This window comes from Corynebacterium sp. HMSC06D04, assembly GCF_001807315.1.
Classification (GTDB): Bacteria; Actinomycetota; Actinomycetes; order Mycobacteriales; family Mycobacteriaceae; genus Corynebacterium; species Corynebacterium simulans.
The window spans coordinates 1-40,854 of the sequence record NZ_KV788529.1 but is presented as its reverse complement, the minus strand read 5'-3'; the positions used below and the strand labels follow the sequence as shown (position 1 = coordinate 40,854).

The window sequence follows — 40,854 nt, the reverse complement described above, 5'->3', positions numbered from 1 at the left end:
AGGCGAAGAACCTGGTGTGGCTGCGTTCGCCGCTCGACCTGGGGGCCGCTGGCCGTCCGGTCAAGGCCGCCGCCTGCCGCACGCCGACACCAAAGTGATGATTGACGGCTACGTTTCAGCTAACGCTCGACCAACTTTTGCTTCTCAGGGTCATAAACGACGGAAACGATATCGCCAGTCTGAATCATCTGAATCGCTTGATTGATCACCGGAAGCAGCGCGACGAACCACTCATGTGGATTGTAGGTGCGCCCATCGATCCCAACCTGAGACACCTTCAACCGCACGACCACAAATACCTTGTGCAAGAGGTTTTCCAATGCCGAAGAGCGCAAGTTGTAAACACGATAATCAGCCCCAATCTCTACTGGGGCCATAAGCTAGGTCGGTTCTCTCAATGCAATCGCAACCCGCTGTTTCACCGGATCGCTGATCAATAAGGCCTTCGATGACACGAATGTTCCGTACCAACCCCTCGTAGAGGATTCATGGCGACTAAACAGTCAGGATTCACAAAGTCGCATGGATACAGCGCTACGCCTCTATCGCAAGCGAGACGCTACGACCGCTGACAAACGAGCGGCCTGCACAAACCTGGCGTACATTCTTGGGGATAAGAGACAATTGTTGAAGACCCATCTGCTCACTAACGGCGAAGCCGCCCCCTTCCAACGTGCAAGGTCCCATATAAGTTTGATATTCGACACAGCAATGACCCAAACAAGGTGATCATGATGGAGCATTTCGCGATTGGGTTTTGGTGGTATCGCGCCACGGTACAGCTCATCGAACGGCTGCTGGAACGATAAAGCAACACACTACAAGACAAAAGTTCATGAAAATTTGGGTAAAAGTATTGCCATCTCTTGAATTCTTCAGTAATTTCCTCAACAAAACCAGATTGACAAGAGAATTAAGGAAATGAAGTTGAAGAATACATTCCAAAAAGTCTTTCCCGTTCTTGTTGTAGCCGCAACAATATTCGCTACCCCCACCGGAAGTTTTGCTCTGGAGACCACCCCAACAGTATCCGCCGCATCCCCAGCTGATAGCACGCAAGACAAAAACTTAGTTGGCAATCAAGCTTTAGCAATCCCTGCAAGCGAGGTATCAGAGTCAACAGATTTTGATACTGCGATGGCCACACTGTCTCACTACCTCGTATATCGGGCGGACGGACAACGCCATTTCGACACCGAAAAAGCCAAAGAAGAAAATGCGTCGCATTATTTACTCGTCGCAGGAGAAAACCTCAACCGCGTAGCCGACAATAACGAGGTCATGATATACAGCCTTGAAACGCGCGACATGCCTGGGTATGGAAACTGGTGCGGCCCAGGGCACAGTGGTCCGGGTGCCCCAATCAATACTCTCGACTCTCTCTGCCAAAAGCATGATAAATGCTATGGCTCGCGAGGATACTTCGCTTGCTCATGCGACAGGGAGCTGGTTCAAGGAATTCGTAAAAACCGGGGCAAATTCAATGGAGTCGGAGAAAACGCGATGGCCCTTGCTATTGCTACATATTTCAATTCCGCCCTGTGCAATCCATTAGCATAGTGGATCCCCAACGGTCCGGGAAGGAGAAAGAAATGAACAGGCACAAAAGCAACAAGAGCCTAAAGTTAAGTAAACTTCTCTCAGCTTTACTCTCAACAACTGCGATTGCGTTCCCGTATCTTTTTCCTTCCATTTTTCCGGAAGGGACCATGCCGTATTTCATCATTACCGTACCCATAGGTGTAGCAGCTGGAGTCCTTGCATACAAAAGCCAATCGTGGTTGCTGGTTGCATTCTCTATTCTTTCCGGATTATCCCCTCTACTGTTCGCTTGGATAATTTGGGGTGTTATCAAGATCATATATTTCGTCACGGGCGGTCGCTTACCCGGCGCTGAATGGCTCTAAAGAATTCAGAGCCGCAGCACACCCTCGGCAAACAAAATATGCATGAAATTTCCAGATCCCGCGCCCCCTACTGCGGTGCGGGCTTTCCGCAGCTTTAACCGTAAAGGTGTCAAAGTGAACTACTCCCCATAATCCGGACTGAAAATCAGAAACCAGATTGTGGGGAGTTTTTCTATGCATCCAGCAGCAAGTTAAGCCAGGCTCAGCGTGAACAAGCAGTGGAACTATTTGAGCAGGGGGCTATGGCGCTAGAGCGGTCTCTAATCCTCTCGTCTCATACGCTTCGCTAGGTCTATCCTCCCCGGACGCGGCTGCCCTACTTTCGCCCTCATCACCAAGCTCTGGCGAACAGCACATGTCATGTCAGCGCACCTAAGTTTTCCAACGATCATTTCACTGATAGTCGACCTGCGTTTTAGTGGAAGACCATGCCGCCGTCGACGATGATGGTCTGGCCGGTGATGTAGTCAGAGTCGGAACCAGCGAGGAAGCCGATGATCTTGGCAACATCCTCAGACTCGGAAAGGCGTCCCAAGGAAGTGTCCTTGGTGAACTGCTCCCAGCCCCACCTCGGCGGGCTTGCCAGCGTTTTCTGCGAGTTCCTCAGCAAGACCCTTCATGAGCGGAGTCTTTACGATACCCGGCGCGTAGGCGTTGACGGTGATGCCGTCGTCCGCAAGGTCACGGGCGGTGACCTGGGTCAGGCCGCGCACGGCGAACTTGGGGGAGCTGTAGAGTGGAATGCCCTTGTTGCCCTTGATGCCGGCCTGGGAGGTGGCGTTGATGATCTTGCCGCCGTGACCGAGCTCCTTGAACTTCTTGGCCGCAGCCTGCGTGCCCCACAGGACACCCTTGTAGTTGACGTTGAAGATCTTGTCGACTTCTTCTTCGGTGATGTCCTCGAGCGGGATCTGCGGAGCGATGCCGGCGTTGTTGACGATGACGTCGAAGCCGCCCGCCTCGGCCAGGACGGCATCTACCCCGCGGTTTAGTCCTCGGCGTCGCCGCCGTCCTCAGCACCGTGTCTGAGGATGGCGTCGCCTCGCGCCTCAAGGTTTTTCTGGGTCTTGGCCTGGGCGCGCGCGGCGACGTCAGAACGCGGCGCTGCCTGGATGTAGTGCTGCGACTCGAGGCCTATCTGCAGCTCCTTCGCCCGCAGAACCTCGGCGTCGAGCTTGAGCCCCAAGATCAGCACGGTATTCATAATCCAGAGTGCAACGAACAAAGCCAGCACGGTGCTCAGCGCGCCATAGGCGCTCACGCCTGCAAAATGCCTCAGGTAGAGGCCGAAGAGCCACCACACCACGACGTTGACAAGCAGCGTCACCACAGAGCCCAAGGTGATCCAACGGAACCGCGGTGAACGCACGTTCGGGGCATAGTGATAGAGAACCGCAATCAGCACCATGACCATCACGACCGTCACCGGAAAGCGCAGCCAGTTCCACACCGGAAGGAAAATGCGCAGCAAGAAGTCCACGGCGGATTCTAGATGCAGCGGACGCGAGACGGGTTCAATAAGCCCAGTGATGACGGTATCGCGCAGCAGGTTAGCAAAGACCAAAATCACCGCGCCGACCACCAAGAAGATGGTGAGAACCCACATCATCGCCCAGGTACGCAACAGCCCGCGGCCCTCCACGCGGCCATAGACCATGTTGGCGGTGCGCGAAAAAGCGCGGACGTAACCAGAGGCCGAGAACAAGGAAACCAGCACGGATAAAACCAGCGCTATGGTGCCCTTTGCACTCGAGCCAACGATGGTATTCACGATGTCCGTAGCCTGCGCCGAAACGTCCTGCGGCAGATAATCTTGAATGAGCTGCTCAGTCAGCTGCTCCACCTCTTGCTTCCGATTGGCAAAAAGCAAAGTGGCAATCGAATAAACGGCCAGGACGGTCGGGGCAAAAGCCATAAGCGTGAAATAGGTCATCGCCGCGCCGCGGTCGCCCAGCCCCTCAAGGAAATAGTCCGACCATGTCCGACGCAGCACAAGACCCCAGCTCTCCTTGCGCAGGCGGTTTTTACGCGAGAGCGGGTTTCTCTCCGTTTGGTCGATGTCCAGCACCTCAGTGCTGTGCGGGGGAAGAATCTTGGAAGGCTCCTGCTGGCTCATTTCGCCAGACTAAGCACATTCAGCTAGCTGCCAGAGAAGTGACACCCGTGGCACGCCAAGTAGATACTAGGCTGTTATATATGACTGAACGCAGCAATGTTGAATCCTTCGAGCTGGACCACCGCAACGTCAAGGCCCCTTATGTCCGCGTGGCCGGCCGTACCCCGCTGGGAGGCGGCGCAGAGATTATCAAGTACGACCTGCGCTTCTGCCAGCCCAATGAGGCTCACCTCGAAATGCCCACTGTGCACTCCATCGAGCACATGATGGCCAACTTTATGCGCGATTACACCGATAAACTCATCGGTTTTGCGCCGATGGGCTGCCAGACCGGCTTTTATGCCATCACCAACGGCATGGAGCAAGAGGAGCTGCTCAACGCACTCGAGCACGGCCTCGAGGATATCCTCAACGCCACCGAGGTTCCCGCCGCCAACGAGCGCCAATGCGGCTGGGGCGCCAGCCACTCCCTCGAAGGCGCACAGGCAGCCGCCCGCGAGTTCTTGTCCAAGAAGGACGAGTGGCTCGAGGTTATGGCCTAACCTTTATCCGCGGGCCTTATCTACGGCCCTTATCCACGAAGCCTTCATGCTGTTGCGTCAACCGCGCGCCCTGCACGGGCTTTCGGCTTAGTACCTCGTCAACGGCCTCGCACTCCTGCGCGCTCAGCGCAGTGACTGCGAGGTTTTCTTTGATCCGTGCGAGGTTCGTCGAACCGGCAATCGGCACCACGTCCTTGGCCAGCAACCAGCCCAGCGCTATCTCGGAGACGTTGCGGTCAGACACTGCTGCCGCCACTTCCTGCGCCAGCTGCTTGTTGGCCGCGAAGTTCGCAGAGTGCAAACGCGGCGAGGAAGAATCATCATCTGGCTCGCTGCGGCCTGCCAAAAGCCCCTTCGCCAGCGGTGAGTAGGCCATAAACTCCGCGCCCAATTCGCGGGCTAGCGGGATGATTTCTTCTTCTACGTCGCGGCTGAAGATGGAGTATTCATACTCCAGATACGTCACCGGGCAGACCTTGTTCGCGCGGCGAATGGTCTCCGGGCTTGCCTCACACAGTCCGAATGCGGCCACGTCACCTGCATCGATAAGTTCTTTTACTGTGCCCGCTACTTCCTCAATGGGCACGTCTTGGTCCACGCGATGCTGCATATACACGTCCAAGCGCTCCCGTTTTAGCCGGCGTAACGAGCCATGGGCGCTCGCGCGAATAACCTCCGGGCGCGAGTTCAAAGCGCCGGTGGGCTTTCCTTCCTTAATCTCCCATCCGAACTTGGTGAGGACGCGGGCGCGGTTGCCCAGGGCGTCGCCAAGCATTTCTTCGCCCGTGAAGGGCCCCTGGATTTCAGAGGTGTCGAAGAGCTCTACGCCTGCCTCCACCGCGCCACGCAGGACATCGACCATCTCGGCGCGACGCGGGGAATCGGGATAGGAGTGCGGAGTCATTGAAGTACAGCCAAGCGCGATCATGGACACCACCGTAGCTGCTTCCCTCATGTGCGTGTACCTCCCTGTGTAAATAACCTCCTCAAACCGGCCCGATTTCCTGCGCTAAATACACACAGAAGTACGGTGCCGAGAGCACAGCGCTCACCACCGCGCGTTCTCGTAGCGGAAATAGTGATGCCACTTCCACGCTGGCGGCAGCAACTGCCCTCCCCCGCGGGCCACGGCGATGACCTGGTCGACTGCAACCTGCAGATGATGCTCAATCATCCCCGCCGTGAAATGCAGCGGCCTCCACCCGCGCTGCACTGCGTCGTTGAGCTTCTGGCGGTCCAGCTCGAAACGCTGGATGCGCTCACCTTTGTGGTACTCGTAGCCATCTATCTCGATTGCGACCTTCTCCTTGGCCAGCACGATATCCCAGTAATACGGCCCGATGCGTTGGTTGTTGTCCACTGTGAGGCAGGCATCGGCAAGGGCTTGGGTGAGAAGACGCTCGTATTTGCTATCACTGCCGATGACGCTACGCTGCATAATCCGCCGCGTGCGCGCGGGAAAGCGCTGGAAATCCTCCTTATAAAAGGCCAGCCGTTGGTGGCCATCCTTGCCGTTGCAGAAACGCTCCAAGAACTCGATGGCTTTGTCTTCTTCCACCATCTCCAGCGCTTGCAGCGGATTGCACGCGTTTAGGCCGTTGACCATATATGGGCCCTTGGGCATGGCGCGCCGCGTGGAGAAATACGCGCAGGTGCGAGCGTGACGTGCCGCCATGAGCTGCAGCGGAAACTCCAGCTTGCGCTCTGTATAGACCGCAACGGCCGAGCCTCCATCCAGCACGGTGCCAGGATAACGCTCGTTCAAAATCCCCGCGAGTTCGCGCGGGGTGGGTTGGCGCGGCAACGCCAGGCCCGGCGTGATGCGCACGGCTTTGCCCTTCGCCACGAGACGGTCAATGGTGCGCGAGTGTTTCCCCCGAATTGGTTGCAGCATCCTCTACTTCCCCCAAGTGTGCGTGCTCCCCCAAGCACACGGATACCTCTCAATGTAAATAGGCCCTCCAATTCGCGCAATTGGAAGGCCGTATTTTCACACAGCGGTACGTCCTGGGGCAGGACGCCCTAAATGGACACCCCAATCCAGACCGGCTCCGGCACGAGCTCTACGCCGAAGCGCTTGGCGACGCCCGCGCGAATCTCGCGCGCCAACGCCACGATGTCGGAGGCCGTCGCGGCCCCACGGTTCGTCAGCGCGAGAGTGTGCTTCGTGGACAAGGTAGCCGGACCAGCACCCGGATAGCCCTTGGCGAACCCGGCGCGCTCGATGAGCCAGGCGGCCGAGAGCTTTATTTCCTCGCCGTCCGAGCCTGCGAGGACGGCGTGGCGCGGCATGCGGTCTGCGTCCTCGGCGCCGCGTTCGGTGCGCACGATTTCCTGGATGTTATCGGCAACCGCAGAGTCCACGATGGGATTGGTAAAGAAGGAGCCGGCGGACCAAGTGTCGTTGTCGGTTGGGTCCAAGACCATGCCCTTGCCGCGGCGCAGCTGCAGCACCTGCGAGCGCACCTCCGCGACGGGACGGCGCTCGCCCGGGGTCTGTGTGAGCTGGCCAAAGCGCAGCGGCTTGGAAAGCCCATCCGTAGAAAGCTGCAGTTCCACCTCGAGCACGACTGCACGGTGGGTGAACTTCAGGTTGGAGTAGCGATAAGCCAGGTCCAGGTCGGAGGCGGGAACCCACTCATCGGCACCGGTCTCGCGGGTATACAGGCGCACGCGGTTAAGCACGTCCGAGATTTCTGCGCCATACGCACCCACGTTTTGTACCGGCACAGCGCCCGCGGTTCCCGGGATTCCGGACAGGCACTCGATGCCGCCGAGGCCCGCCTCCACGGAAGCGGCAACCACTTCGTCCCAGTTCGCGCCGGCTTCCGCGCGGACCACGCCAGTCTCCGCGTCCACGCTCACCTCAGCGAAGTCGAGGACGAGTGCTACGACATCGATGCCCTCATCGGCGACCAAGAGATTAGAACCGCCGCCCACCACGACGAAAGGAATAGAAGCTTGATCCAGTGCCTTGACAGCGGAAATGGCGGCGTCGGCAAGCGTGGCCCGCAAACACAGCTCAGGTTTGCCGCCTACGCGCAGGGTGGTCAGGTCTGCGAAGGTGGTCTCCGTGTCGAGGACGAGGCCGTCGATCGCGGAGAGCTTCTGGGTCATAAATTCATCAAGCACGTCTACCAAGGTAGTCTGTAAAGCATGTCAACCCGTAGCGAAAACACCGTAACGATCAATCAGCCCATCGAAAAGGTTCACCAGGCGCTGCTCACGCAGGGTTACTGGGAGCACATTGTTGCTAACCTTTCTCCGGATCCGGGCCAGGTTCATGATTTCACCAACAACGTAGCCATCCTCTTCGAGGTGCTGCCAACCACCCTGCTGCCTGAAGCTGTCCGCGCCATGGTTTCTCAGGACCTGAAGGTCAAGCGTGTCGTCACCATTGGTGAGCTCAACGGCAATGCTGCCGATGTTAAATACACCGCAGACGTCAAGGGAACCCCTGTTGACTTCGGCGGCGACATCGCCCTGACCGGCGAGGGTGATACCACCACCCTGTCCTACGTCAACGAGATCTCCGTGAAGATCCCGATGATGGGCGCTGCCATCGAGCCGAAAGTTGCCGATGCCCTAGGTGAGCTCTTCAATAACGAGGGCAAGCTGACCGAGCAGTGGATCGCTGACAACCTCTAAACGCTACTTTTAACAGAAATGGCCGATCACGCACATAACCTGCGCGCAAGCGCGAGTGCGGGTCGGCCTTTCGGCGTTATTACCCGCGGTACCACCAATCAAAACAGGCTTCGTCGCTGCGATAGGTGGGTCGCCGCACACCCCTCCATCACGGCTTTGCTGCGGTCCGTGGAGGAGCCGCTGGCTCTCGACGTCGGCTATGGCGCGTCCCATTTCACCACCGTGGAATGGGCGGGCTGGCTGCGGCGGGTCAATCCCCGTGTGCGGGTGACCGGCCTGGAGATTGCGCCGGAGCGCGTGCTGCCGCCTCGCGACGGCGTGACCTTCGAGCTGGGAGGCTTCGAGCTGGCGGGGTATCGCCCGCAGCTGGTGCGTGCTTTCAATGTGCTGCGCCAATACGATGTCTCCCAGGTTCCCGAGGCATGGGAAGAGGTTACCTCGCGCTTGGCCCCTGGTGGTTTCTTCGTGGAAGGCACCTGCGATGAGCTGGGCAGGCTATCCACCTGGATCCTGCTCAACCGCGAAGGCCCGCAGAGCCTGCATTTGGCATGGGATCCCTTCAACGTGGAGCGTCCCTCTGACTTAGCGGAACGCCTGCCCAAGATACTTATCCACCGCAACATTCCGGGCGAGCCGATTCATGAGCTTTTGCAGGCCGCCGACCGCGCATGGGATCACGCCGCGGGGTGGGCTCCCCACGGGCCTCGTGTGCGCTGGCGAATGGCGCAACAGGCGATGATTGATGCGGGGCTGCCCGTGCATCCGGTGCGCAGGAGAATGCGCGATAGCGTCTTGAGCGTTAACTGGGAAGTCGTTGCGCCAAAGCTGTGAAGCAGGTTGCCCTCATTGGCGCTGTGAGTTCACATAAGTAACACTGGTAGGTATGGCTCAAAAGAAGACGTCTCTGGCTTGGAAAATACTCATCGGAGTGCTCGTGGCATTCCTCGTTCTCATTTTGCTGGCGGAGTTCGGCCTGCGCTGGTTCATGGGCAACCAAATGAAAGACCAGTTCGCCCAGGCCGCCAAGGACCAAGGAATTGAGTCCCAGGAGGATCCGAACATTAGCTTCGGCACCACTCCTATCCTGCTTGGACTATTCGGTGGCAAGCTCAGCGAAATGAACATGGAAACGCCGTCCACGCTGCAGATCGACGGCACCGAGATCAAGGGCCAGCCGGCTACCAACGTCCACATCGAAGACATGACGCTGTCCGATGACCCGGTGGCAGGCTCCCTCCGAGCTTCCACCAAGGTTCCAGATGATTACCTGTTGGCCACCTTCCAGAAGGGCATCGCAGACGAGTCCGGTAGCGAACAGGTCGGCAACTTGGTGGTCACCAACATCACGGCTAACGACGCCGAGAATCTTCTCGACGTCGAGTTCGCCGGCGGCCTCGCCAATCTCGCGTTGGAGCCGAAGGCGCAGGACGGCAACCTGTCGATCACGGCAAAGAACGCCTCCCTGCTGGGCTTCGACTTGCCGAAGGAAGCAACCGACGCCATCTCTACTGCGCTGCAGAAGGGCATGAAGGATCAGTTCATCGGCGAGGGCTTGAGCGTCGACGAAGTGGATGTGGCTGACGGCGAGCTCAACCTCACCATCACTGGCCAGGACGTGCCGATGAGCGAGCTGGGCAGCGCCGCCAATGCGGCGGGCAAAGGCGCGAAGGAAGGCGCCCCAGCACCCGCGCAACAAGGCCGCTAAAAGGCGTTTTCACTTAGGCTAGCTCGCGGGCCAGACCTCGGCAGGCAACAAACCTGCCGGCTGGCCCGCGAGCTTTTCTTGTAATTGCTCGGCTTGGGCAGGCGAGGAATAGATGAGTTTATCGAAGCCCGCCTGCGTCGCAGCTTGCGCCGCGGTGAGAGCATTCTCGCTCGCGGGAAGGATAAGCCCAAGCTGGGCCGGCTGCGGGCAGGCCTCGCGGACGGTGATGAGATCGGTGAGCAGGCTGGTGGCGTCGCCAAGCAGGGCGTCTACCGCGACCCATACCTCCGCGGCGCCAGACTGCACCGCCAGGCGCGCCTCGGAGGCCTTGATGAGGCTATGGTGGCGGCCGGTGGGATAGCCGGCGACGGTGACCACGTGGGCGGCGCCCTGTGCGGCAAGCACGTGCGTGGGCGCGACGAGCACGGCCTCATCCGGCTGCGCGGCGGCGCGGACGTCGTCGAGAGCGGCGTTTAAGAGATTGCGCATCTTAGTAGCTGTAGTCGCCGTTGACGATGGCCTTGAGCTGCGGGCGGACGTCGAACCAATAGACGCCGGTCACGACTGCGCCAATCCACGGCAGGAAAGAAAACGGCAAGTTCAGCGCCAGCGCGGAAGCTGCCAGCATGCCCACCCAGGTCCACTTGCTCTTGCGGTCACCGGCGCGGTAGGCATCCTCGCGAGTGGTGGCGGCGAGGATGGCGCCAACAATGGCGAAGATGCTCAAGAAGGTAAAGAACCACCCAGCTGCGTGGTTGAGAAGGTAAATGATGATGTCCATAGGTATCCCAGCCTAGCGGGCCGGGCCAAACGGATTCTCTTCGCCTTCTGCAATGACCTCGCCGTCGATGATGTTGCCGTTTGCCGAGGTAGAGCCGGAGCGCTTTTCCTTCACGCTGGCAATCGCATTCTCGACGCCCTCGCGGCCTTCCTCGTAGGCCGCATTAAAGTCCTTGCAGGCGCGGGCAAAAGCCTCGGAGTCACGCACCTCGCCGGCGGCGTTGCTGACGCTTTTTCCAAGGCCGCGGGCGGTGCCGGTGACCTTGTCGAGGAAAGAGCCTTCCGGTTTCGGCTGCTGCGCGTGCTCCGCCTTCACGCGGCCAGAAAAATCCTTGGCGGCCTCAAAGCCGGAGGCGCCTGCGGTCTTCAAAGAATTAACGAAGGAATTAGCCATTATTTTTCTCCTTTAAGCACCAAAGACGAGGTGATTTACGGTGTAGATAACCAATCCTGCCAGCGTTCCCACAACCGTGCCATTCAGGCGGATAAATTGCAGATCCTTGCCCACCAAAAGCTCGATATTTTCGGCGGCTTCGGTGGCGTCCCAGCGCTTGATGGTCTCAGGGATGATGCTGATGATGTCGCCGGCGAAATTCTCCGCCGCCCAACGCGCGGCCTTATCCACGATTTCATTCGCCTTGTCACGAAAACGCGGCTCCTGCTGAATGCGCACGCCGAAATTCTGAGCTTCGGCCGCAATCTTGGTGCGCAGGAAGGATTGCGGTTCGCTCGCCTGCTTGGCGACGCCCGCCCTAAAGGCCTCCCACGCCGCCTCCGGCATAGCTTGTACCTGCTCGGAGTTCATCATCTCCTGCTTGATGCCCTCAACGCGGGCGACCATCTCGGGGTCATCCTGCAGGCGCCGTGCAAACAACTCCAGGTTGCGACGGATAGACTGCCGCACGGCATGGTTCTTGTCATACTTGACCTCGGAGGCGCACTCCACGATGGCGACGTAAACCTTGTCACCGGCCATGCCGCGGGCGAAGCGGGGAAGCCAAGCCGGCATCTTTTCGTCGACAAGCTCGATGACTTCGTTTTCAAGGGTGAGGACTTTGGCATGCGCCCAGTCAATGAGGTCGTCAACAAGCGGCTCTGCTTTGCCGTCGGCGATGTAGCCTTCCAGCAAGCGTCCCACCGGAGGGCCCCACTCGGGCTCCAGCATGCGGTCGAGGATTTGGGTGCGGATGAGGTCCTCGGCCTCGGCGGAATCGAAACTATTGACAGCGCGTGCCAGAATATCGGCTGCCTTGTGCGCGGCTAGCTGCGAGTTAGGCTCCTGGGCCAACCAGGCGCCGGCCTTTTCGGGAATGTTGTTTTCCGAAATCTTCGCCGAGAGGGCATCCGGGGTGAGGAACTGCTCCTCCACGAAGGTGCTCAAGGCCTCGCCGACCTGATCCTTCTTCTTTGGGATGAGCGCCGTGTGCGGAATCGGAATACCCATGGGATGGCGGAAAATAGCGGTAACGGCGAACCAGTCAGCCAAGCCGCCGACCATGCCGGCCTCCGCGCCCGCGCGCACAAACCCCACCCAAGCCGGAGCATTCGCGTCCTGATGCTGCCACCAGGAACATGCGAAGAAGATGACGGCAGCCAAGATCAAAAGGCCGGTGACACCCCACTGGTACTTGCGTAGCGTGCGGCGACGCTCGGCGACGTCGGCGGGATTGGGGCCTGGTACGGCAATGCTCATGTTGGCTGTGACTCCTTTTGTTGCTCCGTATAACTGTACTAACGGATTCAGCGCGCGGCCTCTTCCCTGGTGCAGATAGGCAAATGAAAAGCGCCCCTAGCCTCCATCGAGGATGGCTAGGGGCGCTTGTGGCAGGAATGCTAAGTTCGCACCAGCTTAGTTGATACGACCGGTCTCAGAACGGTACTGACGATAGTAACGACGACCGTAGTGGATGAGACCAACGCAAGCGACAGCAATGACGACGAGCAGGGCAGCACCGACGATGATGGAAATCTTGGAGCTTTCCTGGCCCACGCCGTACTGGAAGGCACCAGCGCCGAGGCCCCAAATCAGGGTGCCGGCTGCCGGCAGCAGAGAAAGGATCAGGCCCATGCCGACCCAGGTGGAGGTGCGCAGCAAAGAAGAGTGCGGTGCGCCGAAGGATACTGGGTCGTATCCCTCAATGTAAGAGTCCTGGATCTTGCCGGTAAACTCCGGGTAGGTCTCACTTGCGTGATCAGCAACTGCGTGGGTGTTGTCGCTCATGGCTGAAACTTTCTCTCGTTCCTGTTATTCCTGTGAATGACTATATCTTAGTCGTCCTTGCCGCGGAAAGCAGCACGTGCACGTTCGCGGGTAACTGCGGACACAGCGGTCAGCGGAACGCCTGCTGGGCAGACGTCAGCGCATTCGCCGTAAAGGGAGCAGTGACCGAAGTTCTGCTCGAGGTCATCGACCATGTTGCGTGCACGACGGCCACGCTCTTCCTTGCCCAGCGGCATGAGGGAAAGGTGAACCAGCTTCGCGCCGGTGAACAGGTGAGCTGCACCGTTCGGGCAGGATGCCACGCAGGCACCGCAGCCGATGCAGGCAGCGTGGTCGAGGGAGTACTCGGCGGTCTCGTGGTTGAGGTGCAGGGTATCGGCATCCGGAGCGGTGCCGGCGTCCATGGAGACGTAGCCACCCTGCTCCATGACGTGGTCCAGCTTGGAGCGGTCCACGATCATGTCCTTGATAATCGGGTATGCGGCAGAGCGGAATGGCTCCAGCTTGATCTTGTCGCCGTCCTTGAACTGGAACAGGCGCTGCTGGCAAGCCGGGGTGTTCTGGCCTGGGCCGTGTGGGCGGCCGTTGACCAGCAGACCACAGGTGCCGCAGATGCCCTCACGGCAGTCGGATGCGAATGCGAAAGGCTCGTTGCCAGCCTCGACCATGCCCTCGTTGACGTGGTCGAGCAGCTCCAGGATGGACATCTGCTCGGCGGCGTCGTCAACCTGCACGGTCTCGAACTTGCCTTCTTGCGTCGGTCCGGCTTGACGCCAGATCTCAAGTGTCAGTTTCATTACTTGTAGTTCCTTGTCATCAGCGGGATCGAATCAAAGTACAGCGGCTCTGCGTGGCGGATGAACTCGCCAGCGTTTGCGCCTGGCTCCCAGGCAGAAACGAAGCACCAGTTCTCATCGTCACGCTCAGCCTCGCCATCCTCGGAGAGGTGGTCGTCACGGAAGTGCGCACCACAGGACTCGTCACGGTCCAGGGCGTCAACACACATGAGCTCGCCCAGGTCGATGTAGTCAGCAACGCGCAGACCGTACTCGAGAACCTGGTTCATGTCGTTAGCGTTGCCGGTGATGCGGACGTTAGCCCAGAATTCCTCGCGTAGATCGCGAATCTTCTGGATAGCGACCTTGAGGTCCTCGACGTTACGGGAAACGCCGCAGCCCCAGTAGAGAATCTCACCGAGCAGGCGGTGGTAGTGAGCCGGGCCGTGCGGGTCATTGCCACGCACTCCCATCAGACGGTCGATGCGATCTTGTGCGCGCGAAACAGCCTTCTGTGCCTCGGCCGAATCCTCAGCCAGCTTGTCCTCACCGAGGTGCTTAGCCAGGTAGTTAGGAACCGTAAATGGCAAGGTGAACCAGCCGTCGACGGATGCGGACAGCAGGGAGTTAGCGCCCAGGCGGTTCGCACCGTGGTAGGTCCAAGAGCACTCACCGGCGGCGAACAGGCCGTCGATAGCGGTCATCTCGTTGAAGTCGGTCCACAGGCCACCCATGGTGAAGTGGCAGGTCGGTGCGATACGCATCGGGGTCTCGTATGCGGACTCGCCGATTGCCTCTTCGTACATCTCGATGAGGTTGGAGTAACGCTCACGGATCTTGTCCTTACCCAGACGCTGGATTGCATCGCGGAAGTCCAGGTAAACGGAGTTGTGCAGCGGTCCGACGCCCAGGCCCTTGTTGATCTGCTGGGAGATCGCACGGGATGCAACGTCACGCGGAACGAGGTTGCCGAAGGCCGGGTAACGGCGCTCTAGGAAGTAGTCGCGCTCTTCTTCCGGAATCTCGTTGGCGGGGCGGTCGTCACCTTCCTTGATCGGGGACCAAATGCGGCCGTCGTTACGCAGCGACTCGGACATGAGGATGGTCTTAGACTGCCACTCGGAGTTGACCGGAAGACCCGTCGGGTGGAACTGGATGAATGCCGGGGAAGCCAGGTATGCGCCGTGCTCGTAAGCACGCATCATGGCGCCAGCATTGGAGTTCTTAGCCAGGGTGGACATGTGGTAGACGTTGCCGTAGCCGCCGGTACCGAGGATTACTGCGTGGCCGGTGAAGGCCTTCAGCTCGCCGGTAATCAGGTTACGGGTAACGATGCCGCCCGCGCGCTTCACACCATTGTCGTTGTAGGTGATGATGTCCTGCATGTCGTGGTGAGCGAACAGCTCCACGTTGCCCAGGCCAATCTGGCGGTACAGCGCCGAGGTGGTGGACAGCTGCAGCTGCTGACCTGTTTGACCACGGGTGTAGTAGGTACGGGAAACCTGAACACCACCGAAGGAGCGGGTTGCCAGGGTGCCGCCGTACTCGCGGGCGAAAGGTGCGCCGATGGCGTTCATGTGATCGATAACGCGCACGGACTCATAAGCCAAGCGCCAGCAATCGGACTCGCGGCAGCGGTAGTCGCCGCCCTTCACGGTGTCCTTGGTGTGGCGGTATGCAGAGTCGTTGTCCACCTTCTTGTGGCGGGAGGAGTTGACGCCGCCCTGCGCAGCGATGGAGTGCGCACGACGTGGGGAATCGTGGTAGGTAAAGACCTTCACGTTGTAGCCCAGCTCGCCGAGGGCTGCGGCAGCAGCGCCAGCGGCCAGGCCGGTACCGACCACGACAACCTCAAACTTGCGGCGGTTGAGCGGGGAGACCAGATCCATATGATCCTTCTGGTAGCTCCACATTTCCTTCATCGGAACGCCGTGCGGCTCGTGGGACTCCAGGATGCGACCTGCGGTGACGCCCGGGACAATCGACGTCGGGTGCGAGAACTTCGGATGCTCGCGCTTGAGTTCAGTGTTAGTCATTTTTTAAAAAGCTCCTTTAGCTGACCCAACCCAGGGCGACGGACAGCGGCATAACGATGTTTGCGATGCAAACTACAGCCGGGATGATGTAGGCCAGAATCACGAAGACCTGACGCCACTTCGCACCGGTGATACCCAGGTCAGAAGCAGCCAGACGGATGCCGTGGGTCAGGTGCAGGAACAGGCAGCACATCGCCAGAACGTAGAAGATGGTGACTGGCCAGCGGCTGAAGGTGGCAATCATGTTTGCCTTGACCTCGCCGTGCACGAATGCCTCAGGCGCAACCGGCTGCACACCCATGGTGAGGTCCAGCAGGTGGAAGACGATGAACAGCAGCAGGACTGCACCGGTGACCAGCATGGTCTTGGTTGCAAAGGAGTCGAGGCCACCCATCAGATTGGTGCGCTTGAATTTGCCGCGGGACTGCTTGGAGCGAGCGGTAAGTGCGAATGCACCGTAAATATGTGCAATAACGCAAGCCAGCAAAACAATGCGGATCATCCACAGCAGGTGGCCGTGCGGGATGAGCGGTGCGCCCAGATCACGCAGGAACTCGCCGTAGATATCGAGTGCTTCGTCGCCGTCGTGCGCCGGCAAGTAAAGCTTCAGGTTGCCGGCCATGTGGCCGACTACGAAAAGCGCAAAGAACAGGCCGGTGATGGCCATCGTAATCTTCAGTGCCCAGGTGGGTACGGAAGGCTTAGTACGAATCGTTTCGTTAGTGATGCGGCCGTGAGCGATTGCCTCACGGTCAGGATTTTTTACAGACATGACACCTCCATAGTCGCTATTACCTTACGCAGCCTTATCCGCTGGCAACTAGTCAAATTCGGGCCAAAGCAGTCTCTTCTTAAGGGCCTAAGCAGTCCGTAGAAATTTCATTAGGTAAGGATCGCCTAAAACGGAGTATTCGAAAAGCCGTTTACCTTGCACGCTGCTTTTTACGCAATACTCACGTTGCGAAATTCCCAGGCGTCTATGAGGTTCGTCACAGCTAATTTTCGGAGTGACTAGCTCACCCCTTTATGTGTCAAACTTTCGCAGGAGTCACACCGCCCACACTCCACACATTTTTACCCCTATTCGCAGGGAGGTTAAGAACCTTCACACAGTCTTTGCAAAAATCCTGTTACAGGATGGCAGGGGCCGGTAATCTTTTTCACATGAGTAAGACTTACGTGGGTTCACGCCTGCGCCAATTGCGGCGCGAACGGGATCTAAGCCAAGCCTCTCTAGCCTCTACGCTGGGGCTTTCGGCTAGCTATGTCAATCAGATCGAACACGACGTCCGCCCTTTAACTGTACCGGTACTGCTGCGCATTACTGAGGTATTTGGCGTCGACGCCACCTTCTTCTCCCGCGATGATGACTCCCGCCTACTGGCTGAAATCCAGGATGTCATCCAGGACAAGGAGCTATGCCCCTCCCCCGTTGAACTGCAAGAATTGTCCGAGTTGGTTTATAACCACCCCACCGTGGCCCGCACGCTGGTGGAGATTCACCGCCGCTACGGCAATGTTCGCGACAAACTGTCCCTTGCCACCGATACCCGCCGCTCCGCAGGCACACAGGCGCTTTCCATGCCACACGACGAAGTCCGCGACTTCTTCTATGCGCGCCAAAACTACCTGGATGACCTAGACGTTCACGCTGAGACGCTCGCTTCTGAGCTGGACGTTTCGCAATTCCGCATCCGCGATACCGAGGCCGCCCTGTCAGCGCGGCTGCGCGACAAACACGGCGTCGAGATCGTAACGACGCCACAAATGGATGGCACGCTACACCGTTTCGACCGCGAAAGCGGAACGTTCCGCCTCGCCAGCCGCCTCTCAGAGGGGCAGCGCGCCTTCCGCATGGCTGCTGAGCTGGGATTTCTGGAAGCTGGCGAGCTCATCGACTCCCTTGTCGACGAAGAGCCCTTCACTTCCGACGCCTCGCGCAACCTTGCTAAGCGAGGCATCGCCAGCTACTTTGCGGCAGCCACAATCCTTCCTTACACCACTATTCATTCTGAAGCAGAGCAATCGGGCTATGACCTGGAATACCTATGCCAGGCCTTTGGCGTGGGCTACGAAACGGTGGCTTCGCGCCTTTCTACCCTGCAGCGCACGAACAAGCGTGGCATTCCATTCACGTTCGTCCGCGTGGACCGCGCCGGCAATATGTCCAAACGTCAATCAGCCACCGGCGTCCACTTCTCCAACTCGGGCGGTACCTGCCCGCTGTGGAACATTTATGAGACCTTCTCTAACCCCGGAGTTATCTCCCGCCAGCTCGCGCAGATGCCCGATGGGCGCAACTACCTGTGGATTTCGCGTTCGGTTCAGCACCACCAGGGCCGCTACGGCGATACAAATAAGCTCTTCGCCATTGGCCTGGGTTGCGAGGCTCGTCATGCTGACCGCACGGTATATGCCGAGGGCCTTGATCTGGGCGACCTATCTGCTGCGACCCCGATTGGCAACGGATGCCGCACCTGCCCGCGTGCCAATTGCGCCCAGCGCGCCTTCCCCGCCATCAACGAAACGCTGACAATCGACGCCCATCGCTCCGCGGTGGCGCCGTACTAAGCACGCGACATCCCGGGCTTGCGGTGCCGCGCTTCGCTGCCGGAACGCAAATACCCAGCCCTGAAAAACCAGACCTCGTGGTCGTACTCGCATCCCCGTTTGTTCTCACGGGATCGCCACCAGCAGGTCTGTGTTTCCAGGGCTGGGTATTTGCCAGAAGATGCAGAAAAGGCCCCCTCGCGGGGGCCTTAACGCGAAAAGCGCTTAGAGGTTAATCATGTGGCCGCCGATGCCCTCGGCAGCTTCCTTCATTGCCTCAGAAAGCGTTGGGTGGGTGTGGATATTGCGTCCGATTTCCTCAGCGGTGAGGTCGAAGCGCTGTGCCAGCGTCAGTTCCGGCAGAAGCTCGGAGACGTTGGAGCCAACCATGTGTCCACCAATGAGCTCACCGAACTCACCGTCAGCAATGAGCTTGACGAAGCCGGCGGTCTCGTTGAGGCCCGCTGCCTTGCCGTTTGCGGAGAACGGGAAGGTTGCGACCTTGATGTCACGGTCAGCAAACTTCTCGCGTGCCTGCTCCTCGGTGTAGCCGAAGGAAGCAACCTGCGGGTTGCAGAAGGTAGCGCGCGGCATGTTCATGTAGTCACCCAGTAGCTGGGTCTCAGCGCCAGCGATAACCTCAGCAGCAACCACGCCCTGTGCCTCAGCAACGTGTGCAAGCTGAAGCTTTGCCGTGACGTCGCCAATTGCGTAGATGCCCGGAACATTGGTGCGCATGTAATCGTCGATTGCGATAGCGCCGCGCTCGGTGAGCTCAACGCCGGTGTTTTCCAAGCCGAAGCCCTCAACGCGCGGTGCGAAGCCGATGGAGACCATGCAGCGGTCAACGGTCAGGGTGTCGGTCTTGGAGCCGTCCTTGGACTCGACCTCGACGGTGACATCGTTGCCATTGTCCTTGATGGAGGTGGTCTTGAAGCCGGTCAGCAGCTTCACGCCAAGCTTCTTGTACTGCTTAGCAATCTCCTTGGAGACGTCCTTGTCCTCGTTCGGCAGGACGCGGTCCATGAACTCGACGATGGTGACGTCCACGCCGTAGTTAGCCAGAACGTATGCGAACTCCATGCCGATTGCGCCGGCGCCCACGATAACCATGGACTTCGGAGCTTCATCCTTGAGGATCTGCTCCTCGTAAGAAACGATGTTGCCGCCGATTTCAACGCCCGGGAGGGAACGAACGACGGAGCCCGTTGCGATGATGCAGTTTTCGAAGGTGACGGTCTTGCCCTTGTCATCGCCCTCGGTGATTTCGATGGTCTTTGCGTCTTTGAAGGAGCCAAGGCCGTTGATCTCGGTGATCTTGTTCTTCTTCATCAGGTAGTGGACACCCTTGACGATGCCTTCAGAGACCTTGCGGGAGCGCTTGTGAGCAACACCGAAGTCGAAGGAGACATCACCAGAGATGCCGAAAGCCTTAGCCTCATGGTTGAAGGTGTGTGCTACCTCGGCGTTCTTCAGCAACGCCTTGGAAGGAATACAGCCAACGTTGAGGCAGACACCTCCCCAGTACTGCTTCTCAATGACAGCAACCTTCTTGCCAAGCTGGGCTGCGCGGATGGCGGACACGTAGCCGCCTGGGCCCGCGCCGAGTACTACAACGTCATAATGTTCTTGAGTCACGCGTACAAGAATACGGAAGATTATCCGCGCTGTCTCACTCTCCCCCAAGATTGAGTGCCTTTTAACTTCTTAAGGCGAAAACGCAGCCCTCGCAGGAATTAAAAAATCTCCCTTTCCTGCCTTAAAAGCAAGGTAGGAAAGGGAGATTGGTTCAGCCGAAGCAGTGTCTTAGAACAGACCCATGCCCAGCGCAGCCTCGGAGGACATGGAAGAGCCAGCGTGTACCCAAGCGCCGAGGACGTTGTTGATGGCGACAATGAAGGAATCAAAAGCGTTCATGAAGTCTTACTTTCTGTTGTTGCTGCACAAATGCAGGGAGGCGGAAAGAAACCTGCTGGTGGGGATGGTTTCCTGCGAGCAAATTGCACTCTTTATAACGGCATCTTAGGCACATACGTTACGCAGTGCGCTAATTCCAGCCGAAATTATGACACAAAAGCCACATGTTCACCAGCATTCACTTTTGCTACTTGATAGTTTGACTGTAGCCCCCTCGTTGTCTCCCTCTTTCCTGCCTCTTGCCTTTGGCGAGGGCACAAGGGAATATAGTCAACGAAAATGCGCGTACCCTCTCACGCATTACCGACTCCCTCTAAGGAAGCAAACCTAAATGAAGACTCTCCACTCATTGGTCAAAGTCGCTGCCTCTGCAGCGCTGATTTTGGGGTGTACGACCATTCCGGCCACCGCATCTGAAGTGCCTGCTGCCCCTGTGGCAGGCGACGCCACCCCTTCCACCATCACCGAGGATTCCGCCTGGAAAGTCCTTAACGCAGATCCCTCCATTCAGGGCCTTTTGGTCTCCGAAGACGAATACCGAGAAAGCATCGAAACCTACCGCGCAGCCGCAGCGGACGGCACTCTCGATGCCGCGAAGTACAAGGAGCTGAGCTTCGACCTAGATCTGGCGAAGTTGCCAGACGAGTTGAAGTGGTACGGCTACGTTTACAAGTACCCGGACTACCGCGCCAAAATCGTCACCATGCAGGCCTCTTCCCCTGCCATGAATGGCCGCGAAATCCCGCTCGCCGTCATCACCCCTGACGGCAAATTCGATTCGCAACGCCCGACGCTATACATGCTCAACGGCGCAGGCGGCGCTGACCAAGGCATGGATTGGATCGTCAGCACCGCTGGCCGCGACCTAGATCCGGAAAAGCCGGGCACTCAAGACATCGATGACTTCTACGGAGACCGCAATGTCAACGTCGTCATCCCGCAGGCCGGCGCATTCAGCTACTACACCGATTGGCTCGAGGAACCGGACGGCAAGTACGGGCTTAAGGGCCCACAGAAGTGGGAGACCTTCCTAACCAAGGAGCTGCCTGGCCCGCTGGAGGATCACATCAACGGCAACGGGCAGCGCGGCATCGCTGGCATGTCCATGTCCGCCACCTCTTCACTGCTGCTGGCTGAACACAACCCACGCTTCTACGACGCAGTCGGCTCCTACGCCGGCTGCGCCGCTACCTCGAGGCCGCTGCCGCACTTCTACCTCCAGCTAACCCTGGGCCGCGGCGGCGCTACCCCAGAGCAGATGTGGGGCGAAATGGGTGGCGAGTACAACCGTTATAACGACGGTCTCATCAACGCGACCAAGAACAACCTGGGTGACACCGACATCTACGTGTCCGCCGGCTCCGGCCTCGCGGGCGCAACCGATTTAGGTTCGACCAAGTCTTCTTCCACCCTCGTGTTTGAAGGTGGTGCCATCGAAGCCGCAATGAGCGCTTGTACCCATGACTTGCAGGCAAAACTCAACCACGAAGACGTGCCGGCTACATTCAACTTCCGCAACACCGGCACCCACTCCTGGCCGGGCTGGTTGGAAGACATCAACGCTTCCTGGAAGGTCTTCGGCACGGCATTCAACGCCCCAGAATCGGAGGCTCACGTCGCCGAGGCAAACAATGCTGATGAAGTACTTGCTAACGAAAAGCTTGACGACGCCGATATCCCTAATGTTGAGCAGCCTGCCCCCGCTGACTCCCTGCCGGTAGACCCAGCAGCGCCAGCACAGTAAGCTCTCCTTAAAACTCTCGACACGTTGGGAAAGAAGTTAATGAAGCGTATTAGCTCTATTATCGCCGCAGCCGCAATCGCTGCTGGCGCACTCGTTGTACCATCTGCTGGTGCTGCTACCGTTGCACCAGCAACCATTGCAGGTGACACCGCGCTGTCCACCATCACTGAGATCGACCCGAGCGCCGTTCCTGCCGATGTGGCAGGCACCAAGTGGTACAAGAAGTACAAGGATGACGGCCGCGTCGAGAAGCTGCTGGCCCATTCGCCTTCCATGGATCGCGATATCCCGCTGGCTGTCATCAAGGCTAATGCCGCTAACCGCCCAACCATCTACCTGCTCAACGGCGCTGGATCTGCAGAGCAGGATTCTGACTGGCTGAGCTTGTCCGACGCGGTTGACTTCTACCACGAGAAGAACGTCAATGTCGTCGTTCCGCAGGCTGGTGCTTTCTCCTACTTCACTGACTGGGAGCAGGAGCCAAACGGTAAATACCTGCAGGGCCCGCAGAAGTGGGAGACCTTCCTGACCAAGGAGCTGCCAGGACCAATCGAGCAGCGCCTCAGCGCTTCCGACAAGCGTGCAGTGGCTGGTATGTCGATGTCCGCTACTTCTTCCCTGCTGTTCGCAGAGCACAATCCAGGCTTCTACGACGCAGCCGGCTCCTACGCGGGCTGTGCCGCAACCTCCTCCCAGCTCCCTTATGAGTTCCTGCGCCTGACCGTCAACCGTGGCGGCGGCCAGCCGGAGCAAATGTGGGGCCCAATGGGCAGCGACTACAACCGCCACAATGACGCCCTTCTGAATTCCCACAAGCTGAAGGACACCGCTCTGTACGTCTCGTCTGCCTCCGGCCTGGCTGGCAAGACCGATATGCCTTCTTACTACACCGCACAGGGCATGAACCCGGCCGCCGCATTCGTCGGATCCGCACAGCTCCAGGTCGAGGGCGGCATCATCGAGGCTGCGGTTAACAGCTGCACCCACAACCTGAAGGCCAAGCTGGACCAGCAGAACATCCCGGCTACCTTCAACTTCCGCAATACCGGCACCCACTCTTGGCCGGGCTGGCGCGAGGACATCGAGAAGTCCTGGCCCGTATTTGCATCGGCTCTCGGCGTATAGGCCTATAAGGCCTCAACGCGAATAGGGTTTCATCCTTAAAGGGCGGTAGGATCGCAGCATTATGAAGCTGCTTTCCACCGCCCTTTCGCACGTCGCACCCACCGCCGGTCAACTATCTGAACAGCGCGATAGCTACACAGGTGTCGCGTTCAACTTAGGTTATGAGGTCACCCATTATGACCTGGACCTTACCTACCGCGTTGAGCCCAACCTTTTGCAAGGTGAAGCGGTGCTGCATATCCGGGTGCTAGAGGACGTCGACAAGCTCACGCTCGATCTCGGCGGCGCCATGGTAGCCCGCCGCATCACCGCCAAGGGCGCACCGCGGGTGGCGAAATTCCGCCAGTCCGTGGGCAAGCTGCGCCTGACTTTCGCGGATACCATCGCAGATGGAACCGAGTTCGAGCTACACATCCGCTACGGCGGCTCCCCACGCCCCATCCGCACCCCGTGGGGCGAACTCGGCTGGGAGGAAACCGAATCCGGCGCTCTAGTAGCTAGCCAGCCCAACGGCGCCCCGAGCTGGTTCCCATGCGACGATACCCCGAGCGAGAAGACCACCTTTGACATCAAGATCACCGCAGATAATCCGTTCCGCGTGATTTCGAATGGAAAGCTGGTTTCCCGCAAATCCGCCAGCGGTTCGATGACGCGCTGGCATTACCGCACCGAACACCCCACGGCTACTTACCTGGTTACGGTTCAGGTAGGCGAGTTTAGCGAGGTCAGGCTTGGCGACGACGTGCGCGCCTGGGTTCCGCCAGCACTCAAGATGCCTGTCCAAGTGGTCTTTGCCCAGCAGCAGGAGATGCTGGACTTCTTCTCTTCCTGCTTCGGCGCCTATCCGTTTGACGAATATCAGGTGGTCATCACCGAGGACGAGCTGGAAATCCCGCTGGAAGCCCAGGGCCTTTCGATTTTCGGCTCCAACCATGTCTCGCCTACCTTCGAGCGTCTCATCGCTCACGAGCTTTCCCACCAGTGGTTTGGCAATGCGGTGGGCCTTAGCGAGTGGAAGGATATTTGGCTCAACGAGGGTTTTGCCTGCTACTGCGAGTGGTTGTGGATGGAGCACACGCATGGCCGGGCGGTGCATGAGTCTGCGCGTTCGCACTACAACGTGCTCGCTCGCAAGGCGCAGGATGTGTTGCTGGCAGATCCGGGCACTCAAGACATGTTCGATGATCGCGTGTACAAACGCGGCGCGCTCACGGTACATGCAGTACGCGTGCTGCTTGGCGACGCCGCCTTTTTCGACGCCGTGCGCTCCTACCTGGCAGAAGGCCGCCACGGCGTGGTTACGCCGGAAGACCTGCTTTCGAAGCTGCGCGAGCGCGCGGAAGATACGGCCGCGCTCGATGACCTGCTGGAGCAGTGGCTGGAACAAGAAAAATTGCCGCACTTCCCGGCTTAAGCACCACCCCCCAAAATTTCGAACTTATTTTCCAATTTACCCTTGACAGGTCGTTGTATGTGGATAAAATAGAACATGTAATCGAAACGCCGAGGGGGTGGGGCGCCATGCAAGACAAACACGAAGCGATTATTTCCACAGTCAACGAAATTGCCACATCGCTAACAGAACTGCGGGAGCTTATGAAAGAACCCGCAGACCTCTACTTCGGCCGTTTGCATCCCGCTTTCGAGCACCTCGAGAACGCAATGGGAAAGAAGACCACCATCGATGCCGCCTTTGCCTTCCTTGCTGCCCGAGATGACGCTGGCCGTACAGTCGGCTCCAGCAAGCCGGAAGACTATCTCACCGCACGTTTGGGCCTGACCTATCCGGTGGCACAGGCGCGCATAAAGACCGGGCAATCGCTCTTTGCCCCGCTTTCGGAGGAAGCGGCCGCGGATGCGCCAGCTTCTGCCCATTCAAGCGCGACGGGCAGTGATAGCGAAACGGCAGAACAAAAGCGTGAGGACGCCACCCGTGAACGCGCCCGTCGGGAGCGGGAAGCCGCAGAAAAGCGCCGCCGGCAAATGCTTGAAGAAGAAGCCGCACACGCGCGCACTATCGCACTCATCGAACAGGAACTTGAGCACCTCACGGAGGGCGCGCTCCCTGGCCCGCAAGAGCTTAGCCAGCGCGCTTTGGAGAAGTCTCGGGAGATGTCACATACTGCGCTCCGAGCCTGGCTGCGCGAGGCCATTCGTGCAGCAAACAAATCAGTCTCCGATGCAGACGCAGTTATTAAAAAGCGTCGCTTGCGCATCTCCCAGCCAGATGCTGATGGTGGCGTCTTCATCAGTGGATACGTCGATGCCGCCACGGCAGCAATGCTAAAAGCCGCATTTGCCCCAGCTCGCCATCAGGGAGGGCCAAATCTTCCGGCAGAGGAAGATTCCCGCACATACTCCCAAAGAATGGCAGACCAGCTTTCTGCCATCGTCCACAGCTATCTCGAATCACATCAGCACGGCACTGGTGGTGTGGGTTCCTTGCTTATCACCACCACGCTGAACGAGTTGGAAGAGATGGATTCTTCCACCCGGTTCGCCACCAACACTGGCGTGGAGCTCTCCCCGCTGGACCTGCTACGTATTGGAGCGGCATCACACGATTTCATCGGTGTGGTTGATGATAAGAAATTCCCGCTGGAATTGGGCCGCTGCAAGCGCAGCGCAAGCCTTTATCAAAAGATAGCCTTGGCGGCCTCGGAGTTGGTATGCACCCATCCCGGCTGTGACCGCCCTTGGGTCGAATGCGATGTCCACCACCTCCATGCGTGGGCAGCAGGTGGAGCAACGGATCTCAAGAACTTGACGCTCCTCTGCAGAAGACATCATGCGGATAACAATGACCGACGTGACGGTTTCCGCAACATGGGGCATGCAGAGCGAGACCCAATAACTCGAAGAGTTGGTTATCGTCCGGCGGGGTCGGAAAGGATCCATTTCAACGACAGCCCAACTGCACATAAAGCCCCGGCCCACAAACTCAGCGCCTAATCGCAGGATACTTGTGCCCTGCGGGCGGATTGCGCTTGCGTTTTATCGCGAGGTGAAAATAGCGAAGGAAGGTAGCCTAAAATTGTTATCCATGCGCAGAATGCTAGTTACTGGCGGCGCCGGATTCATCGGCGCCAACTTCGTCCGCTTGGTCGCTGCCACGCGCCCAGAAGTCTCCATCACGGTGCTGGACAAACTCACCTACGCGGGTAACCGGGCGAACCTCGAGGGCGTAGAGTGCCGCTTGGTTGTCGGCGATATCGCCGATGCCGCGCTGGTGGATGAGCTGGTGGTGCAAAGCGACATCGTGGTGCACTTCGCAGCAGAGTCCCACAACGATAATTCGCTGCAGGATCCCTCCCCGTTCATCCAGACCAACGTCGTAGGTACTTTCACCTTATTGGAAGCCTGCCGCAAGCACGATGTGCGTTTCCACCACGTCTCTACCGACGAGGTCTTCGGTGACCTCGAAATCGGTGCCGCTACCAAGTTCACCGAAACCACCCCTTATGTGCCTTCCTCGCCGTACTCCGCGTCGAAAGCCAGCTCCGATCACCTGGTCCGCGCCTGGGCGCGCAGCTTTGGGTTGCGGGCAACCATCTCGAATTGCTCCAACAACTACGGCCCTTTCCAGCACGTAGAAAAGTTCATCCCGCGCCAAATCACCAACCTGTTAGACGGCCAGCCGGCCAAGCTATACGGAACGGGTGAGCAGGTCCGTGACTGGATTCACGTCGACGATCACAACAGCGCGGTCCTCGCCATCCTCGATCGCGGCGAAATCGGCGAGACCTACAACATCGGCGCTGACCAGAAAGACATCAACAACAAAGAGGTCATCGAGCTCATCTGCGAGATCATGGGCGCGACCAATGCTGCAGGCGGCGCGCTCTACGAGCACGTAGCTGACCGCCCCGGCCACGATCAGCGCTACGCCATGGACGCTTCCAAGCTGCGCCGCGAGCTGGGCTGGCAGCCGCACTACACTGACTTCCGCGAAGGGCTGGCACAGACCATCCAGTGGTACCGCGACAATGAGAAGTGGTGGCGCCCGGATAAAGGCGACGTCGAGAAGCATTACGCCCAACACGGCCACTAAACCGGCAGCGCAACCCCATTAAACGAAACCTAGACAGGAAGAAACGAGCACACGTGCAGGTAACCAAGACGGCCATCGAGGGCCTACTGTTCATCGAGCTTGACGTCCACGGAGACAATCGCGGCTGGTTCAAGGAGAACTGGCAGCGCGCAAAGATGGTTGAGGCCGGGCTGCCCGATTTCCAGCCGGTGCAAAACAACGTCTCTTTCAACGCCGCGGCGGGCGTGACCCGCGGTCTGCATGCCGAGCCCTGGGACAAACTGGTAAGCGTGGCCCACGGCAAGGTCTTCGGTGCGTGGTGCGATCTGCGCGAAGGCTCCGAAACCTACGGTGAGCTGGTCACCCATGAAGTAAGCCCCGATACCGCCGTCTTCGTCCCGTGGGGCGTGGCCAACGGCTTCCAGGCACTTGAGGAAACCGCGTATTCCTACTTGGTCAACGATCATTGGTCACCTGACGCGGAGTACACCTTCGTCAACCTCGACATGGTGGACTGGCCGCTCGATCCCACCGAAATCTCCGACAAAGACCGCGCGCACCCGCAGCTAGCGGACGTCACGCCCATGGCGCCGCGCAAGGTGCTGGTCACCGGCACCAACGGCCAGCTGGGCCGCGCGCTGCGCAAGGTGCTACCGAACGCGGAGTTCTGCACGCGCGAGGAATTCGACATCACCAATCCGCCGCAGCGTCCTTGGCGCCGCTACAGCTCCATCATCAACTGCGCCGCCTACAACGACGTCAACGGCGCAGAAAGCGACCGCGCCCGCGCCTGGGAAGTCAACGCGCTGGCACCTGCCAAGCTGGCGCGCATCGCCGCCGATAACAACTTGACGCTTGTGCACGTCTCCAGCGACTACATCTTCGACGGCGAAACCGAATTACACACCGAGGAAGAAAGCCCTAGCCCGCTGAGCCTGTATGGGGCGTCGAAGGCGGCGGGTGAGGCGTCGGCAAGCGTGGCACCTAAGCACTATGTGGTGCGCACCTCGTGGGTCTTTGGCGAGGGCAACAACTTCATCAAAACCATGGCTCAGCTGGCAAATAAGGGCATCGAGCCGAAGGTCATCAATGACCAGCGCGGCCGACCCACCTTTGCAGAGGACCTGGCCAAGGGCATCGCGCACCTGCTGGAAACCCAGGCGCCTTATGGCATCTACAACCTCTCCTCCGGGGGCGATACCGTGGGCCGCGATGAACTCGCCATGGCCACGTTCATCGGCATGGGGCACGACCCCGCCGAGGTCCACTCGGTCAGCACCGCGGAGTACGGCGTCGAGCCTGCCCGCCGGCCCAGCGAATCTACGCTGGATCTTTCCAAGATTGAAGCCACCGGCTTTAGCCCGATGAATTGGCGCGCCGCGCTAGCGCTCTACCTTGCGCTTTATCCTTTGGATTAGGCTTTCAAGCATGAAAGGCATCATCCTCGCGGGCGGTTCAGGCTCACGCCTCTACCCCATCACCAAGGGCATCTCGAAGCAGCTCATGCCGATCTATGACAAACCCATGGTCTATTACCCGCTCAGCACCCTGATTCAGGCGGGCATTCGGGAGATCCTCATCATCACTACCCCCGAGGATTCGGCGTCTTTTGAGCGCCTGCTTGGCGACGGCTCCCAACTAGGCCTCATGCTTTCCTACGCGGTGCAGCCACGTCCAGAGGGCCTGGCGCAGGCCTTCCTCATTGCGGAGGATTTCATCGGCGATGACTCCGTAGCCTTGGTGTTGGGCGATAACATCTTCGAAGGCCACGGCTTTGCCACCGCCTTGGGCCAGTGCCGCGACCCAGAAGGCGGAATCATCTTCGCCTACGAGGTCTCCGATCCGCAGCGCTATGGCGTGGTGGAATTCGACGCGGCAGGCAACGCGCTGTCCATCGAAGAAAAACCAGCCCAACCCAAGTCCAATCATGCCGTGGTTGGTTTGTATTTCTACGATAACTCAGTAATCGACATTGCCAAGGGCATCCGCCCGAGCGCCCGCGGCGAGCTGGAAATCACCGCCGTCAACGAGGAGTACCTGCGCCGCGGCAAGCTACGGGTGCAGCGCATGCAGCGCGGCGACGTGTGGCTCGATACCGGAACGGTGGACTCGATGAGCGAGGCCTCCGCCTACGTCGAGGTGATGCAAAAGCGCACCGGCACCGTCATCGGCTCGCCGGAGGTGGCGGCCTACCGGGAAGGTTTCATCTCCCGTCCGGCCTTGGCCGCGCTGGCAGAGCCGCTCATGAAGTCCGGCTACGGCTCCTACCTGCTGGCCTCGGCGCGCGAGGATTAATCAGGCGGTTTTAATAGTCAGCCGGGTTTAGTAGCCGCGGGCGACGTATTCGTCGATGCGCGCGGCCTCTGCGCCCACGGTGGTCTCATCGCCGTGGCCCGGCAGCACGCGGGTCTCGGCGGGCAGGTTGAAGACCACATTGCGCAGGGATTCGATGATGACGTCAAAGTCGGAGTACTTGCGGCCGGTGGCACCAGGGCCGCCGTTGAAGAGCGTATCGCCGGAAAGCAGCACGCCCTCGCTCGGCAGGTGAAGCACCACGCAGCCCGGCGAGTGGCCCGGCGTATGAAAGACGGTGATGTCTTCGCCGCTGACCTGGAACTGCTGGTTATCCTCCAGCGGGTGGAACGCGGCGCCGCCGTTGGATTCTTCCCACAGCATCTGGTCATCTGGGTGGAGGTAGACTTCGGCGCCAAAGCGCTCGGCGGCCGCCGGCGCCAAGTCGCAGTGATCGTTGTGCGCGTGGGTGAGCAGGATGCCCTTGACCGGGCGATCGCCCACGAGCTCGGCCACCGCATCCAAGTCGTGGGAAGGGTCCACGACGTACACACCCGAAGCATCGCCTACGACGTAGACGTTATTGTCCACGTCCCACTCTCCGCCGTCTAGGCGGAACTTGCCTTTGGTTACGGCCTTGTCGATCTGCATTAGCTTTAGTTCTCCTAATCTATGCGAATTCAACGACGGAGCGCAGCACCTTGCCGGACTTCATGGTGGCGAAGGAATCTTCGACCTCGTCCAAGGAGATGCGCTCGGATACGAACTTATCCAGCGGGAACTGGCCGTTGCGGTGCAATGCCACATATGCAGGGAAGTCGCGCTCTGGCAAACAGTCGCCGTACCACGCCGGCTTGATGGAACCGCCGCGGCCGTAGAGGTCGATGGCTGGGATATCGACGTGGTCGGTGAGGTTAGGCACGCCCACCATCACCATGCGGCCGGCATGGTCGCGGGAGTAGAAGGCCTGGCGCCAAGTCGGCTGGATGCCCACGGCGTCGATGGAAACGTCGGTGCCGAAGCCGCCGGTTAGCTGGCGTACGGCCTCGATGACCTCATCCTCACTCATGTCCTTGGAGTTGACGACATCGGTGGCGCCGAATTCACGCGCGGTCTCGAGCTTTGCCTCGTCGATGTCGACGGCGATGATCTTGGCCGCGCCCGCCAGCTTCGCGCCGGCGATGGCTGCGGTGCCGACGCCGCCGCAACCAAAGACGGACACGGACTCGCCGAGCTGGATTTCCGCAGTGTTGACGGCCGCACCCAAACCAGCCATGATGCCACAGCCCAAAAGTCCCGCCGCCGCTGGATCCTCCTCCGGATCCACCTTGGTGCACTGACCCTCGTGGACGAGGGTCTTCTCCGCGAAGGAGCCGATGCCCAGGGCCGGGGTCAACTCGGCGCCTGCGTCCTTATCATCTTCGGCCAGGTACATCTTGGTGGAGGCGTTGTGGGTATTAAAGCAGTACTTTGGCTCGCCCTTCTTGCAGGCGCGGCACTCGCCACAGACTGCGCGCCAGTTAAGAATGACGAAGTCGCCCTCGGCAACGTGGGTAACGGCGGAGCCTACGCGCTCGACGACGCCCGCGGCTTCATGGCCAAGCAGAAATGGGAAGGCGTCCTCGATATCGCCGTCGCGATAAGCCAGGTCCGTGTGGCAGACTCCGCAGGCCTGCACCTTGACGATGACGTCGTTTGCGCCTGGCTCAGGGATCACGATGTTGACGGTCTCGACCGGTGCTCCCTTGGAGCGGGCAATTACGGCTTTAACAGTGTTGTTGCTCATGCGGCCCCAGCGTACACGGATTTCCAGCAAGGCCGAACTAATGAAAATTCATTTCAGCAGATATGCGAAAGCGTGCGCGGGTCGCCCCAGCGCACGCCGAAAATTAGAAATTAAGAGCCAGCAATAACGTTTGCCGCATGCTCGTGGCCGCGCGCATTTACGTGAAGCGGCAGGTTGCCGTCGCCAGCAGTGAAGTCAACCAGGCCAGCCCACATGCGGCGATCTGCGGTGGCACACATGCCGTTATCGCGGGTGCTCGGCTTCAGGTCGAGGAACTCGGTCCCGGTACGAGCGGCCAAGTCCACCTGCATCCATTGGGAAGCATTTTCCCAAGCCTGCACATTCGGCAAGAAAGTGTGATCGAGCGGTGCCGGACCCACGTGCAGCAGGCAGTAGCTACCAGCAGAGCCGATGGTGGGATACCCGACGATCTGAATGCGTGCATTTGGCGCCGCAGCACGGATGCGGCCGATGAGCGGAGCGTTCGCATCCACGAAGCGGCGGCGCAGCTCGCCCTCGCTCATGCCTGGGTTGTTATACGTGTCATTAAAGCCCGTGGTGTAGAGAACGCGGCGGGTATTTGGGCTCAACGCGCCGGTCTGGATCGCGCGATCAACCTGGGCGAACATCTGCGGGCCGCGCGAGAAGGAAACAGCGCCGGAGCAAGAAAAGTCCGCGACCGGCAGGCCCAGCTTCGCGCCAGTGCGGCGGGCATAGTTATTAGACTGCGGACAATTCACGCCGCCAGCACTCTGGGAGCTCAGGCGCGCGGTGAGATAAGCACCCGCGTCTGGGTCGGCCAACACGGAATCACCAAAAGCCACCAGATTTACATCGGCTGCCACCGCTTGAGGTGCCGTGCCCAGGCCTACCGCGATGCAGGTCGCAGCAAAAGCTGCCATTACCTTCTTTTTCAGGTTCATGGATTTCCTCTCAAATTTTGCTGCCCATCATTTTAGCCCAACCTGGACGGTCCGTTCAGAATCAATATATGTTCTATGACAAAAATATACTATAGTCCACAGGGGCAACTTCTGTAACATTAGTAACAATCTTCCGAGCCGTGCAACAGCCTGTGCAGCCCACACGATTAACAAGCCGGTAGCCTAACTGTCGCGCTAGCTTTCTCTTATTGACGTAGGACTTTTACTCAACATGCCTTTTAATTTCTCTGATTTAACCTTCCACACCGCTGCCCTGAGCCGCTTTATCCCGCAGCTTTTTAAGTCCGGCATCATCACCCACCGTGATGGCATTACCCCGCTACTCAAGGCCGGCCCCATCTTAAGCCGCTACCGCTTTACCACTGCCCGCGAGCTCGAGCAGGGCTATATCACCTGCCCAGAGCGCCTCGCGCTAATCGACGACGACGGCACCCTTACCTACCGCCAACTGCGCGACAACGCACAGACCCTGGCCAAGCACCTACGCAGCCTCGATCTGCCAGAAATCCGCCTCGGCGTGATGGCCCGCAACGGCCGCGGCATCATCACCCCATTAGGTGCCAAGGGATACGCGGGCGCGCATATCTTCCTGCTCAACGTCGGTTCTTCCCCAGAGCAGCTCGCAGGCTGCATCGAGGAAAACAACATCAACGTGCTCGTCATCGACGACGAATTCATCGACCGCCTCGATCCCGCCTATCACGAGAGGATCGCCGTTATTATCGGGCACGACTCGGGCGCGGAACATTTCGGGCTGCCGACGCTAGACGGCATCGTCAAGCACGCCGAAGCAGTGCGCGACATCCGCTTGCCAAAGTATCCGAAGCACGGGCACATCGTGCTGATGTCTTCTGGCACCACCGGCATCCCCAAGGGCATCATGCGCCCGGAGCCGACGCTGCCGGTCGTGCTGGCATCCATCGTGGAAAACATCCCCTGGCGTGCCAACCAGAAGGTGCAGATGACCGCATCCATCTTCCACACGTGGGGCTGGGCCTGCCTCAATATCGCGCTGGGACTGCGCAATACCATCGTGACCCGTCGCGTCTTCGACCCGGCGGCCGCGCTCGATGACATCCAGCGCTACCAGCTCGATGGTCTGCTTTCCTCCCCCGTCTTCTTCCGCCAGATGGTTGAGGTTGACCCGGATTCGGCGTATGACACCTCTTCGCTGAAGTTCATTGCCTCCGCCGGGCATGCGCTGACCCCGGAGATCGTGAAGGAAACCCACGAGCGCTTCGGCCCGATTCTCTGCAACGTCTATGGCTCCACGGAGCTGGCGCTGGCGTCGACGGCCAGCATGGAAGAGGTGGCTAAAGACCCGACCATCGGCGGCAAGATTGCCTCCGGCACTAAGCTGCGCATCCTCGATGAGGAGGGCAATGAGGTTCCGCGCGGCGAGGTCGGCGAGATCTACCTGACCAATTCCACCGCGCTCATTGGTTATACCAATCCGAAGATCCCACTCCACAAGGTCGATGGCCTCATTTCCATCGGGGACTTGGGCTATATCGACCCCGAGGGCTACCTGCATGTGGTGGGCCGCGCCGATGACATGATCATCGTCGGCGGCGAGAACGTGCACCCGCAGTCGGTGACGGAGGTGCTCGAGGCCATGCCGGGCATCGCGGAGGTGCATGCCGGTGGCGTGGAGGATGAAACCACCTTCCAGCGCATCGCCGTGTGGGCGGTGACCACGCGGGACGCCCTAGGCAACGCCGTGACTGCCGACGCCATCCGTGCCTGGGTCCGCGAGAACCTGGCGGACCACTCCGTGCCGCGCGATGTCCACTTCCTGGACAAACTCCCGCGCAATGCCACGGGCAAGGTGGTGCCGCGCCTGCTGCACGGCACCGACTAACCCACGCCTATTCCTCTCAAGACGTAGAACCCTCCGAGCCAAAACTGCCCGAGTTGCCAAAACCTTCGCTCCTAACCGCAGGGAACAACGTTGTTTTTGGCAACTCGGGCAGTTTTTGTGTCTGGGATTTAATCCAGCCGGCTAGCTGCTGCGCTTGACGGTTGCTGCGACTTCGCCTGGCAGGGCATGGCCCTCGCGAGCGATGTCGACTCCGGCGACCTGCTTGGCCGTCGGGCACACCACCGGGGTGATGAGGTTGACGCCGCGCTCGCGCAGCTTCTGCGCCTCCACCGCGATGATCGGTGTGCCGGCGGTGACTGTATCGCCCTTCTTGGCCAGGGCCGTGAAACCTTCGCCCTTGAGCTCCACCGTGTCGATGCCGATGTGAATGAGCAGGTCCAGCCCATCCGCGGTCTTCATGCCGAAGGCGTGGCGCGTCTTGAAGACCATGGTGATGGTGCCGTCGACCGGGGCGCAGACGTCGAAGGCATCGACGGCATCGGGCATCACAGCGAAGCCTTCGCCCACCATGCCCTGCGCAAAGGACGCATCCGGGACCTGGGCGAGCTCGACAACGTCTCCGGCGAACGGGGCGCGCACGTCGACGCCAGCGGCATCACCGCTTCCGCTCTGAGCGGCAGCGGCGCTGGCCGGCGCGCTGGCTCCAGCACCTGCCGCGCTCGCTGCACCAGTCGTGGCCAGGGCCGGGGAGCCGTGGCGCAGCTGGTGGCTGACCTCGTCATACATGAATTGCACGGCCGGGCCCACGATGACCTGGACGCTCTTCTCGGAGGGGTGGATGACGCCGGAGACGGCGGCGCGTTTGATCACGGAGTCGTCGACAAGCGCCTGCTCCTTCACGCCGACGCGCAGGCGCGTGGTGCAGTAATCCAATGAGTCAATGTTGTCCTTGCCGCCGAGCCCCTCGATGATGCGGGCGGCATCACGAGCAGTCTTCTCATCGCCGGTGGCGGAATCCTCCATGGAATCTGCTACCGCATCGTCCTCGCCGCGGCCCGGGGTCTTGAGGTTGAGCCAGCCGATGAGGAAGTAGAAGATGACGAAGTACAGGGCGAAGAAGCCCACACCCATGACCAGCAGCATGTACCACTTATTAGCCAGCGGGTTCTGCGAGGAGAGCAACATGTCCACGAAACCGGCAGAGAAGCCAAAGCCGGCGGTCCAATCCATGGCGGAAGCGATGAAGACGGACAGGCCCATCAGCAGCGCGTGCACCACGTAGAGCAGCGGGGCGACGAACATGAAGGAGAACTCCAGCGGCTCAGTCACGCCGGTGAAGAAGGAGGCCAAAGCACCTGCGGCCATCAGGGAACCGACGACCTTGCGCTTGTTCTTATCCGCGCGCAGGTACATGGCGAGTGCCGCGCCCGGCAAGCCGAACATCATGACTGGGAAGAAGCCCGCCTGATAGCGGCCGACGACGCCCTCGACCGTGCACTGGCCGTTGGCCCAAATGCCCGGGCAATCGGCGGCGGAGGTAGCAGTAGCGGCTGCCTCGATGGTCTTCTGACCGGCCTGGAAGTTGCCGATGTCATTGATACCGATGACATCGAACCAGAAGACGGAGTTCAGCGCGTGGTGCAGGCCGGTCGGGATGAGCAGGCGGTTAGCCACGCCATAAATACCGGCGCCCGCCGCGCCCAATCCTTGGATGGAGGTACCAAAGTTAAAGAGCGCGTTGTAGATGAACGGCCACACGAAGTAGAGGATGCCGGAAATCACTATGGCGATGACGGCGGTAAGAATCGGCACGAGGCGCCGTCCAGAGAAGAAAGCCAAAAAATCCGGCAGCTTGGTGCCGTGGAAGCGGTTATATACCCAGGCCGCCATGACGCCGGCGAGGATGCCGAAGAGGACGTTGCCGCCGCCCACGGCGTTCCAGCCTTCCGCGGCCCATTCCAGGGCCTCATCGCCGGTCAGCGCGGTGGGGTCTTCGATGCCGCGGTAGCCGGCCACGGCCTCTGGGCCCAGCAGCTTCATGAAGGTGGCGAAGGCCAGGAAACCAGAGAGCGCCGCGGCGCCGTTGGAATCCTTGGCCAGGCCGAAAGCAATGGAGATGGCGAAGATCCAGCCCAGGTTGGACAGCACCGCGTCGCCGGAGCTGATCAGCAGCTGGGCGGCGAGGTTATCCGGACCAGCCGCGCTGGAGATCCAGTAGCCAACGCCACTGAGGATCGCCGCGACGGGCAGCACCGCCACAGCGCCCATGAGGGCTTTTCCGAGCCGCTGCAGCGGCCCCATGACATCGATTTTCATGCGAGGAGTCCTTTCACACTAGTAAGGAATTAGATGGAGCTTTTTAGGAAAAGAGTGGGCGGTGCGGACGGTGCTTGTCCGCGAAAACGTAGTACTCGCGGTCCTCCAGCTGGGAGGCGGCGGCTTCATCGAGGATCACCGTGGCGCGCTGGTGCCACTGCAGGATCGACGCGGGGCAGTGCGCGGAGAGCGGGCCTTCCACCATGGCGTGGACCGCGCTGGCCTTGTTGCTGCCAGTGGCCAACAAGAGCAGGTGGCGGGCCTCACTGATGGTGCCCAATCCTTGGGTCAGCACGTGGCGCGGGACCTCGTCTTCGTTGTCAAAGAAGCGGGCATTGTCCTGCACGGTTTGCGGGTGCAGCGTCTTGATGCGGGTGCGTGATTGCAGGGAGCTCGACGGCTCGTTGAAGCCGACGTGCCCGTTGGCCCCGATGCCCAGCAGCTGGATGTCCACGCCGCCGGCATCACGGATGGCCTTGTCATAGGTGGCCGCGGCGGTGGCGGGGTCATCGGAGTCACCAGCGGGGCTTTTTACCAGGTCATCATCGAAATCCACGTGGCTGGTGAATTCGCGGCGGATGGTGGAATAGTAGGACTGCTCGTGGGTACGCTCCAGCCCGATGTATTCATCAAGCAGGAATGCGCGGCTGCGGGCAAAGCTCACCTCGCCGCGCTCATGGCGCGTAATGAGCTCCTTGTACATCGCTACCGGGGTCGATCCTGTGGCCAGGCCCAAGGTGGCGCCGGCGTTGGCGTAGTGCGCGAAGATGTCAGCGGCCTCCACGGCCACTTCGGCCGGCGTGGAGCGGATGAGGATTTCCATGAGATGCCTTCCTGTGTGTTTAAGAGAGTGGGATGTCCGCGCCGTCGACGATGACGCGCACCGGTTGGTAGTGAGAGTTAAGGCCAACCAGGTTGGCGCGCGCGCCAACCGCGATGCGGCCTAGATTCGTCTCCCCCAACACGTCGGCTGCCGTGGTGGAGGTAAAACGCACCGCCTCGCCCAGACCATGGCGCTCGGCGAAGCTGGCGAATTGCTGGGACAATGTAGAGGTGCCGCCCGCGATAGCACCGCTGGGCACGCGCGCGACTCCCCCGCTCACGGTGACAGGCAGCGAACCCAGCTCATAGTCACCGTCGGCCATGCCGGCCGCCGCCATGGCATCAGTGATGGCGAAGGCGCGGTGACTGTGAGCCATGTCCACGGCGCCGTCAACAAGATGCACACCATCTGCGATGAGCTCGACGGACACATCCCCCGCCTTCGCTGCGGTGAGCAAAGCCGCTACCGGGCCCGGCGCTCGGTGGTGAATAGAAGGCATGCCATTAAAGAGGTGCGTTCCAGTCACGGTCAGGCCGAGCTCCTTAGCCTTGGCGATAACGCTCAGCGTGGTGTCATAATCGGCCTCGGTGTGGCCCAGGCTGGCGATGATGCCATGCTCCGCGCAGACGTCGAGCAGCTTGTCGACGTTCTCCGTTTCCGGCGCGAAGGTAATCGAACGCAGGTGGCCGCGGGCCGCGGCGATGACCGCGCGGAAGAAGTCCGGGTCACCGGGCACGATGCGCGATGGGTCCTGTGCGCCGCATTTGGCCGCAGCGATGAAGGGGCCCTCCATGTGGATTCCGGCGATCTCGCCTTCTTCAGCCAGCTGGGCTAAAAGCTCCGCCCGGGCGCAGAGTTCTTCTTGCGTGCCGGAGACCAAGCTGGCCAGCAGTGTCGTTGTGCCGTGCGCGCGGTGGAAGCGGGCGGCGGCTAGGCACTGCTCGTAGTCGCCGTTGGGGAATCCCCCGCCGTTGCCGCCGTGGTTGTGTAGGTCCACGAAGCCGGGCACCCACAGCAACGCATCCGAGTCCCCGGCGCGCCAGGCAGCCTCGGCTTGGGGGACGTCGCCAAGCACTATGCCCTCAATACTCTCCCCGAACGTGACGGCCCCAGCGCGCAGCTCGAAGTTTTCATCAATATAGAGGCCCTCGACGTGGCCTTTCTCCTTTGTCTGCATGGTTCATTCGGTCCCGCTTGTACGGGCTGACGTGGCGCAGCCCGGTTGACAATTCACTTGAAATTTATCAGGGCTACCAATTTTTGTGAACCACACTTCCTCCGAAGGGGGTGTGTGAGCGCAGATGGCTTTTAGCGCGTTAGGTGCACCGCGCGGAATGTCGAAAGGCCCGGCGAGCTACCAGCCGCGGGTGACCACTCGGTCCCAAAGCGCGTTGCTCGCTAGCTCACCGGCGCCCGCTGGTGAGGTGCCAACGAACACATCTCTCGCATCAGGATCATCAGCAAGAATGTAGCGGAACCACGCGGTGGCGTAACTGTCCCCGAACTCTAGAACGTCCTTGTGGTCCGCGCCCAGGCGGCGGGCAATGATTGCCGGACCACCAGCTGATTCAAAGCTCTCCTGCAAGTCTGACCACGGACTAACAAGCCAGCGGTCCGAACGGCCATCGCTCGTCATCAGGAATAGCGGTTCCTCTACGTCAGCCGTGTTGTAGTCCCAGTCATTGGACTGTGCCACTTTGTGGGAGGCCGGGCTCGCCGCATACACAGCTGCTACCTCCGTGTGGGCCGCAGCGTTGATGGCACCCGCACCACCCTGTGAGTGGCCAAAAATGCCGACTCGTGATCGGTCCGCACGAGAATCCAGTTCCGGCAAGCGCTCAATCAAGTGCACGACATTCTCTCCTGTACCTGTGTGGGGAGTCTCATCGCCGACAACCACGAAGCCCCAACTAGCCAGGTGCTCCGCCACGGGCAGGTAGCTGCTCAGCGGCGTGTTCGTGCCATTAGCCATGACCGCCGCCGGAAACGGTCCCGCGCCTGTCGGTGCCGCGATGGTCACGTCGCCATCACGCCGCACGTCGACCTCGTGCGGCCCTCGCCCGCAAACGACGCTTCCAGCGGGCCACCTGTCTCAGCGCTATATCCGGCAGCCACGCCGTCATCACCGGTCACGCTGTCTGCGTCCACCCACTGCATGAATCCCACAAACCCTACAAACGCCACCACAATCACGGCCACCACGGCAATCATGCCAACCACAAGCTTTTTCATGCTCTGTATTGTGTTTCGCACGAGAGCGAAGGTCACTAGCGCTAGCACTACTTTTTCCTGTACACAGTGCAAGAGCTGCCTCCGCTACGCCCTTGAAATGAGAGACTCACATCATTACCTTGTTGTATGTAATCGTCATCACATATGGGAGAAATAATGCTTACCTCCGAAACGCTTTCCGAAGTAGTCACAGTAGGAGGTTCAGGTCCGTTCAGCGGCCAGGGCAACGAAACAGTTGCAGCCTAAATGCATCCCCCTAGAAACAGTGGTGACGAAGGACTTTCATCTATCTACACCTTGACCGCCACATATTTTTTATTGTCAGTGTGCGGGTCAATGACCAGCCTCTCGATTTCACTCCACTTCGCCGAACTCAACAAAGGCGAACTGTTGGTGGCAAGCATCTTCATCTCGGGTACTTGCGCTCAAGTTTTTGCAGTCCCCTTTCTGGCCCCACTCTTCAACAAATTCAACAGCTATCACATTGCGCTTGCTGCACTCTTCTTAGATCTTCTGGGCCTGTTATCAATGGCAGCCTATCCAGAGCCATTGATCCTCATTGTCGGAAATCTCGTCACCGCATGCTTAAGCGGACTGTCAATTCCATCCATTTTCACCATCGCTGACTCTCAGGTCGGCGAAGGACAGCAGGCGAAAGCCTTCTCCCTCTTGGACACAGCCCGACTTGGCAGTGGATTCCTTGGACCACCTCTAGGTGGATTACTACTGGACCAAAGAAACCTGCAGACAGCGCTCTTCGTTGAAGCTTGCGCCGTTGGAGTCTCGCTACTTGCTTTTTATTTCCTTTATAAATCCTCGCCCCCGAAAACACTGCTTCATTCAGAAACCAAAGATTCTTCACCGAGTTTTCTCCAGAAGGTCCTCGAAGCACCTTCCCTTTTGCTGAAGAATAGAAGCGCTCGGTCCGCGTTAACCAGCATTTGGGGAGCAATTATCTGCACCTCGGTTTTCAACGTTTCGCTTGTCTTCTATGCGACACAGACCCTCCACGTCAGCGGTACGTTATATGCCATCATTGCCCAAGCATTTATCGTGGGCCGCATCTTTGGCGCACGGCTTTCAGCTCGCCTTCACTCACAGAACGCTGGGAAAGTCCTGGCCGGGGCAGGATTCGCTATGGGGTGTTTCATAGCTTTACCTGGACTATTTCCCTCATTGTGGCTCTGCATCCCATGTTTCCTCCTGGGCGGAGTCTGCAATGCTGCTCAGGTGGCCGCACTACGCATAATCGTTGTCGGATCCGTACCTGATGAAGTGAAACCCAAAGCCCTTTCTACGATGGGTTCAATTAACAGCTCCGCAATGCTTATTGGATACATCATCGGGGCACCTGTTGTAAGTGCCATCGGCCCAGCTGCGGCCCTTGTCGTATCAGGGTTTGGCACCTCTATCCTCACTCTGGGGCCAATTCTGAAGACCACCATGTACGGTGCCTCCGGTGACCAAGACTACGACAACAAATAGCATTCAATTCTGTAGTAAATCTACTGTCAGATGCGAGTTTTTGGTACCGGTGTTCTG

General features: G+C 59.5%; 40 protein-coding genes. 16 read left to right on the top strand and 24 right to left on the bottom strand.

What is annotated here, in order from left to right:
* Nucleotides 1-119: 119 nt before the first annotated feature.
* The gene (locus HMPREF3155_RS02570) at nucleotides 120-377 is read right to left on the bottom strand and encodes a hypothetical protein (protein ID WP_061920320.1); all 258 of its coding nucleotides are present in this window, start codon (nucleotides 375-377) and stop codon (nucleotides 120-122) included.
* Nucleotides 378-921: 544 nt separating this feature from the next.
* Between HMPREF3155_RS02570 and HMPREF3155_RS13110 the strand changes: the two genes are divergently transcribed.
* Both HMPREF3155_RS13110 and HMPREF3155_RS02555 read left to right on the top strand, forming a co-directional pair.
* Nucleotides 922-1,560 carry a phospholipase A2 family protein gene (locus HMPREF3155_RS13110; RefSeq protein WP_201040627.1) on the top strand — a complete coding sequence of 213 codons (639 nt, stop codon included), beginning with the start codon at nucleotides 922-924 and terminating at the stop codon, nucleotides 1,558-1,560.
* Nucleotides 1,561-1,592: 32 nt separating this feature from the next.
* Entirely contained in the window at nucleotides 1,593-1,907 is a 315-nt protein-coding gene (locus tag HMPREF3155_RS02555) for a hypothetical protein (RefSeq protein ID WP_062042456.1), read from the top strand.
* Nucleotides 1,908-2,322: 415 nt separating this feature from the next.
* Here the strand turns inward: HMPREF3155_RS02555 and HMPREF3155_RS13375 are convergent, their stop codons facing one another.
* Genes HMPREF3155_RS13375 through HMPREF3155_RS02545 form a run of 3 tightly spaced genes read right to left on the bottom strand, consistent with a single transcriptional unit; the run spans nucleotide 2,323 to nucleotide 4,023 of the window.
* Nucleotides 2,323-2,442, bottom strand: coding sequence for an SDR family oxidoreductase (locus HMPREF3155_RS13375; RefSeq protein WP_160330552.1), 120 nt, complete (start codon nucleotides 2,440-2,442; stop codon nucleotides 2,323-2,325).
* Entirely contained in the window at nucleotides 2,420-2,848 is a 429-nt protein-coding gene (locus HMPREF3155_RS12505; RefSeq protein ID WP_235591345.1) for an SDR family NAD(P)-dependent oxidoreductase, read from the bottom strand. Before HMPREF3155_RS12505 ends, HMPREF3155_RS13375 begins: the two co-directional genes overlap by 23 nt.
* A 47-nt stretch (nucleotides 2,849-2,895) precedes the next feature.
* Nucleotides 2,896-4,023: a YihY/virulence factor BrkB family protein gene (locus HMPREF3155_RS02545; protein ID WP_070432513.1), complete on the bottom strand. Its 1,128-nt coding sequence runs from the start codon at nucleotides 4,021-4,023 to the stop codon at nucleotides 2,896-2,898.
* An 80-nt stretch (nucleotides 4,024-4,103) separates the two neighbouring features.
* On the opposite strand from HMPREF3155_RS02545, the gene HMPREF3155_RS02540 reads away from it, so the two are divergent.
* Entirely contained in the window at nucleotides 4,104-4,565 is a 462-nt protein-coding gene (locus HMPREF3155_RS02540) for an S-ribosylhomocysteine lyase (RefSeq protein ID WP_061920295.1), read from the top strand.
* A 16-nt stretch (nucleotides 4,566-4,581) separates the two neighbouring features.
* Here the strand turns inward: HMPREF3155_RS02540 and HMPREF3155_RS02535 are convergent, their stop codons facing one another.
* The 3 genes from HMPREF3155_RS02535 to HMPREF3155_RS02525 form a co-directional block, all read right to left on the bottom strand.
* Entirely contained in the window at nucleotides 4,582-5,520 is a 939-nt protein-coding gene (locus HMPREF3155_RS02535; RefSeq protein WP_070432512.1) for an aldo/keto reductase, read from the bottom strand.
* Nucleotides 5,521-5,613: 93 nt separating this feature from the next.
* Complete coding sequence (locus tag HMPREF3155_RS02530; protein ID WP_083281224.1) at nucleotides 5,614-6,459, bottom strand: PDDEXK family nuclease; 846 nt, start codon at nucleotides 6,457-6,459, stop codon at nucleotides 5,614-5,616.
* Nucleotides 6,460-6,587: 128 nt separating this feature from the next.
* A complete protein-coding gene (locus HMPREF3155_RS02525) occupies nucleotides 6,588-7,697 on the bottom strand; it encodes a UDP-N-acetylmuramate dehydrogenase (protein WP_070432511.1) in 1,110 nt (369 codons plus the stop codon).
* Nucleotides 7,698-7,721: 24 nt separating this feature from the next.
* On the opposite strand from HMPREF3155_RS02525, the gene HMPREF3155_RS02520 reads away from it, so the two are divergent.
* Genes HMPREF3155_RS02520 through HMPREF3155_RS02510 form a run of 3 tightly spaced genes read left to right on the top strand, consistent with a single transcriptional unit; the run spans nucleotide 7,722 to nucleotide 9,918 of the window.
* Nucleotides 7,722-8,213 carry a DUF2505 domain-containing protein gene (locus HMPREF3155_RS02520; RefSeq protein WP_061920287.1) on the top strand — a complete coding sequence of 164 codons (492 nt, stop codon included), beginning with the start codon at nucleotides 7,722-7,724 and terminating at the stop codon, nucleotides 8,211-8,213.
* Nucleotides 8,214-8,231: 18 nt separating this feature from the next.
* Nucleotides 8,232-9,044, top strand: coding sequence for a class I SAM-dependent methyltransferase (locus HMPREF3155_RS02515; RefSeq protein ID WP_061920285.1), 813 nt, complete (start codon nucleotides 8,232-8,234; stop codon nucleotides 9,042-9,044).
* A gap of 52 nt (nucleotides 9,045-9,096) precedes the next feature.
* Nucleotides 9,097-9,918: an LmeA family phospholipid-binding protein gene (locus HMPREF3155_RS02510; protein WP_061920283.1), complete on the top strand. Its 822-nt coding sequence runs from the start codon at nucleotides 9,097-9,099 to the stop codon at nucleotides 9,916-9,918.
* Nucleotides 9,919-9,936: 18 nt separating this feature from the next.
* Here the strand turns inward: HMPREF3155_RS02510 and HMPREF3155_RS02505 are convergent, their stop codons facing one another.
* The 8 genes from HMPREF3155_RS02505 to HMPREF3155_RS02470 all read right to left on the bottom strand — a co-directional run bounded on the left by HMPREF3155_RS02505 (nucleotide 9,937) and on the right by HMPREF3155_RS02470 (nucleotide 16,503).
* A complete protein-coding gene (locus tag HMPREF3155_RS02505) occupies nucleotides 9,937-10,407 on the bottom strand; it encodes a hypothetical protein (protein ID WP_061920281.1) in 471 nt (156 codons plus the stop codon).
* Nucleotide 10,408: 1 nt separating this feature from the next.
* Nucleotides 10,409-10,699 carry a DUF2516 family protein gene (locus tag HMPREF3155_RS02500; RefSeq protein ID WP_061920279.1) on the bottom strand — a complete coding sequence of 97 codons (291 nt, stop codon included), beginning with the start codon at nucleotides 10,697-10,699 and terminating at the stop codon, nucleotides 10,409-10,411.
* A 12-nt stretch (nucleotides 10,700-10,711) separates the two neighbouring features.
* Nucleotides 10,712-11,092, bottom strand: coding sequence for a hypothetical protein (locus tag HMPREF3155_RS02495; RefSeq protein ID WP_070432510.1), 381 nt, complete (start codon nucleotides 11,090-11,092; stop codon nucleotides 10,712-10,714).
* A 12-nt stretch (nucleotides 11,093-11,104) separates the two neighbouring features.
* Nucleotides 11,105-12,391 carry a DUF445 domain-containing protein gene (locus HMPREF3155_RS02490; protein ID WP_070432509.1) on the bottom strand — a complete coding sequence of 429 codons (1,287 nt, stop codon included), beginning with the start codon at nucleotides 12,389-12,391 and terminating at the stop codon, nucleotides 11,105-11,107.
* Nucleotides 12,392-12,547: 156 nt separating this feature from the next.
* On the bottom strand, nucleotides 12,548-12,919 hold the full coding sequence (locus HMPREF3155_RS02485; protein WP_061920272.1) for a hypothetical protein: 372 nt from the start codon (nucleotides 12,917-12,919) through the stop codon (nucleotides 12,548-12,550).
* A 47-nt stretch (nucleotides 12,920-12,966) separates the two neighbouring features.
* Nucleotides 12,967-13,716 carry a succinate dehydrogenase/fumarate reductase iron-sulfur subunit gene (locus HMPREF3155_RS02480; protein ID WP_070432508.1) on the bottom strand — a complete coding sequence of 250 codons (750 nt, stop codon included), beginning with the start codon at nucleotides 13,714-13,716 and terminating at the stop codon, nucleotides 12,967-12,969.
* Nucleotides 13,716-15,731: a fumarate reductase/succinate dehydrogenase flavoprotein subunit gene (locus HMPREF3155_RS02475; RefSeq protein WP_070432507.1), complete on the bottom strand. Its 2,016-nt coding sequence runs from the start codon at nucleotides 15,729-15,731 to the stop codon at nucleotides 13,716-13,718. The genes HMPREF3155_RS02480 and HMPREF3155_RS02475 overlap by 1 nt, the downstream gene beginning before the upstream one ends.
* Before the next feature lie 16 nt (nucleotides 15,732-15,747).
* Nucleotides 15,748-16,503 carry a succinate dehydrogenase cytochrome b subunit gene (locus HMPREF3155_RS02470; protein WP_070432506.1) on the bottom strand — a complete coding sequence of 252 codons (756 nt, stop codon included), beginning with the start codon at nucleotides 16,501-16,503 and terminating at the stop codon, nucleotides 15,748-15,750.
* 392 nt (nucleotides 16,504-16,895) lie between these two features.
* Between HMPREF3155_RS02470 and ramB the strand changes: the two genes are divergently transcribed.
* Entirely contained in the window at nucleotides 16,896-18,302 is a 1,407-nt protein-coding gene (gene ramB, locus HMPREF3155_RS02465; protein WP_061920264.1) for an acetate metabolism transcriptional regulator RamB, read from the top strand.
* 204 nt (nucleotides 18,303-18,506) lie between these two features.
* Here the strand turns inward: ramB and lpdA are convergent, their stop codons facing one another.
* The gene (gene lpdA / locus HMPREF3155_RS02460) at nucleotides 18,507-19,919 is read right to left on the bottom strand and encodes a dihydrolipoyl dehydrogenase (RefSeq protein ID WP_061920262.1); all 1,413 of its coding nucleotides are present in this window, start codon (nucleotides 19,917-19,919) and stop codon (nucleotides 18,507-18,509) included.
* Between the two features lie 610 nt (nucleotides 19,920-20,529).
* Between lpdA and HMPREF3155_RS02455 the strand changes: the two genes are divergently transcribed.
* From HMPREF3155_RS02455 to rfbA, 7 genes are all read left to right on the top strand, one after another.
* Nucleotides 20,530-21,942 (top strand): alpha/beta hydrolase, encoded by a 1,413-nt coding sequence (locus HMPREF3155_RS02455; RefSeq protein WP_049146104.1) that lies wholly within the window; start codon nucleotides 20,530-20,532, stop codon nucleotides 21,940-21,942.
* A gap of 39 nt (nucleotides 21,943-21,981) precedes the next feature.
* Nucleotides 21,982-23,067 carry an alpha/beta hydrolase gene (locus HMPREF3155_RS02450; protein ID WP_049146103.1) on the top strand — a complete coding sequence of 362 codons (1,086 nt, stop codon included), beginning with the start codon at nucleotides 21,982-21,984 and terminating at the stop codon, nucleotides 23,065-23,067.
* 61 nt (nucleotides 23,068-23,128) lie between these two features.
* Nucleotides 23,129-24,481, top strand: a complete 1,353-nt coding sequence (locus HMPREF3155_RS02445) for a M1 family metallopeptidase (protein WP_070432505.1) — start codon at nucleotides 23,129-23,131, stop codon at nucleotides 24,479-24,481.
* Nucleotides 24,482-24,588: 107 nt separating this feature from the next.
* Nucleotides 24,589-26,019, top strand: coding sequence for an HNH endonuclease signature motif containing protein (locus tag HMPREF3155_RS02440; protein ID WP_070432504.1), 1,431 nt, complete (start codon nucleotides 24,589-24,591; stop codon nucleotides 26,017-26,019).
* Nucleotides 26,020-26,119: 100 nt separating this feature from the next.
* Nucleotides 26,120-27,118, top strand: a complete 999-nt coding sequence (gene rfbB / locus HMPREF3155_RS02435; protein ID WP_193391045.1) for a dTDP-glucose 4,6-dehydratase — start codon at nucleotides 26,120-26,122, stop codon at nucleotides 27,116-27,118.
* A gap of 53 nt (nucleotides 27,119-27,171) precedes the next feature.
* Nucleotides 27,172-28,515 (top strand): dTDP-4-dehydrorhamnose reductase, encoded by a 1,344-nt coding sequence (gene rfbD, locus HMPREF3155_RS02430; protein WP_049146098.1) that lies wholly within the window; start codon nucleotides 27,172-27,174, stop codon nucleotides 28,513-28,515.
* Between the two features lie 10 nt (nucleotides 28,516-28,525).
* On the top strand, nucleotides 28,526-29,392 hold the full coding sequence (rfbA, locus tag HMPREF3155_RS02425; protein ID WP_049146097.1) for a glucose-1-phosphate thymidylyltransferase RfbA: 867 nt from the start codon (nucleotides 28,526-28,528) through the stop codon (nucleotides 29,390-29,392).
* Nucleotides 29,393-29,419: 27 nt separating this feature from the next.
* On the opposite strand, the gene HMPREF3155_RS02420 is transcribed toward rfbA, so the two are convergent.
* From HMPREF3155_RS02420 to HMPREF3155_RS02410, 3 genes are all read right to left on the bottom strand, one after another.
* Nucleotides 29,420-30,040 carry an MBL fold metallo-hydrolase gene (locus HMPREF3155_RS02420; protein ID WP_049146096.1) on the bottom strand — a complete coding sequence of 207 codons (621 nt, stop codon included), beginning with the start codon at nucleotides 30,038-30,040 and terminating at the stop codon, nucleotides 29,420-29,422.
* Between the two features lie 19 nt (nucleotides 30,041-30,059).
* Entirely contained in the window at nucleotides 30,060-31,175 is a 1,116-nt protein-coding gene (locus HMPREF3155_RS02415) for an S-(hydroxymethyl)mycothiol dehydrogenase (RefSeq protein WP_061920252.1), read from the bottom strand.
* A gap of 110 nt (nucleotides 31,176-31,285) precedes the next feature.
* On the bottom strand, nucleotides 31,286-32,098 hold the full coding sequence (locus tag HMPREF3155_RS02410) for a GDSL-type esterase/lipase family protein (RefSeq protein ID WP_061920250.1): 813 nt from the start codon (nucleotides 32,096-32,098) through the stop codon (nucleotides 31,286-31,288).
* 232 nt (nucleotides 32,099-32,330) lie between these two features.
* On the opposite strand from HMPREF3155_RS02410, the gene HMPREF3155_RS02405 reads away from it, so the two are divergent.
* The gene (locus HMPREF3155_RS02405; protein ID WP_049146091.1) at nucleotides 32,331-33,980 is read left to right on the top strand and encodes an AMP-binding protein; all 1,650 of its coding nucleotides are present in this window, start codon (nucleotides 32,331-32,333) and stop codon (nucleotides 33,978-33,980) included.
* Nucleotides 33,981-34,121: 141 nt separating this feature from the next.
* On the opposite strand, the gene nagE is transcribed toward HMPREF3155_RS02405, so the two are convergent.
* From nagE to HMPREF3155_RS13215, 5 genes are all read right to left on the bottom strand, one after another.
* The gene (gene nagE / locus HMPREF3155_RS02400; RefSeq protein ID WP_070432503.1) at nucleotides 34,122-36,257 is read right to left on the bottom strand and encodes an N-acetylglucosamine-specific PTS transporter subunit IIBC; all 2,136 of its coding nucleotides are present in this window, start codon (nucleotides 36,255-36,257) and stop codon (nucleotides 34,122-34,124) included.
* Nucleotides 36,258-36,300: 43 nt separating this feature from the next.
* The gene (gene nagB / locus HMPREF3155_RS02395) at nucleotides 36,301-37,080 is read right to left on the bottom strand and encodes a glucosamine-6-phosphate deaminase (RefSeq protein WP_046647861.1); all 780 of its coding nucleotides are present in this window, start codon (nucleotides 37,078-37,080) and stop codon (nucleotides 36,301-36,303) included.
* A gap of 19 nt (nucleotides 37,081-37,099) precedes the next feature.
* Nucleotides 37,100-38,257 carry an N-acetylglucosamine-6-phosphate deacetylase gene (locus tag HMPREF3155_RS02390; RefSeq protein WP_049146086.1) on the bottom strand — a complete coding sequence of 386 codons (1,158 nt, stop codon included), beginning with the start codon at nucleotides 38,255-38,257 and terminating at the stop codon, nucleotides 37,100-37,102.
* Between the two features lie 177 nt (nucleotides 38,258-38,434).
* Entirely contained in the window at nucleotides 38,435-39,118 is a 684-nt protein-coding gene (locus HMPREF3155_RS02385; protein ID WP_246815640.1) for an alpha/beta hydrolase family protein, read from the bottom strand.
* Nucleotides 39,097-39,312, bottom strand: a complete 216-nt coding sequence (locus tag HMPREF3155_RS13215) for a hypothetical protein (protein WP_235590986.1) — start codon at nucleotides 39,310-39,312, stop codon at nucleotides 39,097-39,099. Before HMPREF3155_RS13215 ends, HMPREF3155_RS02385 begins: the two co-directional genes overlap by 22 nt.
* A 246-nt stretch (nucleotides 39,313-39,558) precedes the next feature.
* Between HMPREF3155_RS13215 and HMPREF3155_RS02380 the strand changes: the two genes are divergently transcribed.
* Nucleotides 39,559-40,797: an MFS transporter gene (locus tag HMPREF3155_RS02380; RefSeq protein WP_049146084.1), complete on the top strand. Its 1,239-nt coding sequence runs from the start codon at nucleotides 39,559-39,561 to the stop codon at nucleotides 40,795-40,797.
* The last annotated feature ends 57 nt before the right edge of the window (nucleotides 40,798-40,854 follow it).

Excerpts from the sequence above, each read along its gene's own strand:
- rfbB (WP_193391045.1), top strand. The coding sequence starts at position 26,120 with ATGCTAGTTACTGGCGGCGCCGGATTCATCGGCGCCAACTTCGTCCGC.
- HMPREF3155_RS02475 (WP_070432507.1), bottom strand. The coding sequence starts at position 15,731 with ATGACTAACACTGAACTCAAGCGCGAGCATCCGAAGTTCTCGCACCCG.
- rfbA (WP_049146097.1), top strand. The coding sequence starts at position 28,526 with ATGAAAGGCATCATCCTCGCGGGCGGTTCAGGCTCACGCCTCTACCCC.
- HMPREF3155_RS02440 (WP_070432504.1), top strand. The coding sequence starts at position 24,589 with ATGCAAGACAAACACGAAGCGATTATTTCCACAGTCAACGAAATTGCC.
- HMPREF3155_RS02480 (WP_070432508.1), bottom strand. The coding sequence starts at position 13,716 with ATGAAACTGACACTTGAGATCTGGCGTCAAGCCGGACCGACGCAAGAA.
- HMPREF3155_RS02515 (WP_061920285.1), top strand. The coding sequence starts at position 8,232 with ATGGCCGATCACGCACATAACCTGCGCGCAAGCGCGAGTGCGGGTCGG.
- HMPREF3155_RS02535 (WP_070432512.1), bottom strand. The coding sequence starts at position 5,520 with ATGAGGGAAGCAGCTACGGTGGTGTCCATGATCGCGCTTGGCTGTACT.
- HMPREF3155_RS02455 (WP_049146104.1), top strand. The coding sequence starts at position 20,530 with ATGAAGACTCTCCACTCATTGGTCAAAGTCGCTGCCTCTGCAGCGCTG.
- HMPREF3155_RS02520 (WP_061920287.1), top strand. The coding sequence starts at position 7,722 with ATGTCAACCCGTAGCGAAAACACCGTAACGATCAATCAGCCCATCGAA.
- HMPREF3155_RS02510 (WP_061920283.1), top strand. The coding sequence starts at position 9,097 with ATGGCTCAAAAGAAGACGTCTCTGGCTTGGAAAATACTCATCGGAGTG.
- HMPREF3155_RS02410 (WP_061920250.1), bottom strand. The coding sequence starts at position 32,098 with ATGAACCTGAAAAAGAAGGTAATGGCAGCTTTTGCTGCGACCTGCATC.
- HMPREF3155_RS02405 (WP_049146091.1), top strand. The coding sequence starts at position 32,331 with ATGCCTTTTAATTTCTCTGATTTAACCTTCCACACCGCTGCCCTGAGC.
- HMPREF3155_RS02495 (WP_070432510.1), bottom strand. The coding sequence starts at position 11,092 with ATGGCTAATTCCTTCGTTAATTCTTTGAAGACCGCAGGCGCCTCCGGC.
- HMPREF3155_RS02545 (WP_070432513.1), bottom strand. The coding sequence starts at position 4,023 with ATGAGCCAGCAGGAGCCTTCCAAGATTCTTCCCCCGCACAGCACTGAG.
- HMPREF3155_RS02490 (WP_070432509.1), bottom strand. The coding sequence starts at position 12,391 with ATGAGCATTGCCGTACCAGGCCCCAATCCCGCCGACGTCGCCGAGCGT.
- HMPREF3155_RS02530 (WP_083281224.1), bottom strand. The coding sequence starts at position 6,459 with ATGCTGCAACCAATTCGGGGGAAACACTCGCGCACCATTGACCGTCTC.
- HMPREF3155_RS02570 (WP_061920320.1), bottom strand. The coding sequence starts at position 377 with ATGGCCCCAGTAGAGATTGGGGCTGATTATCGTGTTTACAACTTGCGC.
- HMPREF3155_RS02555 (WP_062042456.1), top strand. The coding sequence starts at position 1,593 with ATGAACAGGCACAAAAGCAACAAGAGCCTAAAGTTAAGTAAACTTCTC.
- nagE (WP_070432503.1), bottom strand. The coding sequence starts at position 36,257 with ATGAAAATCGATGTCATGGGGCCGCTGCAGCGGCTCGGAAAAGCCCTC.
- HMPREF3155_RS02445 (WP_070432505.1), top strand. The coding sequence starts at position 23,129 with ATGAAGCTGCTTTCCACCGCCCTTTCGCACGTCGCACCCACCGCCGGT.
- HMPREF3155_RS02500 (WP_061920279.1), bottom strand. The coding sequence starts at position 10,699 with ATGGACATCATCATTTACCTTCTCAACCACGCAGCTGGGTGGTTCTTT.
- HMPREF3155_RS02485 (WP_061920272.1), bottom strand. The coding sequence starts at position 12,919 with ATGAGCGACAACACCCACGCAGTTGCTGATCACGCAAGTGAGACCTAC.
- HMPREF3155_RS02505 (WP_061920281.1), bottom strand. The coding sequence starts at position 10,407 with ATGCGCAATCTCTTAAACGCCGCTCTCGACGACGTCCGCGCCGCCGCG.
- HMPREF3155_RS02415 (WP_061920252.1), bottom strand. The coding sequence starts at position 31,175 with ATGAGCAACAACACTGTTAAAGCCGTAATTGCCCGCTCCAAGGGAGCA.
- nagB (WP_046647861.1), bottom strand. The coding sequence starts at position 37,080 with ATGGAAATCCTCATCCGCTCCACGCCGGCCGAAGTGGCCGTGGAGGCC.
- HMPREF3155_RS02540 (WP_061920295.1), top strand. The coding sequence starts at position 4,104 with ATGACTGAACGCAGCAATGTTGAATCCTTCGAGCTGGACCACCGCAAC.
- ramB (WP_061920264.1), top strand. The coding sequence starts at position 16,896 with ATGAGTAAGACTTACGTGGGTTCACGCCTGCGCCAATTGCGGCGCGAA.
- HMPREF3155_RS02380 (WP_049146084.1), top strand. The coding sequence starts at position 39,559 with ATGCATCCCCCTAGAAACAGTGGTGACGAAGGACTTTCATCTATCTAC.
- HMPREF3155_RS13110 (WP_201040627.1), top strand. The coding sequence starts at position 922 with ATGAAGTTGAAGAATACATTCCAAAAAGTCTTTCCCGTTCTTGTTGTA.
- HMPREF3155_RS02470 (WP_070432506.1), bottom strand. The coding sequence starts at position 16,503 with ATGTCTGTAAAAAATCCTGACCGTGAGGCAATCGCTCACGGCCGCATC.
- HMPREF3155_RS02390 (WP_049146086.1), bottom strand. The coding sequence starts at position 38,257 with ATGCAGACAAAGGAGAAAGGCCACGTCGAGGGCCTCTATATTGATGAA.
- HMPREF3155_RS13215 (WP_235590986.1), bottom strand. The coding sequence starts at position 39,312 with ATGAAAAAGCTTGTGGTTGGCATGATTGCCGTGGTGGCCGTGATTGTG.
- HMPREF3155_RS02450 (WP_049146103.1), top strand. The coding sequence starts at position 21,982 with ATGAAGCGTATTAGCTCTATTATCGCCGCAGCCGCAATCGCTGCTGGC.
- HMPREF3155_RS02420 (WP_049146096.1), bottom strand. The coding sequence starts at position 30,040 with ATGCAGATCGACAAGGCCGTAACCAAAGGCAAGTTCCGCCTAGACGGC.